Consider the following 57,671-nt stretch of genomic DNA (forward strand, 5'->3'; position numbering starts at 1 on the left):
CGGCTGGGGGTGGCGGCCGACGCGTGGAACGACCTCGCGCCGCGGCTGAAGGAGAAGGGCATCGGGGTCGCGGCGCTGCAGCGCGCCGGGCTGGTCATCGAGAGGGAGAGGGACGGCGGCGGCACGTACGACCGCTTCCGCAACCGCCTGATGTTTCCCATCGCCGGCATGGACGGGCAGGTCATCGGCTTCGGCGGGCGCGCGCTCGGCGAGGAGCAGGGCGCGAAGTACATCAACACGCCCGAGACCCCGCTCTACAAGAAGTCGAAGGTGCTCTACGGCCTCGACCTGGCCCGCGAGACCATCCGCAAGACGCGCAGCGCGGTCCTGGTCGAGGGCTACTTCGACGTGATCGGGCTGCACCAGGTGGGCGTGACCGGCGCGGTGGCGGTGTGCGGCACCGCCCTCACCCCCGAGCACGTGGAGCTGCTCTCCCGCTGCGACTGCCGCGAGGTCGCCGTGCTGTTCGACGGCGACGTGGCCGGCCTGGCCGCGCCGGCCAAGGCCGCGCAGGCGCTGTTCCCGGCGGGCATGGCCGGCAAGGTGGCGGTGCTCCCGTCCGCCGCGGGCAAGAGCGATCCCGACGAGTACGCCCGCGCGAACGGGCGCGCCGGGGTCGACGCGCTGCTGGCGGCCGCCGTCCCCCTCTCGGAGTTCCTGGTGGACCGGGCGGTCGAGCGGGCGTGCGGCGACCGGCCGCGGGAGGCCGCGCTCGAGCGGAAGCTCGCCGCGGTTCGCGAGCTCGAGCCGTTCGTGCGGATGATGCCGGAGGGTCTCGCGCGTTCCGTCTTCGAGGACATGATCGCGCGCCGGCTCGACCTCGACCCGGGTGCGCTCAGGACCGAGCTGTCCGCCGAGCGGCGGCGGCCGGGCGTCCCGGCGCCCGCCCCGACGGGTCACCCGGAGCGGCCCTCGGGCGCCCCATCCCGCCCCGCCCCGTCCGCGGGGCCGGCGCGCGGTGGGCCGTCCGCCCACGCCAGGGTGCGGGTGCTGCTGCCCGGCCCGGCCGCGGACGCGCTGGCGCTGCTGGCCGCCTTCCCCGATCTGGGGCCGGTGGCGGAGGAGGAGCGCCTTCCGCAGCTCCTGCCGCCCGGGCCGCTGGCGGACCTGGCCCGCGACCTGGTGCGCGGGCCGGTCGCGCTCGACGACGCGCTGGCGCGGCTGTCCTCCGGCGCCGACGAGGCCACGGCCCGGCGGTTCCGCACGCTGGTGGGGCCCGGCCGGCCGAGGCCGGAGGAGGCGGAGCGCGAGCTCCGGAAGGCGGCGGTCAAGGCGACGCTGGAGCGCCTCGACCAGGAGTACGGGGAGGCGCTGCGGCGGGTCACCAAGGCCGGCAGCGCCGCGGCGGACGGGCTGGACGTGACCGCCCAGCGCCTCATCAACCAGCGCCGCGACCTGCAGAGACGCTTGCGTTCCCTGGAACGTCCCGGATGAAAGGCAAGCTCCGAAGCATTCTGGATACATTGGCCGGGCTCACCCGGCCGAAAAACGTTACGAAAGAGCACCACCGGGCCGCCGAGCCGTCGAAGGAGCCGAAGCCGATGACCACGAAGGGCCACGCCGCGAAGAAGCACGTGAAGAAGGCAGCGCCGAAGCAGAAGGCGAAGGCCGGCGGCCGCAAGGAAGAGCGCCAGGCCAAGCCCGCGCCCAGGGCGCCTGCGCGCGCGGTGGCGAAGCCGCCGGTCAAGCGCGCCAAGGCCGAGCGCGAGAAGCCGGAGAAGGTCGAGAAGCCCGAGAAGGCCGAGCGGCACGAGAAGGCCGGCGAGAAGCCCGAGAAGGCCCGCAAGAAGGCGCCCGAGGCTGCGGCCGCCGAGCCCGCCCGCCCGGCGGGTCGCCCCGGCAAGCACCGTCGCCCCACCGACGAGGCCGAGCCCGAGACCGAGCGCGCCGAGGCGGACGCCGACGACGACGACGACGACGAGCTCGACGAGCTCCCGCAGGACGACATGAGCGACATCACCGAGCGGTCCGAGGTGAAGGAGCTCATGGCGCGCGGGCGCGAGAAGGGCTTCCTCACCTACGACGAGGTGAACGACGCGCTGCCCTCGGACATCGGCTCGGACCAGATCGACGACGTCATGTCGATGTTCGGCGAGCACGACATCGAGGTCGTGGACGGCGCCGAGAAGAAGATGAAGCTCCCGGACAAGCCGCCCGAGCCCGAGGCCAAGGCGGACGCCGAGGAGGAGAAGGAGGAGGAGGACGACGCCGGCTACGGCAAGTCCAACGACCCGGTGCGCATGTACCTGCGCAAGATGGGGTCCGTCTCCCTCCTCACGCGCGAGGGCGAGGTGGAGATCGCGAAGCGCATCGAGGAGGGCGAGAAGGAGATCCTCGGCGCGGTGCTCTCGTCGTCGATCGCCATCCGCGAGATCCTCGAGCTGGGCGAGCGGCTCCGCAAGGGCAAGATCCGCGTCCGCGAGATCATCAAGGACGCCGGCGACGAGCAGCAGGCCGAGGCGGAGGAGCCCGAGGAGGAGCTGGACGAGGCCGCCGAGGCGCCGGAGGGTCAGGGCGACGCCGAGGCCGAGGCCGGCGACGGCGCCGCGCCGGCCGAGGGCGCCGAGCCGGAGAAGCCCCGCATCCCGAAGGAGGAGGAGCGCAAGGTCGAGCACGTGCTGAAGCACATCGACCGGATCCGCAAGCTGGAGCGCGACGTCGCGAAGGTCCGCGAGACGCTCCAGGGCGGCAAGAAGCTCTCCGAGGTGAAGCGCAAAGAGCTGAAGGGCGAGATCCGCGCCATCGAGGCGGAGATGATGGAGAACCTCGAGGCGATCCAGCTCAACAAGAAGCAGATCGACCGGATCGTCCTGCGCCTGAAGAGCTTCATCAAGCGCGTGGAGGAGGCGGAGCGCGAGTTCTTCGACTGCGAGCGCCGCACCGGCGTGCCGGTGAAGGACCTGCGGCGCCTGCTCCGCGAGACGCGCGAGGACGAGGCCGAGCGGAAGAAGCTCGCGAAGAAGCTCCGCTGCGCGCTCGACGAGGTGGAGGAGCTGGACCGCACGCTGCGCTCGGCCGGCCGCAAGATCCTGCGCGTGCAGGAGGAGGCGGAGGTGCCGGTGGAGGAGCTGCGCCGGACCTACCGCATGATCGGCGACGGCGAGCGGAAGGCGGAGCGCGCCAAGACCGAGCTGGTCGAGGCGAACCTGCGCCTGGTGGTCTCGATCGCGAAGAAGTACACGAACCGCGGCCTGCAGTTCCTCGACCTGATCCAGGAGGGGAACATCGGCCTGATGAAGGCGGTCGACAAGTTCGAGTACAAGCGCGGCTACAAGTTCTCGACCTACGCCACCTGGTGGATCCGCCAGGCGATCACGCGCGCCATCGCGGACCAGGCGCGGACCATCCGCATCCCGGTCCACATGATCGAGACCATCAACAAGCTCATCCGCACCAGCCGCTACCTGGTGCAGGAGCTGGGGCGCGAGCCGACGCCGGAGGAGATCGCCGAGAAGATGGAGCTCCCGCTCGACAAGGTCCGCAAGGTCCTGAAGATCGCGAAGGAGCCCATCTCGCTCGAGACGCCCATCGGCGAGGAGGAGGACAGCCACCTCGGGGACTTCATCGAGGACAAGTCGCTGGTCTCCCCGTCGGACGCGGTCATCAACATGAACCTGGCCGAGCAGACCAGGAAGGTGCTCGCCACGCTGACCCCGCGCGAGGAGAAGGTGCTCCGCATGCGGTTCGGCATCGGCGAGAAGAGCGATCACACGCTCGAGGAGGTCGGCCAGGACTTCGAGGTCACACGCGAGCGCATCCGCCAGATCGAGGCGAAGGCGCTGCGGAAGCTGCGCCACCCGTCGCGGTCGAAGCGGCTCAAGAGCTTCGTGGAGAGCTGATCGACCCCGTCTCGGGCGACGCGAATATGATAGAGGGTGCCTGCCGGGGCCTCGGGCCCATAGCTCAACGGTCAGAGCGCTCGGCTCATAACCGATGCGATCCAGGTTCGAATCCTGGTGGGCCCACTCGTCGCAACCAGCAGGGAGAACGGGAGAACGGCATTGTCGTCGCTGCGTGAGAAGCTGAAGACGCTGGAGGAGTTGCAGCAGATCGACCTCGACTCGAACGAGGTCAGGGCTGAGCTGGAGACCCTCCCGGCGAAGCGCGCCGAGATCGACCAGCGGGTCGCCGAGGCCCGGAGGGCCTACGACGAGGAGAAGTCCCGCGTCGAGGGGAACGAGCGCGAGCGCCGGCAGCTCGAGTCGCTCCTCGCGATGGAGCGGGACAAGGTCAAGAAGTGGGAGGGCCGCCTGGGCGAGATCCGGACGCCCCGCGAGTACGCCGCGCTCTCCCGCGAGATCGACATCGCGAAGAAGACGAACGACGGCCAGTCCGAGCAGATCAAGGCGCTGGTCGCGAGCGCCGGCGAGCTCCAGAAGACGCTCGAGGGCAAGGCCGACGCGCTGGCCGAGCGCGAGGAGGCGAACGAGGCGGAGCTGAAGGGCCTCGAGGAGCGGCAGGCGGCCGCCCAGCAGCGCCTGGCCGAGCTCGACGCCCGGCGCGCCGAGGCGGTGAAGCGCGTGGACCCCGGGCTGCTCTCGAAGTACGAGAACATCAAGCGGCGCCGGGCCGGCGTGGCGGTCGCGCAGGTGATCGGCATGACCTGCGACGGCTGCCACCGGCACATCCCGCCCCAGCTCGCCATCACCTTGCAGCGGGCGAACTCGATCGAGACCTGCCCGAACTGCCACCGCATCATCTACGCGGCCGAGGCGGTCAACCCGCCGGCGCCGCCGCCGGCCTAGCCGTGGCCAAGGCCGTCCTCGCGGAGCTGCTCCGCTTCATCGCCGCCAACGAGGAGCTCCCGCGGACGCGCGCCCGGTACCCGGGCTACGACCGCGACGCGCTCGGGCGGCTGCTCGCCGCCGCCGCCGACCGGGTGGAGGAGGCCGAGAAGGCGCGCGAGCCGGCCCCGGGCGCGGGCTCGAAGGGCATCAAGGTCCGCAAGGTGTCCGACGTCGAGAAGGCGGCGCAGCGCGCGGCCGCCGAGCTCGACGAGGCGATGGACCTCTCCAAGGCGGAGCGCGACCGGCGCAAGAAGGAGCGCGCCGAGCGCGAGGCCGCCGAGCGCGCCGCCGCCGACGCCGCGGCCGCCGCCGAGGCGGCCCGGTGCACCCGCCTGTTCACCGACGGCGCGGCGCGCGGCAACCCCGGCCCGGCCGGCGCCGGCGCGGTCATCGTGAACGCCGACGGCCACATCGTGGCGAAGATCGGCAAGTTCCTGGGCGACTCCACCAACAACGTCGCCGAGTACATGGGGCTCATCCTCGGGCTGAAGCGCGCCAAGGCCATGGGCATCAAGGAGCTCGAGGTGCTGTCCGACTCCGAGCTGATGGTGAAGCAGCTCGCCGGCGACTACGCGGTGAAGGCGGATCACCTCCGCCCGCTCCACGACGAGGCGCGCGCGCTCATCGCCGGCTTCGACCGCATCCAGGTCCGGCACGTGCCGCGCGAGGAGAACACGCTCGCGGACGCGATGTCGAACCGCGCCATCGACGAGCGGCTGTAGCGTCGTCGACGCGGCGCCCGCCGCGCGCGGGCGCCGCCCTCCGTTCACCCACCGTTCACGTTCGCGCCCCGCGGCGCCGCCCGCGGCGCGCGGTCGCGCGCGCGCACCCCGTCGCGCCCGCGGCGCACCGGCTGCGCGAAACCCGCGCCGCGCCGGGGCGCGTCCGCAGCCCGTGCGCGCATCCCGTGCGCTGCGGCGAGACGTCGACCGCAGCCTTCCATTTCATTTGACGCATGTCAGGTGGATTGCGCATAAAAGTGCGTCCGCCGTTCAAATCATTGCGCAACACGTGCTATGGGCTCCGGAACCCACCCGATCCCGGAGGCGACGGAATGAAGGACGTGCAGACGGCGAAGGCGATCCCCCAGATCCCCAGCATCGATCTTGGCCAGGCGGCGGCGCTGGCGGAGACGGTCATCAAGGACACCACCGCGAACCCCGCGCCGCTGGGGCTGATGGGCTTCGGGCTCACCACCGTGCTGCTCAACCTGCACAACGCCGGCATCATCGGCATCGGCAGCATGATCCTGGCGATGGGCCTGTTCTACGGCGGCCTCGCCCAGATCATCGCCGGCGTGATGGAGTGGAAGAAGAAGAACACGTTCGGCATGGTGGCGTTCACGTCGTACGGCTTCTTCTGGATCTCGCTGGTGGCGCTCATCGTCATGCCGCGCTTCGGGATCGCCGACGCCTCGGACAAGAACGCCATGGCCGCCTACCTGTTCATCTGGGGCCTGTTCTCGATCGTGCTCTTCATCGCGACGCTCAAGATGAACCGCACCATCATGCTGGTCTTCTTCGCGCTGGTGGTGCTGTTCATCCTGCTCGGCCTGGGCGACGCGACCGGCAACGCCACCATCACCCGCATCGCCGGGTACGAGGGCATCGCCTGCGGCCTGGGCGCCATCTACCTGGGCGCGGCGCAGATCCTGAACGAGGTCTACGGGCGGAAGGTGCTGCCCATCGGCGAGCTGTAGCCAGGGCCACGCCCCCGAGACGCGAGAACGGCAGGTCCCGCGCGCGGGGCCTGCCGTCTCTCGTTCCGGCGCGGGCCGCCGGACGCGCTACAGCGCCGACTCGTGCCGCGCCGCGGTCTTCACCTCGGCGGCGGGCTCGGCGGCGCGCTGCGCCTTCAGCTTCTTCATCCGCTTGCGGATGAGCTCGCGCTTGAGGCTGGAGAGGTGGTCCACGAACACGGTGCCGTTCAGGTGGTCGGTCTCGTGCTGCAGCGCCACCGCGAGCAGCCCCTCCGCCTCCAGCTCGAACGGCTTGCCGTGGTAGTCGAGCGCCCGCACCCACACGCGCGCGAAGCGGTCCACGTCCTCGGCCTCGCCGGGGATCGACAGGCAGCCCTCGGTGTAGGTGAGCTCGCCCTCGCCGCGGACGATCTCCGGGTTCACCAGGTGGATGAGCGTCTGCCCCTCCTGGCGGGGGGACGTGTCGATCACGATGACGCGCTTCTTCACCGCGATCTGGGGGGCGGCGAGGCCGACGCCGTCCGCGGCGTACATGGTCTCGGCCATGTCGTCGAGGAGGCGGCGGATGCCGTCGTCCACCCGGTCCACGGGATGGGCGACTTCCTTCAGGATGGGGTCGGGCCAGATGACGATTTCACGAACCATTCGAGCACCTTCTACCGGATCCCACATCTAACGGGGAAGGGGCCGCCGCGCATCCCCGCGGAATCGGGCGCCCGGAGGCGCTCGCCCGGCCGATCAGCGGGCGTCGCCGAGCCCGCGCAGGTACTCCTGGCGCAGGCGATCGTCGGCCAGCACGTCGCGCGCGTCGAGCACCACCTGCTGGATCTCCTGCAGCGCCTCGGTGACCGCGGGATCGCGCAGCGCCGCGAAGCGCTCCGGGTGGAGCTCGGCGGCCAGCCGGTCCGCCGCGTCCCGCACCTCGTGCGGCGTGCAGAGCCGGCCCACGCCCAGGACCGTGAAGTAGTCGGCGCGCCGGACCTGATCGAGCTTCTCCCGGACGCGGGCGAGATCGATGGCGTCGGAGGCCGGCGCCGGCCGGCCGGTCTGCAACAGCCGCACGGACAGGGCGCCCACCGCCACCAGCGCGGCGAGCGCCTGGCGGGTGGAGAGGCCGTCGAGCGGGCTCTCCTGGACGATCTCGTCGAGCGTGCGCAGGCCGTCGGCGAGCGCCACCACGCGCCGCTCCTCGGCCGAGAGCCCGAGCTCCGTCTCGTCCGGCGCGTCCTCGGCCGGCCCGAGCAGCGTGCCCGGCCCTCCCAGCAGCGCCTCCACCTCCGCGGCGCGCCAGCGGCGGCGCACCCCCTCGACCGCGAGCGCCAGCGGGCCCCGCTCCAGCGCGGTGCGCTCGTCCGCCGGGACCGCCTGCGCGACCCAGCGGAACCGGGCGGCGCCGTCGGCGAAGACGCCGGAGACCACCTCCTCGGTGCGGCGCCGGGCGAGGCCGGTGAGCTCGGTCGGCTTCAGGAAGCCGCGCTCGAGCAGCAGCAGCGCGGCGCGGCGGGTGGGCAGCGCCGCGGCGGCCGCCGCCACCAGCCGGTGCTGGTCGCGGGTGACGAGGCCGAAGCGCAGCGCCAGCTCCTCGACGCGCTCCGCGGGATCCGCGCTGGAGGCGCCCACCACGCGGCCGTCCTCGAACCACAGCGAGCGCGCCAGCTCGCCCTGGAAGTCGAGCCGGCCCGCGAGCCGAACGCGGGCGGCGAGCGCGAGGAGGCGCGGCGCGGGGAGGTCGGCGAGCGTGCCGGCGCGCAGCTCGGCCGGCGGCGGCGCGGGCGCCGCGTCGTCGTCGGCTGCGGGCGCGGCGGCGGGCCGGGGCGCGGGGGAAGCGGGGGCGGCGCCGCGGAGCGCGGCCACGCGGCGGCGGGCGGCGTCCTCGGCCGGGTCGGCAGGGGCGGGGGCCGCCGCCGCGGGCGGCTCGAAGCTCGGCAGGAACGGCTCCGGCGCGGGCACGGGCGGCGCGGGTGGGAACGGGAACCCGGCGGGCGCCCGCGGCGGCACGGCGGCCGGGGGGCGGGACAGCTCGGCGAGGCGGCGCAGCTCGGCCTCCGCCTCGGCGCGGCGGCGCGCCTCCTCCTCGCCGCGGCGGCGCAGCGCCTCCATCTCGGCGCGCGCGCTCGCGATGGCGGCCCGGAGCTTCTCCTCCTCCTCCTCGGCCCGGCGCCGGGCGTCCTCCTCCGCGACGCGGCGCAGCTCCTCCGCCGCGGACTCCTCGGCGGCGGCGCGCTCCATCACCGTGGCGAGGCGCTGCTCCGCGCTGCGCCGCTCGTCCTCGAGCTGCGCGCGCACGCGCTGCAGCTCCTCCTCGGCGCGGCGGCGGGCCTCGGCCTCGGCGGCGGCCTTCTCCTCCGCCCCGCGGGCGCGGAGCGCCTCCTGGTCGGCCTCGGCGCGGGCCCGGGCGTCGGGCTCCGCGGCGCGAGCGGCCGCGGCGTCCGCTGCCGCGCGGAGCTCGGCGCCCGGTCGCGCGGGCGACCCGGCGCGTGCCGCGGCGGTGGGGGCGGGAGCGACGTCGGGCGCGCGCGCGGCCGCGGCGGCAGGGGTGACGGCGGGTGCACGGGAGGCCGCGGCGGCGGGGGCGCGGGGTGGCGCGGCGTCGGCGCGCCGCGCCTCGCGGTGACGGGGGGCCTCGGCGGACTGCGGCGCGCGCACCGGCACCGGCGCGGGCAGGGGGGCGTCGTCGAACAGATCGGCCAGCGCCTGGACGGCGCGGTCGGCCGCGTCCGGCGGCGACGCCTCTTCCGGCCCCGAGACGTCGTCGCCTGCCTCGAGCCGGCGCAGCAGCGCGTCCAGCCCGTCCTCGTCGGCGAGGCCGAGGTCGCCCCCGGTCGCCGGCCCGGCGGCGAGCGCGCCGGCGAGCGCGTCGGCCGGGGCGAGCGCATCGAGCCGGTCCGTGGGGCCGGGCGCCGCCCGCGCGCCGGCGGTCGGGGTCGCGCCGGGGCGCCCGGAGCGGGCCGGCGCGCGCGGGCCCGCGGGGGCGGCGGAGGCGGCCCGCTTCGGCGCGGGCTCCGGCGCGCCACGCCCGGCCGGCGACGCGGCCGGCACCGCGGGGCGCGCGGCCGGTCCCGGCACGGCCGGCTTCGGTGCGGCGGTCGCCGCGGCGCGGGGCGGTGGCGCCGGCACGGCGGAGCCGCCGCCGCTCCGGCGCAGCTCCTCGGCCCGCGCGCGCAGCGCCTCGGCGGCGGCGCGCCGCGCGGCGCCGGGATCCGTCCCGGCGCCGCTCGCCGGGCCGGGGCGCGCGGGCGCCGCCGGGGCAGAGGACCGCGGCGCGGGGGCGGCGGCCGAAGGTCCGAGCCGGGCCGCGACCTCCTCCTGCAGCTGCGCCGGGTCGATGGGGCGCGGCAGGCGCCGGGCGCCGCGCGGGAGCGGGTCGGCCTCGCCCACGATGATCATCGGGACGTGGGCGGTCGCCGCGTCCTCCGCCACGCGCCGCGCCAGCGCCAGCGCCTCGCCGCCGTCGCACGCGGCCGCGAGCACGACGAGGTCGGGCGCGGCACCCTCCAGCGCGGCGAGGGCGTCGGCGGCGCTGGTGGCGAGCGCCGGCGCGTGCCCCGCGCGCAGGAGCACGCGCTTCACGGCCGATATCTCGGCGATGTCGTCGTCGACCAGGAGGATCCGGGGCAAGCGCGGGGATTATGGATCGGGCTCGCCGGGCGACCAAGCCGCCGCCGCGCCGCCGGCGGGCGTGCGTGCCGGACCTACAACATCGAGTACGGGTCCATGTCGAAGCGGATCGCGGCGCCGCCGGGCGGCCGCTGCGCCACCCGCGCCAGCGCGGCGTGGACCCGGAACAGCGACGGCGGCGAGGGGGCGCGGAACAGCAGGTGCCAGCGGCTCTTCCCGCGGATCCGCTCGATGGCGGCCGGCGCCGGGCCGAGCATGGCCACCTCGCCGGCCAGCGCCGGCCGGGCCGCCCGCGCCAGCGCCTCGGCGGTGCGGCGCGCGCCGTCCTCGGTCCCCTCCACCCGCGCCGCCATCATCCGCCCGTAGGGCGGGTAACCGAACGCGCGGCGCCGCTCCAGCTCACCCTCCGCGAACGCGGCGTAGTCGTGGGTGGCGGCGAGCGCGACCGCCGGGGTGGCGGGGTTGAACGTCTGCACGATCACCCGCCCGGCCTCGGCCCCGCGCCCGGCGCGCCCGGCCACCTGGGTGAGGAGCTGGAAGGTGCGCTCGGCGGCGCGGAAGTCCGGCAGCGCCAGCGCGGTGTCGGCGAGCACCACGCCGACCAGGGTGACGCCGGGGAAGTCGTGACCCTTCGTCACCATCTGCGTGCCCACCAGCACGTCGGCGTCCCGGCGCGCGAACCGCGCCAGCACCGCGGCGGTGTCGTCGGCGCTCGAGACCACGTCGCGATCGAGCCGCGCCACCCGCGCGCGCGGCAGCAGCGAGCGCACCGCCTCCTCCACCTGCTCGGTGCCGACGCCCACGCCGAAGCGCACCCCGCCGCACGCGGCGCAGCGCGCGCTCATCGGCTCTGTCCGGCCGCAGTAGTGGCACATGAGGACGCCACGGCGCGCGTGGTGGGTGAGCGACACCGAGCAGTCCGGGCAGCGGGCCTCGGCGCCGCAGACCTCGCAGACCACCAGCGTCTCGTACCCGCGGCGGTTGAGGAACACGATGGCCTGCTGGCCGGCCGCGAGGGTGTCCTCCAGGGCGGCGCAAAGCCGCGGCGAGAGCAGGCCGGGCAGCCCGGTCACGCCGGCGCGCCGCAGCTTCGACAGGTCCACCAGCTCCACGTCGGGCATGGGGCGGTCGTCGATGCGGGCGGGCAGGTCGAGCTTGCGGTACCGGCCGCGGCGCGCGTTCTCCAGCGTCTCCAGCGAGGGGGTGGCGGAGCCCAGGATCAGCACCGCGTCCTCGCGCTTCGCGCGCACCACCGCGAGGTCGCGGGCGTGGTAGGCCGGGCCGTCCTCCTGCTTGAAGCTCCCGTCGTGCTCCTCGTCCACCACCAGCACCGCCAGGTCCTGCACCGGCGCGAAGATGGCGCTGCGCACGCCGACGCAGATCCGCGCCTCGCCGCGGCGGAGGCGCAGCCACTCGGCGTGGCGCTCGGCGTCGGACAGCCCGGAGTGGAGCAGCGCCACGTCGTCGCCGAAGCGCGCGCGGAAGCGGCCGGAGAGCTGCGGGGTGAGCGCGATCTCCGGGACGAGCACCAGCGCGCCGCGCCCGGCGGCGCGCGCGCGGGCGATGGCCTGCAGGTAGACCTCGGTCTTGCCCGAGCCGGTGACGCCGTGGAGCAGGAAGGCCTGGAACGTGCCGGCGGCCGCGTCGATCTCCGCCAGCGCCGCCGCCTGGGCCGCGGTGAGCGCCGCCGGCGCGGCCGCGCTCGCGGGGAGCACGCCCGCGGTCGCGACCGGCGTCTCGGTCTCGAGCGTCACCAGCCCGCGCTTCGCGAGCGCGGAGAGGGCGGGGCGCCCGCGCGGGAACGCGGCGCGCAGCTCCTCCACCGGGATCCGTCCGCGGGCGAGCAGGTACTCGAGGATCGCGCGCTGCGCGGCGGCGCGGCCCAGCGCGCCGAGCGACGCGGCGGCGTCGGCCGCCGGGGCGGCGTACTCCACCCCGCGCCGCGTCGGGGCCGGCGCCCCGCGGCGCGCGTTCAGGCCGGGCGGCAGCGCGGCCCGCAGGAGCTCGCCGGGCGGCACGAGGTAGTACTCCTCGGCCCAACGCAGCAGCTCCACCAGCTTCGGCGTGAACGGCGGGAACCGATCGAGGACCTCGACCACGTCGCGCAGCTCGAACCCCTCGGGCGGCGCGGCGGGGAAGCCGACCACGTAGCCCGTGGCCCGCCGGCTCCTCCCGAACGGCACCGCGACGCGCTGCCCGAGCGCCACCTCCGCCGCGAGCGACGACGGCACGCGGTAGGTGAAGGTGCCGCGGACCGCGGCGGCGACGGCGACCTCGACGAGCACGCGCGGAGTCTAGCAGCCACTCCCCCCTCTCCGCCGTGCATCGGCTACACTCCCCCGCTCACGGAGGAACACATGGCCCGCATCGATCTGCGCATCGCCGTCGCGGTGATGGGCGTCCTCACCGTCCTCGCCTGCTCCGACAAGAAGGAGGCGCCCGCGCCGGCGTATCCGAGCGCCCCCGCGCCCTCCGCCGTGCCGCCGGCGCCCGCGCCGGAGGTGACGCCGCCCGCGCCCGCGCCCGCCGAGCAGCCCGCGCCGCAGGCCCAGCCTGCGCCCGCCCCGCGACCGGCGGAGCTGCCGGCCGCGCCGACCGTGACGCCGCCGCCGCGGCCCGCGCCGCGCCCGGCCGAGACCGCGAAGCCGTCCGACACCGCCAAGCCCGCGCCGGCCCCGGCGCCGTCCCCGGCGCCCGCGCCGGTGCAGGCCGCGCCCGCCCCCGCGCCGGCGCCCGCCCCCGCGGCGGCCGCGCACGCCAAGGTCGGCCCGCAGAAGTGCAAGATGTGCCACCGGGTGCAGTTCGAGTCGTGGTCCGCGTCACCGCACGCGCAGAAGGGGCTCGACTGCGAGGGCTGCCACGGGAACGGCGGCGACTACTGGACCGCGAGCGTGATGCGCGACCGGGCGAAGGCGGTGGCGGCCGGGCTGGTGCTCCCGGACCTCGCCTCGTGTCGCAAGTGCCACGCGACGGACGAGGCCCGCTTCGCCCGGGTCCACGCGCACAAGTAGGACGGGCACTGCGTCCCCGCCCCGCCGGCAGAGCCGTCGGGGCCCCATCCCTGGCTCCGCGGGCCCGTGACCGCTCGCGCCTGCCTGCGCGGGCGCGCGAGCGGTCCCCGCGTGGAGGGGCTACACCCCTCCCCAGCCTGCGGCTGGGGCCCCTCCCTGCTCCCGCCGCTACCGTCCGGTCACCGGCCGCAGGAACGCCCGCGCCTCCTCGAAGATGAGGTCGAGCGAGCCCGTCAGCTCGTGCCCGTCGTCCACCTCGACGAGGCGCGCGCCCGGCGTGCGCGCGACGAACGCGGCCACGTCCTCGAGCGGGATGGTCTCGTCGCGCCGGCCGGCGATGCAGAGCGTGGGCACCCGCACCTCGGGGAACGCCGGCCAGCCCTGGGCGTCCTCGAAGAACTGCCACCCGAGGCGCCGCCTCCGGCCGGAGGCGAAGTGGTCCACCTCGAGCCCCCGCGCGCGCCAGCCCTCGAGGTCGGCCGGCCCGAGGCGGCGCGACCAGCGCTCGAACAGCCGGAACGCCGGGGCCATCAGCACCAGCCGCTCGATGGACGGATCGCGCGAGGCCGCCACCGCCGCGAGGTAGCCGCCCAGCGAGCTGCCGATGATCGCGTGCGGCGGCGCCGCCTCGTCGAGCAGCCGCTCCGCGATCGCCAGCATGGAGGACGGCGAGGAGCGCTCGAAGCCGTCGTCACCGGGGGTGAGATCCGGCGTCTCCAGGTGGACGCCCGCGTCCGCGAAGCGCGAGGCCAGCGCGCGGGCCTTGGTCGAGGAGGGCCCGGAGGCGAAGCCGTGCAGGTACAGGAGCATCGGGGCAGCCTAGCCGAGGACGGGCCGCGCCGCCCTACTTCCCGGCCTTCTCCCGCAGCGCCCGGAGCCGCTCGCCCAGCGCCTTCTCCAGGCCATTCTCGGAGAGCTGGACCACCTGCTCGCCACGGAGCGCGTCGGGCAGGTACTCCTCGGCCACGTAGTGGCCCTCGAAGTTGTGCGGGTATCGGTAGCCGCCGCCGTAGCCGAGCCCCTCCATCAGCTTGGTGGGCGCGTTGCGGAGCTTGAGCGGCACCGGCAGCGGCCCGCGCTCGCGCACCAGGCGCCGCGCGTTGCCGTAGGCGGCGATGGCGGTGTTCGACTTGGGCGCGAGCGCCAGGTAGATGGCGGCCTGGCTCATGGGCAGCACGCCCTCCGGCAGCCCCACCAGCTCGACCGCCTGCAGCGCCGACACCGCCACCTGCAGCGCCTGCGGGTCGGCGTTGCCCACGTCCTCGGACGCGAAGATCACCATCCGCCGGAGCACGAAGCGCGGGTCCTCGCCCGCCTCCAGCATCCGGACCATGTAGTAGACGGCGGCGTCCGGGTCCGAGCCACGGAGCGACTTGATGAACGCGGAGACGACGTTGTAGTGCTCCTCGCCCTGCTTGTCGTAGTTGACGGTGCGTGCCTGCAGCGCCTCTTCCGCGTCGGCCTTCTCCACCGCGGGGCGGCCGGCGAGCCGCACCGCCGCGGCCGACACCTCGAGCGCGTTCAGCGCCTTGCGCGCGTCGCCGTAGCTGAGGCGGGCGATGGTGTCGCGGGCCTCGGGCGTGAGCGCGACCGCGCCCGCCAGCCCCTCCGGCGCCGCCACGGCGCGATCGAGCAGCGCCGCCACCTCGTCCTCGGTGAGCGCCCGCAGCGTCGCGACGCGGCAGCGCGACAGGAGCGCGGCGTTCACCTCGAACGACGGGTTCTCGGTGGTGGCGCCGATGAGCGTGATGGTCCCGTCCTCCACGTGCGGCAGGAACGCGTCCTGCTGCGCGCGGGTGAAGCGGTGGATCTCGTCGACGAACAGGATGGTGCGCTTGCGGTGCATGCGGCGCCGGTCGCGCGCCGCGGCCACGATCTCGCGAATCTCCTTCACCCCGCCCAGCACCGCGCTGAACGGCACGAAGTCCGCGCCGGTGCGCTGCGCCACGATGCGCGCCAGCGTGGTCTTCCCGGTGCCCGGCGGGCCCCACAGGATGAGCGACGGCACCTGGTCCGCCTCGATCGAGCGCCGCAGCGCGGTGCCGGGGCCCAGGACGTGCTCCTGGCCGGCGAAATCCTCCAGGCGGCGGGGGCGCATCCGCTCGGCGAGCGGCTTGCCGCTCGGGTCGTCCGCGACGGCGCGATCGAAGAGGTCCATGAAACCGCTTATATAATGCTCCGCATGGACGGCCATCCGTGTCCCGTGCCGAAGCGCGTGGGGATCGTGCACAAGGTCTCGAGCGCCGAGGCGTCGGAGACGGCGGTGTACGTGGGGCAGTTCCTCGAGGGGAAGGGCGTCGAGGTGCTCCGCGACGAGGCGGAGGTGGCGCGCTCCGCCGACCTGGTGGTGGTGCTCGGCGGCGACGGCACGCTCATCCACGCCGCCGGCCTGCTCGACGGCCGCCCGGTGCCCATCCTCGGCGTGAACATGGGGAGCCTCGGCTTCATGACCGAGGTCCCGCAGAGCGGCATGTACGCGGCGATGGACGACGTGCTGGCCGGGCGCGCCACGCTGTCCGAGCGCATGAAGCTGCGCGTGCACCTGCACCGCGGCGGCAGCTCCGAGCGCGCGCTCGACGCCGAGGTGCTGAACGACGTGGTGATCGCGAAGGGCGCGCTGTCGCGCATGGTCGAGCTCGACACCCGCTGCTCCGGCGAGTACGTCACGACCTACAAGGCGGACGGCATCATCGTCGCGACGCCCACCGGCTCGACCGCCTACGCGCTCGCCGCGAACGGGCCCATCATGTACCCGACCATGCGCGGCGTGATCATCGCGCCGATCTGCCCGCACATGCTCACGCAGCGGCCGCTGGTGGTGCCGGACGAGGAGAAGATCGAGATCCTGCTGGTGAACGACAGCGAGGTCTTCATGACGCTGGACGGCCAGAGCGGCGTGAAGCTCGAGCGCGGCGACCGGATCCAGGTGAAGCAGTCGTACAACCGCGTGCTGCTGGTGCGGAACAAGTCGCTCGACTTCTTCGGGATCCTGCGCGCGAAGCTGCGCTGGGGCGAGCGCTGAGCGACGCGCCCTGAACGGGCCGACCACTGAAAATTTGCGCAGCGTCAGGGGCCCGTGGATCATGGGCCCATGCTCACGACGCTGCGCATCTCCGGCCTCGCCGTCGTCGACGCGGTGGAGGTCCGGTTCGGCCCCGGGCTGAACGTGCTCACCGGCGAGACGGGCGCCGGCAAGTCGATCCTGGTGAACGCGCTCCACCTCGTGCTGGGCGGCCGCATGACCGCGGACGTGCTGCGCGAGGGCGCCGACGAGGCGGTGGTCGAGGCGCTGTTCGAGCTCCCCGCCGCGCACCCGGTGTTCGGCCGCCTCGACGCCGCCGGGCTCCCGATCCGGCCCGAGCCGGGCGCGGTGAGCTGCGAGCTCCTGGTGCGGCGCGTGGCGGCGCGCGGCGGCCGCGGGCGCGCCTTCGTGAACGGGGCCCTGTGCACCGTCTCGATGCTGGAGACGGCGCTGCGGGGCGTGGTGGACATCTCCGGCCAGCACGAGCACGTGTCGCTGCTCGATCCCTCGGTGCACCTCGAGCTGCTCGACGCGTTCGCCGGCCTGGACGCGATCTCGGAAAACGGCGCGGAGCCGACCCTCCTCCGGTACCGCGCCGCGCACGCGGCGCTCGCCGCCCTCGTCCGCGAGCGGGAAGCGCTCGCCGCGGACGAGGGCGAGCGGGCGCGGCGGGCGGACTACCTCGCGTTCCAGCTCCGCGAGCTGGAGTCGGCCGATCCCAGGCCGGGCGAGCTGGAGTCCCTCGAGGACGAGCGGCGCGTGCTCGCCTCGGCCGAGAAGCTGCGCGAGGCCGCGCGGGCTGCCGAGGCGCTGGCGTACGGCGAGGAGGGGAGCGCCTCGGAGCGGGTGGGACAGGCGGCGCGCGCGCTCGCCGAGGCGTCGCTGCTCGACCGCCGCCTGGAGGCGCCGCTCGGGCTGCTGCGCTCGGCGGCGGTGGAGCTGGAGGAGGCCGGGCGCGAGCTGGGGCGCTACGCCGAGGCGGTGGGTGGCGACCCGGAGCGGCTCGCGTCGGTGGAGGACCGGCACGAGCTGCTGCGGGCGCTCGCGCGCAAGCACGGCGGCACGCTGGAGGGCGCCATCGCGCGCCGCGACCAGATGCGCGGGGAGCTGGCACGGCTGCAGGGTGGCGGCGAGCGGCTCGCGGTGGTGCAGGCGGAGATCGAGCAGCGCGGCCGCGAGGCGGCGCGCCTCGCCGCGGCGCTCTCCCGGGCGCGTGCGGAGGCGGCCCAGGCGTTCGCGGAGGCGGTGCGGCGCGAGCTCGCCGGGCTCGCCATGGGGCGCTGCCGGCTCGAGGTGGCGCTGCTGCCGCCCGAGGCCGGGGTCGAGGTGGGCGGCAAGCTGCTCGGGCCGGCCGGCGCGGAGCGCGCCGAGATCCTCATCGCTCCGAACCCGGGCGAGCCGCCGCGCGGGCTCGGCCGGATCGCCTCCGGCGGCGAGCTCTCGCGCCTGCTCCTCGCGGTGAAGCGCACCATCTCGCGCCGCGATCCGGTGGCGACGTACGTCTTCGACGAGGTGGACGCCGGCATCGGCGGCGCGGTGGCCGAGGCCATGGGCCGCGTGCTCTCCGACGTCTCGAAGGGCCGGCAGGTGATCTGCATCACGCACCTGCCGCAGGTGGCCGCGTTCGCCGATCGGCACCATCGCGTCGAGAAGCGCGTCGCGGGCGGGCGGACGCACACCGGCGTCGAGCTGCTCGGCGACGACGCGGGGCGGCGCCAGGAGGTCGCCCGCATGATGGCGGGCGTGACCGTGACCGCCTCGGCGCTCGAGCACGCGGCCGCCCTCATGGCGGCCGCACGCCAGCCCGCCGCGCCGCCGGTGGCCGCCGAGCGCGGGCGGCGCGCGGTGCCCGCCCGGGCCGCGGCGCGACGGGTGGCGCGGGCCGGCTGAGCCGCCCGCGCGGCCGACCGGGGGATCCTGGGACGCCGCGGGGTCGCACCGGGCCGTCGAGGGGTCACGAACGCGGACCGCGGCGTTCGGCGAGACGATGGCAACCGCGTTGACCCCTCAGTCTGCGGAAAGGTACGCTCCGCGCGTGGCGGCCACGCCTGTCCTGACGATCGCTGCCCACGGCGTCACGGACGTCGGCCAGCGGCGCGATCACAACGAGGACGCGTTCCTGGTCGATCCCGCGCTGGGGCTGTACGTGGTCGCCGACGGCATGGGCGGCCACGCGGGCGGCGGCACGGCATCCCGGCTCGCGGTCGAGACCATCCAGGAGTCGATCCGCGCGGCGCGCGACGGCGCGCCGGAGGTGTTCGAGGGGGCGAACGGGGTCGAGGACAGCCGCCTCCCGGACCTGCTCCGCGACGCGGTCGAGGCGGCCTGCGCGCGGATCTTCCAGACGGCCCAGGACGCTCCCGAGCTCGCCGGGATGGGGACCACCGTCACCGCGGCGCTCATCGACGGCCGGGTGGCGTTCGTGGCGCACGTGGGCGACAGCCGCTGCTACCTGCTGCGCGAGGGGCGCATCTACCAGGTCTCCGAGGACCACTCGCTCGTCAACGAGCAGCTCAAGGCCGGCACCATCAGCGCCGACGAGGCGAAGCACAGCCGCTTCAAGAACATCATCACTCGATCGGTGGGGTTCGAGGCGCAGGTCCAGGTCGATCTCATGGGCCTCGAGCTCGAGGACGGCGACGGGCTCGTGATCTGCTGCGACGGCCTGTCCAACCTGGTGGACGACGACGAGATCCTCCAGATCGTGGACGAATGCCCCATCGACGCGTCGCCGGCGCGCCTGGTCGAGCTCGCGAACGATCGCGGCGGCGACGACAACATCACCGTGATCGTGATCCGGGCGGGCCGCGAGCCGATCCTGGCCGGCTGACGCCTGCCCGCCCGCTCGCGCAGTGCGGGTCCGGGCTGGGGTAAGGTGGGCAAAACCCTTTCTTGACAGGCAACTTCGGGCTCTGTTACCGGTCTGCCTCGGGGTCCCGTACCTCCGGGACTGGCGTTCATCCTGCGGCGTCGCGTCGCTAGCTTCTCGGGCGCATGCCTGGGGACCAACGGAGCGTGGATCGGATGGCGGTACCGCCCAAGACCCAGGTGTTCACGGTCATCGTGGTCTCCGACCACTCGCAGGCGATCCGCAAGTTCCGCGTCCCCCAGAAGTGGCTGAAGAAGGCGGCTTACGGCGGCGGTGCCGTCGTGCTGGTCGGGCTGCTCGCCCTCGGTCACTACCTCTCCCTGCTCGGGTCGTCCTCGGAGAACGGCGTCCTCAAGGAGGAGAACGCCCAGCTCCGATCGCAGATCCTGCTGGTCCAGGAGAAGGTCGCCCACATCTCGGCGACCCTCGACCGCGTCGAGCGCTTCGACGCGAAGCTCCGCACCGCGGTGACGCAGCTCCAGGATCCGGAGCGGAACCTCGCCATCGGGCCGGTCGGCAACGCCGACGGCGAGCCGTCGATCCCCGGGCCCGCCCCCGCCGCCGAGGCGAGCATCGCCGCGCTGCCCGGGAAGCTGGGCTCGCTCGAGACCGAGGCCTCGCGCCAGGAGCAGAGCCTGCGCGAGCTGCAGGAGTACTTCGACGACCAGCGCTCGCTGCTCGCCTCCACGCCGTCGATCTGGCCGGCGCGCGGCTGGGTGACCTCCGACTTCGGTACCCGCATCGACCCGTACACGGCCGAGCGGAAGATGCACCAGGGCCTCGACATCGCCACCCCGCACGGCCAGCCCATCTACACGCCGTCGGACGGCACGGTGGTGTTCGCCGGCACCGAGGGCGCGTACGGCAAGGTGCTGGTCCTCGACCACGGCTACGGCGTGAAGACCCGCTACGCCCACCTCTCCGAGGTCTTCGTCCGCCTGGGCGACCGCGTGAAGCGCGGCGACAAGGTGGCCGCCGTCGGCAACACCGGCCGCTCCACCGGCCCGCACCTGCACTACGAGGTGCGCGTGAACGGCATCCCGGAGAACCCGAGGAAGTTCATCCTGGAGTGATCCCGGCGGCCGGCGCTCGCGCGCCGCCGTGGTGAGCCCCGGGATGGCGCCGATGGCGAGCGCGTCGAGCCGCGAGCGGGCCGCCGCCCGTGTCTCAGCGCCCGGCGGCGCGCGCGAGGTCCCGCGGCACGCGCGCGGGGTCGATGCGTCCGTAGCCCGCGAACAGCTGGCCGGTGAGCGTCGCGCCGTCGCGCAGGGGCGGGCGCCGATCGCGGATCGGGCTGTTGAGGCGGGTGCCGTCGGGCGCGAGCGTCGCGTCCGGCCGGCCCGGGGTGAGCGCGGCCCGCACCACCGCGCGCCCGCCGCGGTGCAGGAACACCACCGTCCCGCCGCGCACGCGCTCCACCACGCCCACGTGCGTGAACGGGTCGTCGGCGCGCCCGTCGCGATCGCGGTCGTACGTGTCGTGGAAGAAGACCAGGTCGCCGGGCGCGGGCCACTGGCCGCCGCCACCGAAGGCGACGCCGTACGCGCGCACCGCCTGGTATGCGGCCGCGGCCCCGGACGTCTCGCGCGGCGAGGCGAGCGCCATGAGCCGGCGCAGCGGGATCCCCTCGGCCTGGTAGACGGCCTGGACGAAGCCGGAGCAGTCGGGGTTGAAGCGCTCGCCGCCGGCCCGGAACGCGCCGCGCTCGCCCACGAGCGCTGCGGCCCGCTCGGCCAGGCGCTCGCCGAGGTCGCCGTCACCGCCGCGGGCCGGATCGGGCCGGCCGACCCGGGCCGGTCCGGCGCAGGCGGCGAGCGCGAGCGCCGCGAGCGCGAGCGGGGCGAGGCGGGACACGCTGCCACTGTAGAGGGCCCCCTCCGGCTGTCAAAACGACGGCCAACCATGCGTGGGGCCTCCCATTTGATTTCGTCTGGCGCGGCGTTACCTAAGCAGGTAGCCTCGGCGGCCCCTGGAGCCCGGGTCCGGCGTGACCTCGCGCCAGGGAAGAGGCGCCCGCTCGACGGAACGCGTCGGAGCGGGCGCCTGTTTCGTCAGGGGGACAGGTGCGCGCCCCCGCACGCGGGGACCGGGCCAACCGGAGATTCGAGCAGATCATGTTCAACTACGTCCTGAAGAAGGTCCTCGGCACCAAGAACGAGCGCGAGCTGAAGCGCCTCCGGCCGCTCGTGGCGCGGGTCGCCGAGCTGGAGCCGCGCATGAAGGCGCTCCGGGACGAGGACTTCCCCCGGCTGATCGCCGAGTGGAAGCAGCAGGTCCGCGAGAAGGGGCGCACGCTCGACGACCTCATGCCGGAGGCGTTCGCGCTGGTGCGCGAGGCGGGGGTCCGCGCGCTGGGCATGCGCCACTTCGACGTGCAGCTCATCGGCGGCGCGGTGCTCCACTCCGGGAAGATCGCCGAGATGAAGACCGGCGAGGGCAAGACGCTGGTCGCGACGCTGCCGTGCGTGCTGAACGCGCTCTCCGGCCGCGGCGTGCACGTCGTCACCGTGAACGACTACCTGGCCCGGCGCGACGCCGAGTGGATGGGCCGCCTGTATCGCTTCTGCGGGCTCCGCACCGGCGTCATCGTCCACGGCCTCACCGACCGCGAGCGCCAGGAGGCCTACGGCTCGGACATCACCTACGGCCAGAACAACGAGTTCGGCTTCGACTACCTGCGCGACAACATGAAGTTCAGGCTCCAGGACTACGTCCAGGGCGAGCTGAACTTCGCCATCGTGGACGAGGTGGACTCGATCCTCATCGACGAGGCGCGCACCCCGCTCATCATCTCGGGCCCGTCGGACGAGTCGTCCGAGCTCTACGCGCGGGTGAACGGGGTCATCCCGTCGATGATCCGCGACCAGGACTTCACGGTGGACGAGAAGAGCCGCACCATCGTGATGACCGACGCGGGCGTGGAGAAGATGGAGAAGAAGCTCTCCGTCCAGAACCTCTACGCGCCCGAGGAGATCGAGACCCTCCACCACGTCGAGCAGGCGCTCCGCGCCCACCACATCTACCGGAACGAGGTGGACTACGTGGTGAAGGACGGCGAGGTCCTCATCGTCGACGAGTTCACCGGCCGCCTCATGCCCGGCCGGCGCTGGTCGGACGGCCTGCACCAGGCCGTCGAGGCGAAGGAGGGCGTGAAGATCGAGGCGGAGAACCAGACGCTCGCCACCATCTCCTTCCAGAACTACTTCCGCATGTACTCGAAGCTCGCGGGCATGACCGGCACCGCGGACACCGAGGCGGAGGAGTTCGCCAAGACCTACAACATCGACGTCGTCGTCATCCCGACGAACAAGAAGAACGTCCGCAAGGACTCCGAGGACGTCGTCTACAAGACCGAGGGCGAGAAGTTCGACGCGCTCTGCACCGAGATCGAGCAGCGCCACGGCACCGGGCAGCCGGTGCTGGTCGGCACCGTCTCGGTGGCGAAGAGCGAGGTGGTCTCGACCCTGCTGAAGCGGCGCGGCGTCCCCCACGCCGTCCTGAACGCCAAGCACCACCAGCGCGAGGCGGAGATCGTCGCGCAGGCCGGTCGCAAGGGCGCGGTGACCATCTCCACCAACATGGCCGGCCGCGGCACCGACATCATCCTGGGCGGCAACGCCGAGATGATGGCGAAGCACGAGGTGGGCCCGGAGCCGGACGCGCCCATGGAGGGCGAGGAGGAGCAGGCGTTCCTCGACCGCAAGGCCGACTGGGGGCGGCGCCTCGAGGCCGCGCTGGAGAAGCTGAAGGCGCAGACCACCGCGGAGCACGAGGAGGTCGTGAAGCTGGGCGGCCTGCACATCGTCGGCACCGAGCGCCACGAGTCGCGGCGCATCGACAACCAGCTCCGCGGCCGCGCCGGCCGCCAGGGCGACCCCGGCTCGTCGATCTTCTACCTGTCCCTCGAGGACGAGCTCATGCGCATCTTCGGGTCCGACCGGATCCAGGGGCTCATGGGCCGCATGGGCATGAAGGACGGCGAGCAGATCGAGCACCCCTGGCTCACCAAGGCCATCGAGGGCGCGCAGAAGAAGGTCGAGGCGCACAACTTCGACATCCGCAAGAACCTGCTCGAGTACGACGACGTCATGAACCAGCAGCGCCGGTCGATCTACCGGCTGCGGCGCATGGTGCTGGGCTTCGGCGCGGGCGTGCCGGTGGTCGAGTACGAGGAGGATCCCAAGACCAAGAAGAAGACCCGGCACGAGCAGGTGTTCACCTGGGCCGACGCGGGCGAGCACATGCTCGACCTCGTGGAGGACCTGGTGGTCGAGATGGTCGGCGCGAGCTGCCCGAGCCGCGTCGCCGACTGGGATCTCGACGGCCTGTCGGCGAACATCCGCGAGCAGTTCGGCGTGGAGATGAAGTTCACGCCGCCGGTCGGCCGCGCCCAGGAGGCGCGCCGCGCGCTCGAGGAGCAGGTCTTCAACGTGGTGGAGAAGCTGTACCGGGCCAAGGAGGAGGAGCTCGGGAAGGACCCCGAGGGCACCCCGGTGCTGCGGCGCTGGGAGCAGTACCTGTACCTCCAGGCCATCGACCAGCAGTGGAAGGACCACCTGCTCTCGATGGACCACCTGCGCCAGGGCATCGGCCTGCGCGGCTACGGCCAGAAGGACCCGAAGCAGGAGTACAAGAAGGAGGGCTACGAGATGTTCGTGCAGATGACCTGGCGCGTGAAGAGCGCGGTCATCGGCAACCTCCTCCGCCTGCAGCTCGTCCGCCAGGAGACCGCCGAGGAGCTCGAGGCGAAGCGCCTGGCCATGCAGCGCAAGGCGCTCCAGCGGATCACCGCCAGCCACGCCGAGTCCGCCGGCGACGGCGACGCGAAGCCCGCGCCCAAGCAGGAGACGGTGGTGCGCCAGCACCCCAAGGTCGGCCGCAACGACCCCTGCCCGTGCGGCTCGGGCAAGAAGTACAAGAAGTGCCACGGCGCGACCGAGGCCGCGGTCTAGCGGCCTTCGACTCCGGCCGGGGCCGCGGCCCGGCCTCCGCTCGGCGTGAGCGGATCGTCCGCGACGCCCTCGGGGGCCGGCGGCTTCCCTGCGTGTGCCGTGGAGGCGCCGCTCGCGGGAAGCGCGCCGCTCGCGGTGAGCTCCGTCGCAGCACCAGCGGATGAGAGCGGGGCTAGAACGCCTCCAGCACGAGCACGTACAGCTCCACGCCGAACCGGCTCGCCGCGAGATCGACGCGGATGTTCGCGCCGTCGTCGGTGAGCTTCCAGCGCAGGCCGAGCCCCCCGGACGCCTTCACCGACTGCAGCGTGAGCGCCCGCAGCGACGGCGCCACGTCGCCGACGGCGGCGAACGCCGCCGCGCCCAGGCGGCCCACCACCGGCGTGCGGAGCTCCGCCTGCGTGACCCAGTCCACGCGGTCGCGGTAGCGCCCCTCGCGGATCCCGCGCAGGAACCGCGTGCTGCCCAGCTTCGGCAGCAGCGTGAACGGCGGCTCGCCGTGCGCCCCCTCGGCGTAGGCGTGCAGGCCCAGCACGCGCCGGTGGCCGAGCGGCACGAAGTGGCGCGCCTCCGCCACGCCGCGGCCGAAGGTGGCGTGCCGCCGCCCCAGCGCCGCCGGCGCGTACACGTACCAGGCCTGCAGCACCGTCCCGCGCATCGGCCAGAACGTGCTGTCGCGCGTGTCGTAGGTGGCGCTCGCGCCCGCGGCGGCCGCGGTGTAGCCGTCCCAGCCCGCGACCGTGCCGCGCGCCAGCAGTCCGCCCGGCTCGCGCTCCTGGACCTCCTCGGCGCGCAGGTCCACCCGCGGCCCGACGCGGAGGTTCGGGACCACCGGCAGCTCGGCGGTGACCACCGCCTCCGCGCCGCGGCGGGTGAACTTCTCGCGGTCGTCGCTCGTGGTGTGTGGGCCGATCCCGTAGAAGACGTCCGGGAAGTGGACCACGCGCGTGCGGCCGCTCAGCAACGTGCCGTTCGGCAGGTAGATCTCGCCGGCGACGTCCACCGAGCCCTGCCGCTCCAGCGTGTAGACCGCGCCCACGAACACGCTCGAGGGGCGGGGCGCGCCGCGCAGGTCGAGGTGCAGGCCGCCGGTGGCGCCGAAGCCGAGCCGCGTCTCGGGGAGCCAGAACAGCACCGGCAGCGCGAACCAGCGGTTGCCGTGGCGCTGGGCCTCGGCGGCCGCCACGTGGCCCTCCGGGTGCGCGGCGGTCTCGGCGGTGCGCTCCCCCGGCTCGGCGGCGGGCGGCGGGTTGTCGGACGCGCTCGCGCCGGCGGCCTCGGCGGACGCCGCGGTCCCGGGGGAGGGCCCGGGGGCAGGGGCGGGGGACGGGGCCGCGGCGGCGCGGGCGGCGGCGAGCAGCAGCAGGGCGAGCGAGGAGCGGGCGGCGAGGCGCATCGGCCGCGAGAGGCTACCACCGGCGCCGGCCCGGCGCCGCGATCTCCGCCGCGGACGCCGCGTTCGACGTGGCGCCTCGGCGGTCCCTCCGATGGTAGAAGCTGCACCGCTGGTCGGTTCCACGATGCGGGCCCGGATGGGCCCCCGCAGGGTGAGCGATGCAAGTGCCCGAGCCGTTCGACCTCGTCCTCACCGTCCGGAGCCACGGCTGGTACGACCTGCCGCCGTGGCGCTGGGACGAGGCCCGCCGCGTGCTCGGGCGCCCCCTGCGGCTCTCCGGCGCACGCGTCGCGTACGCGGAGGTGGCCGAGGGCGAGCCCGGCCGGCTCGCGTTCCGCGCGTTCGCGCAGGGGCGGCTCGGCGCCGCCGAGGCGCGGGAGGCGCGCGCGCTGCTCGGCGCCTGCCTCGCGCTCGACGAGGACCTCGCGCCGTTCCAGGCGCTCGCGGCGGAGCTCGAGCGCCGGCGCGCCGCGGGGAAGGGGCGCGACCTGCCCGACCTGCGCTGGGCGCTGGCGCGCGGCGCGGGCCGGCTGCTCCGGTCACCCACCGTGTACGAGGACGCGGTGAAGACGCTCTGCACCACCAACTGCTCCTGGGCGCTCACCCGCTCCATGGTGACGCGCCTGTGCGAGACGCTCGGCGAGCCCGGGCCGCTCGCCACCCGCGCCTTCCCCACCGCCGAGGCCATGGCCGCGCGGACCGAGCGCTTCTACCGCGACGAGATCCGCGCCGGGTACCGGGCGCCGTTCCTGCTCGCGCTCGCGCGCGGCGCCGCGGACGGGACGCTCGACCTCGAGGCGCTGCGCCGCTCCCCGCTCGACACCGACGCGCTCGGCCGCCGGATCTCGGGGCTGAAGGGCTTCGGCCCCTACGCGACCGAGCACCTGCTCCGCCTGCTCGGCCGCCACGATCACCTGGCGCTGGACTCGTGGACGCGCCCCAAGCTCGCACGCCTCCGGGGGAAACGCCGGCCCCCGGCGGATCGCACGCTGCGGCGCTGGTTCGCGCCCTACGGGCGGTGGGCCGGGCTGGCCATGTGGCTGGAGGTGACCGCCGACTGGCACGGGGACGCGCCGAGCTGGCCCTGACCCGCGCCCGCGCGGGATGCCGCCGGCGCGGCGCCGCCCGGCCGGGGAAATGGTAGAAGATCGGTCTCGACCGGAGGCGACATGAAGGCAGCGTTCGTGCTGGTGAAGTGCGAGCTGGGCCGCATCGAGGAGGTGGCGAACGCGCTCATGGAGATCGAGGGCGTGTCCGAGGTCCACTCCGTCACCGGCACCTGGGACCTGCTCGTGAAGCTCTACGCCCCCGAGTACGACGCCTTCGGAGATCTCATCCCTGACCAGGTCCAGAAGGTGGCCGGCGTCCGCGACACGGAGACGCTGCTCGCCTTCCGCGCGTTCAAGCCGCTCGCCTGACCCCGCCACCCGCAGCGTCCAGATCGCCCGCATCGCCGACACGAGGAGACGAGGAGCCATGGCCTTCCGCATCCGCCAGCCGGTCCGCCACCCCGACGTCGATCGCGCCGGGATCGTGTACTTCCCGCGCTTCTACGACTTCTTCCACCGCGCGCTGGAGGACTTCTTCACCGCCGAGGTCGGGATCCCGTTCTGGGATCTCGGCGACCAGCTCAAGGTCGCGCTGCCGGTGGTGCGCATCGAGACCGACTTCGAGAAGCCGCTGCAGCACGGCGACGCGGTGACGATCCAGCTCACCACGCTGCACATCGGCGCGCACTCGATCTCGATCCGCTACGACGTCTTCCGGCCGAACGAGGCCGAGACCGCCGCGAGCTCGACGATCGTGCTCTGCTGCATCGAGGTGCCCGCCTGGAAGAAGGCGCCCATCCCGCCGGAGATCCGGGCGGCGTTCGAGAAGCATCGGGTGTAGGGGCGCGCGGCGCCAGTTGTCGCGGGGCGGAGCTGACCCGGGCGCGGTTCTCACTTCCCGTCACATCGGGGAAACCGCACGTTCCACGCTCACCGGGAGGTGAGGCGTGGACGGAGCGCCGTCCGGTTTCTGGGGAAAGCTGCGACGTCCGCCGGGCGGACCGGTGGAGCGCTGGCATCCGCTCGTCGCGCACTGCGCCGATGTCGCGGCTTGCCTCGAGGCGCTTCTCGCCGATGACGTCATTCGCTCGAGGCTGGCGCGCCTCGCCGGCCTTGGCGACCTCACGCCGCCCCAGCGGGCGCGGCTCTGCGTCCTCGGTGCGCTCCACGACGCCGGCAAGTTCAACCACGGCTTCCAGCGGAAGGGAGATCCGGCTCCGTCCGACGTGGCGGGGCACGTGGGCGAGCTGTTCGCGCTGCTCGCAGCGCCCGGTCCGGAGCGCTCCGCGCTCGCCGAGGCGCTCTCGCTTCGCGAGATCGACGGCTGGGGTGCCTCCCGGCTGCTCGTGGCCGCCCTCGCGCACCACGGCGCCCCGGAGAACGTGCGCAGCCCGAGCCGGCCGCCCCGTGCTGCCCTGTGGCGTCCGGCCGACGGTCGGGACCCGATCGGTGGCATCGCCTGCCTGGCGGACGCCGCACGATCGTGGTTCCCGGCGTGGCGCGAGCCGGCCGACCCGTTTCTCGACCGACCGGCGTTCCAGCACGCATTCAGCGGGCTCGTCACTCTCGCCGACTGGGTCGGCTCGGACGAAGCGTCCTTCCCGTACGCCTCGACGAAGGACGGCCGCATGTCCTTCGCGCGGGAGCGCGCGCCCGAGGGGCTCCGGCGCCTGTGGATCGACCCGAGCGCGGCCAGGACGGCGCTGGGAGGGCGTGCGCCGGCCTTCACCCGCCTCTTCGATGTGCCGAGCCCCCGTCCAGCGCAGCAGGCCGTTCTCGACCTGCCGGTGGCCCCGGAGGGCGGGCTCACCGTGCTGGAGGCCGAGACAGGGTCCGGAAAGACGGAAGCAGCCGTGGCGCGCTTCGCCCGTCTCTTCGCCGACGGGCTGGTGAACGGAATGTACTTCGCGCTCCCGACCCGCACCTCTGCCACGCAGATCCACCGGCGCCTGGTGGACGCGATGCGGCGCTGCTTCCCCGACGAGAACTCGCGCCCGCCGGTGGTGCTGGCCGTGCCCGGCTATCTGCGAGTCGACGACGCAGAAGGCAAGCGCGACCCGCGACTGCCACCGTTCTCGGTCTCGTGGCCCGACGACGAGCAGGAGCGCATGCGCTGGCGCGGATGGGCGGTCGAGCACGGCAAGCGATACCTAGCGGGCACCGTGGTCGTCGGCACCATCGACCAGGTCCTCCTCTCCGCGCTCCCGCTGAAGCACGCGCACCTGCGCGCCGCGTCGCTCCTGCGCCACCTCCTCGTGGTGGACGAGGTGCACGCCTCGGACGCGTACATGAACCGCTTGCTCGCGACGGTGCTGGATCGCCACCTCGCCGCCGGCGGGCACGCGCTCCTCATGTCGGCGACGCTGGGCGCCGCCGCGCGCGAGCGGTTCACCCGGGCGCGCGACGACGCGACCCCACCGCCGCTCTCTACGTGCGCGGAGATGCGCTACCCCGGCATCACCTGTCGGAGCGCCGGGTCGCGGGTTGCGGATTCCAGGCCTCGGCCCGCGGGCGCAGCAGGCAACCCGAAGCCGATCACCGTCGAGTCGGTGGCGATCCTCGAGGATCCGTCCGCCGTGGCGCGGCGGGCGCTCGACGCTGCACGCGCGGGCGCCCGGGTGCTGGTGATCCGCAACACGGTGAACGGCGCGCTCGCCGTGCAGCGAGCGCTCGAGGTGCTCGCGGCGCCGGCAGACGGCGCACGCCTCTTCACGTGCGAAGGGCAGGCCGCACCGCACCACTCGAGGTACGCAGGCCCGGATCGCGAGCGGCTGGATCGGGCCATCGAGTCCGCGCTTGGGAAGGGAACGGACCCGGGCGGCCACGTGGTCGTCGCGACGCAGACCGTCCAGCAGAGCTTGGACCTCGACGCGGACTTTCTCCTTACGGATCTCTGCCCGGCCGACGTGCTGCTGCAGCGCGCCGGGCGCCTGCATCGGCACGCGGATCGCGTTCGTCCGGCCGGGTTCGAGCGCGCGCGCGTCATGCTGCTGGTGCCCAGCACGCCGGACCTCGGCAGGTACATCGACGGCCGCGGCGCGGCCCGCGGACCCCACGGCATCGGCACCGTCTACCGCGATCTCCGGATCCTCGAAGCGACTTGGGCGTTCATCCGCCACCGCCCGGAGATCGACATCCCAGCGATGAACAGGGCCTTCGTCGAGGCGGCCACCCACCCCGAGGCGCTCGCAGGAGTGGTCGCCCGCGGGGCGGGCCGGTGGGGCCTGCACGCTCGCGCGGTCACCGGCGCGCTCCTCGGAGAGCAGGTGCTTGCGGCGACAAACGCCTTCGACTGGGACCGACCGTTCGGCGACGCCGGGTTCCCCACCGGCTTCGACGCGGTGGTGAAGACCCGGCTCGGCGCTGGCGATCGGATCGCCAGGTTCGAGCCGGCGGTCCCGTCGCCCTTCGCCGGGAGCGTCGAATTCTTGAGCATCCCCGCATGGTTTGCGCAGGGTGCGGGATCGGAAGAGGTGCCGCGAAGCGTGAACGTGTCTGGCCGCTTCGTACGGTTCCAGTTCGGAGCACGACGCTTCGTCTACGACCGGCTCGGCCTTCGTCCTGAGGACGCCAGCGGACCACCGCACGAGGAGGATGCTGCAGATGCCTAGTCGGAAGAGCGCGGGGACCGTCAAAGCGGGGAAGCGAGCTTCGCTGAAGAAGGCGCCGGTCGAGCGGAAGCCGCCGGCGACGCCTGCGCACGACCTGCTCGCCGATCCTTTGCTCGGCGTTGCGCTGCAGGGAGGCGCGCGAGAGTGGCTCGACCTTCCCGGTGTGCTGGAGGCGCTCGGGAAGGATGAGATCGAGGGCTTCTCGGCGCTCCAGGCGCATCAGCAGCACGCCTGGCACGCGTTCCTGGTCCAGCTCGCAGCGATCGCGCTCCATCGCGCAGAAGAGCGTTCGCCCAGGCTCAAGGCCGCCCGGTGGCGAGAGCTGCTCGCGGCGCTCACCAAGGGGCGCCACGAGCCGTGGACGCTGGTCGTGCCAGATCTGCCCCGTCCCGCCTTCCTGCAGCCGCCGGTGCTCGATGGGACGCTCGATGGCTTCAAGGCGCGGCTCGCTCGTTCCGACGAGCTCGACCTGCTCGTCACCTCGAAGAACCATGATGTGAAGGCGGCGAGGGCTGCGAATGCTCGTCCGGAGCACTGGGTGTATGCGCTCGTGTCGCTCCAGACGATGCAGGGGTTCTCCGGTAGGTCGAACTACGGAATCGCGCGGATGAACGGCGGGGCCGGCAGCAGGCCGGGACTGGGCCTGGCGCCGGGCCACGCGCTCGGCGCGCGGTTCCGTCGCGACACCGCGGCTGCGCTCGAAGCCCGCGATGCGATCCGTGGGCCCCGTGGATACAAGGCGCGCGGCGGCATCGCGCTCCTGTGGCTCGAGCCCTGGGACGGGAAGTCGGCGCTCACGCCCGGCGACCTGGATCCACTGTTCATCGAGATCTGCCGCCGCGTCCGGCTCGACCTCGTCGACGGGATGATCGGCGCACACACCGTCGGGAGCGCAAATGCGCGGATCGACGCTGGCGATCTCAGGGGCAACACGGGCGATCCGTGGACGCCGGTCCAGAAGGCGGAGAGCAAGCCCTACACGGCAACGGAGGCCGGGTTCTCGTACCGCGTGCTGCACCGGCTCCTAGGCGACGACTACCAGCCGGGAGTTGCGCAGGTCCCCCGCCGGGGCGACAGCGAGGTCGAGATTGTCGCGACCGTGCTGGCGCGAGGCATGGGCAAGACGGCGGGCTTCCACGAGCGGCGGGTTCCGGTTCCCGGTGACCTCTTGCCCTGGCTCGCGGACGCTGGACGGCGCGCGCTCCTCGGCGCCTTTGCCGGCCAGCGCGTCCAGCTCGCGGCTGACGTGCAGCGGCACGTGCTGAAGCCTGCCGTGCTGGCGTACCTGCAGGGCGCGCCCGACGAGCTCAACTTCAAGGATCGCCGCGCCGGCGCGTGGCTCGAGGCTCACGACGCCGAGGTCGATCGGATCTTCTTCGAGCGCCTCTGGGCGGACCTCTCGCGCGACGCGGAGCGCGCCCTCGCGGAGTGGGCGAGGACGGTGCTGGACCTGGCCCGCGCCCAGCTCCAGTCCGCTTTCGAGGACGCGCCCGTTCCCATCGCGCGTCGCTACCGCGCCATCGCGGCCGCCGAGCGGGTCTTCGAGGGCGCGGCGCGGAAGCACGTGAAGCTCGCATTCGACCCGGAGAAGGAGCAACGACATGAAGCCTGAGGAGCACTCGACCCTTCAGCGCTCCGACGAGCGGTCGCTCTCGAGCCGCGTGAACGCGTTGGCCCGGGCGATCGCGTCCGGCTCGCCCGGAGACGTGGCGGCGCTGCGGCGCCTCACCCCGGACGATCCGGCCTCGCCGGCTTTCTGGCGCCTGGCGGCGGCGCACCTCGACGGCGCGCTCCCCGCGGGAGGCGGCGAAGCGCGAGAAGAGGCCGAGCGGAGCTGGGCCGCGGTCATGAGCGGCATGGCGCTGACGGCGGGCCTGCACGTGCCACGTCGCCGGGCCGGGGCCGCGCTGGCGCAGGCTGGGTACTCCGAGCTCCGCTTCGAACGGCTGCTGCGCGCATCGGGGCCGCAGCTCTTCCGCGAGGTCAGGGCCGCCGCGGCGTTCCTCGCCTCCAAGGCGGTGGAGTTCGACTGGACCGATCTCGCCGCGCTCGTGCTCGGCGACGGTGGCCCTTCCGCAGAGCGAACCCGCCGCGCGCTCGCGCGCAGCTTCTATCAGCAGCTCCCCACGCAGGACTGACCGAGGACACTCATGAGCCGATTCGTTCAGATTCACACGCTGACCTCGTACCCTGCCTCGCTCCTGAACCGCGACGATGCGGGGTTCGCGAAGCGCATCCCGTTCGGTGGCGTCACGCGGACCCGGATCTCGTCCCAGTGCCTGAAGCGCCACTGGCGCACGTTCGAGGGGGAGGAGGCGCTGTCCGGCCTGGGGCAGCCGATGTCGGTCCGCTCGCGCTACACGTTCGAGGAGTTCGTGGTGCAGCCGCTGGTGGACGAGGGTGTCCCCGCAGCGCTCGCGCGCGAGGTCACCCGGGCGCTCATGAACGAGGTGCTCGGGAAGAGCGCCAAGGCGGCGAAGGAGGACGCCAAGAACGGTGAGGAGAAGGAGGCGCAGAAGGACGCCGAGCCCGACCCGTCGCTGCAGACCGGGCAGATCACCGTGCTCGGTCGGCCGGAGGTGGCCTACATGCTCGACGTCGCTCGCGCGATTTGCAGCAAGAAGCCCGACGCCGCCAAGATCGCAAAGGCAGTCGCGGACCACCTCGGGGCGTCGGGGCGCGGCAACCTCCGAGAGCTGCGCCTCGGCGCCGGCCTCGATGCGGCCATGTTCGGACGGATGGTGACGAGCGACATCCTCGCGCGGGGGGACGCCGCCTTGCACGTCGCCCACGCGTTCACCGTCCACGCGGAGGCGACCGAGACCGACTACTTCTCCGCCGTCGATGACCTGCCGATGGCGCGGGCCGAGAACGGTCAGGGCAGCGGCCACATCGGCAACGCCGAGCTCACCTCGGGCCTATTCTACGGCTACGTCGTCATCGACGTGCCGCTGCTCGTCTCGAACCTCGAAGGCGTGGACCGCAAGGCGTGGGAGAAGGCGGACCGCGGGCTCGCGGGGCAGGTCGTCGAACGCATGGTCAGGCTGATCGCGACGGTCTCGCCGGGGGCGAAGCTCGGCTCCACCGCGCCACACGCGTATGCGCACCTGGTGCTCGCCGAGGCCGGCAACGCCCAGCCCAGGACGCTCGCGAACGCGTTCCTGAACCCGATCACGACCAGTCCGCGTCAGCCGGACCCGGTCGCGGCAGCGTACCGCGCTCTCGCGCAGCACGCCGCGGACCTCGATCGCATGTACGGCCCGGCGTTCCAGCGCCGGCTCGCGGCGATCGGACCGGCGGATGGCCTGGCTGACGCGCTGCGTGCCACGGCGAGCGCGAGCCTCGCCGAGGTGGCGGGGTGGGCCGCCGACCAGGTGCGAGGCGGGCGATGATCGAAACGCTCATCCTCCGCTTCGACGCGCCCCTGCTCGCCTTCGGCGGCGTCGCGGTGGACAACCAGGGCGTGGTCCAGGACTTCCCCGGCCTCTCCATGGTCGCAGGCCTGTTGGGGAACGCGCTGGGCTTCGACCACCGCGAGTTCGATCGGCTCGAAGCGCTGCAGCGCAGGCTGCGCGTGGCCGCGCGGCGCGACCGGAAGGGCCAGCGGCTGGTGGACTTCCAGACGGTCGCGCTCGGCCAGGCGTTCCTGGAGCAGGGCTGGACCACCCGTGGCGTGATCGAGGGGCGCGATGGCGCCTTCTCCGATGCGACGCACATCCGCTACCGCGCGTACTGGGCGGATGCCGTGTACACGCTCGCCATGACGCTCGAACCCGCCGCCGAAACGCCCGATCTCGACGCAGTAGAGCGCGCGCTGCGCGAGCCGGAGCGGCCGCTGTTCCTGGGGCGCAAGGCGTGCCTGCCGTCCGTGCCCATCCTCGCAGGGCGCCGTCGGTGTCCGGCGCTCCTTGCCGCGCTCGCAGGCTTCGAGCGGATCCCGCGGGAGCGATGGGAGGGCGGCGAGCCGGCGCCGCTCGCGGCCTGGATGCCGGGGAGCGAGGCCGCCGAGCCGCTGGTGCGGGAGTTCCCCGTCACCGACGAGCGAGACTGGGCCAACCAGCTCGTGGTGGGGCGTCGCATCGTCCGGCAGACGTCGATCATGCCCCCGGAGGCATCCAATGTCCGCTGACCTTCGCATGCTGCGCATGCGCTTCGACGCCGGTCGTCTGTACGAGCTCGGCCGTCGCAGGCGGCTGCCGCCTCGAACCGACCTCGGCTACCTGCTCCACTGCGAGCTGCGCGAGCTGTTCGGGGCCGATTCGCCGGCACCGTTCGCGGTTCGCGACGCCGCCGGCCGTGGGGTGACGGTGCTCGGCTACTCGAGCCGCCCGGCCGCGGCGCTCCAGCGCCACGCCCAGCAGTACGCGGACCCCGACGTGTACGCCGTCTGCGACTGGACCTCGCTCGACGAGAAACCGTTGCCGCAGCGGTGGGCGGCGGGCGAGCGGCTCGGGTTCGAGGTGCGCGCGTGTCCGGTGGTGCGGATGTCGAGCGACGGGCCGCGCTGGCGCGCGGGCGCGGAGGTCGATGCATACCTCGCCCGCTGCTGGCGAGCGGAGGGGCCGGTCGACCGCGAGGCCGTGTACCGCGAGTGGCTGCTGGAGGAGCTCCGGCGCCGCGGCGGCGCGCGGCTCATCTCCGCGCGCGTGATGGGTCACCAGCGCGGGCACGTCGTCCGGCGGGATCACCGGCCGGAGCGCAAGGCCGTCGGCGGCGAGCGGCCGGAGGCGGTGTTCTCGGGCGAGCTCGAGGTGGCGGACCCGGCGGCGTTCGGCGCGCTGCTCGCGCGGGGGGTGGGCCGGCATCGGGGGTTCGGCTTCGGGATGCTGCTGCTTCGGCCGCCGGGGTGACCGGGTGCTGAAGGGCAGGCTCGGCCTCGAGACGGCGCGGATCCCGCAAGGCGACCGCCACGGCCTGCTCTGGCTGTCGCGCGGCAGCCTGTACGTCGAGGATGGGACGCTCCGCTTCCGCACCGCCGGCTGGGCCGAGCTCCCAGCCGGCGACTATGCCATACCGTTTCAGATGGTCACCGCCGTGCTCCTCGAGCCGGGGACCACCGTCAGCCACGACGCGCTCAGGCTGCTCGCGCGCCACGGGACGGGCCTCGTCGCCATCGGCGAGGAGGGCACGCGCTTCTACGCGAGCATGCCGTTCGGCCCGGACGCCTCGGCGCTCGCCCGCCGGCAGGTGATGGCGTGGGCGAGCGCCGCGGACGGTCGGTTGCGCGTCGCGCGTCGCATGTACGCCTGGCGCTTCGGCGAGGTTCTGCCCGACGAGGACATCACCGTCCTACGCGGTATCGAGGGTGCCCGGATGCGCGAGATCTACCGGCGCCTCGCAGAGCAGTACGGCGTTCCATGGTCCGGTCGGCGCTACGACCGGCAGCGCCCGGACCAGAACGATCCCGTGAACCAGGCGATCAACCACGCCGCGAGCGCGGTCGAGGCCGCGGCGCTCGTGGCCGTCGCCGTGACGGGGACGATCCCCCAACTCGGCTTCATCCACGAGGACTCGGGGAACGCGTTCGCCCTCGACGTCGCCGACCTGTTTCGCTCGGCGATAGCCCTCCCGGCCGCCTTCTCGGCCGTGCGGGAGTGTGCCAAGGATCCCCGCAAGCCACTCGAGCGCACGGCAAGGCGCGCCGCGGGTCGTCTCCTGCAGCAGAAGGACGTCATCCCCGAGATGATCGACCGCATCAAGGAGATGTTCGATGCCGATGACGGTCATCGTGACCCGTGACGTTCCGGATCGTTTTCGAGGCTTCCTCGCGTCGGTCGCGCTGGAGATCGCGCCCGGCGTCTATACGGCGCCGGACATGACTGCATCGGTGCGAGAGCGCGCGTGGACCGTTCTTGAGGACTGGCACCAGCATGCGCGCCAGGGCGCCGTCGTGATGACTTGGCCCGACGGCGCGGCGCCAGGCGGGCAGCGCGTGCTCGTTCTAGGGGACGCGCCGAGGGAGTTGTGGGTTGCAGACGGCCTGGTTCTGGCGCGCCGCGACGTTCCGACCGACTCCGGTGCGCCGTCGATCGCTCCGTGACAACTGAATAGGCGACCCAGGCTCGCAGGGAGCGGGCCTGGCTGCTATACCCAACTGTGTAAGAGGCTTCCCCGCGTGCGCGGGGATCGACCCCTGGACCGCGACATGCGCGAGGGGCTCGAGCGGGCTTCCCCGCGTGCGCGGGGATCGACCCCATGCCGAGTGCCGCTCGCCGGAGCGCCGGTCGGCTTCCCCGCGTGCGCGGGGATCGACCTCCGGGTTTGGGGGCTAAGTGAGGCCGGGCCTTGGCTTCCCCGCGTGCGCGGGGATCGACCCCCGTACCAGGCCCTGGTGGAGCCGCTCGACGTGGCTTCCCCGCGTGCGCGGGGATCGACCCGGGCGGGCCGGGCCGACAAAGGATGACGAGGCGGCTTCCCCGCGTGCGCGGGGATCGACCCCCTCGGCCCCACGCGGATCGCTGCTGGTGCGGGGCTTCCCCGCGTGCGCGGGGATCGACCCCTCAGGATTGCCAGGAAGCGTGCCGGACTAAGGGCTTCCCCGCGTGCGCGGGGATCGACCCGAGCGAATCACGGGGTGGCGCCCGGCACGACGGGCTTCCCCGCGTGCGCGGGGATCGACCCCCAGCCGACGTGCCGGGGATGCCGAACATTCCGGCTTCCCCGCGTGCGCGGGGATCGACCCCGCCCGGTCGCCGTGGTAGACGCGGATGAGGAGGCTTCCCCGCGTGCGCGGGGATCGACCCGGTCGTCGGTTCGCACGCCGCTCTCCATGTCGGGCTTCCCCGCGTGCGCGGGGATCGACCCTCTGCAACGTCCAGCCCGCTGCCGCCGGGGCTGGCTTCCCCGCGTGCGCGGGGATCGACCCTTCACGGGCGGGATCGACGTGACCGGGGACATGGCTTCCCCGCGTGCGCGGGGATCGACCCGTCGGCGAGCCGCCGCCGCCGGTGAACGCTCCGGCTTCCCCGCGTGCGCGGGGATCGACCGCGGAGCGCGCGGAGGCGGCCGAGCCGGCCCTGGGCTTCCCCGCGTGCGCGGGGATCGACCCGGGACCGAGTCGCGCGCCAAGTCCGTTGTCATGGCTTCCCCGCGTGCGCGGGGATCGACCTGCGGCCGCAAAACTGACAGGGCGCGGCGGTCAGGCTTCCCCGCGTGCGCGGGGATCGACCCGTGATCGCGCCGGTCGGGAAGAAGCGCCCGACGGCTTCCCCGCGTGCGCGGGGATCGACCCCCGGCCTCGTCCACGATCGCGAGGTCGGTCCCGGCTTCCCCGCGTGCGCGGGGATCGACCCTGGCAGATCGATAACGCCCGCTCCGCCGACTGGGCTTCCCCGCGTGCGCGGGGATCGACCCGGAAGATCGCGGCGACCGCGTAACAGAGAGAGGGCTTCCCCGCGTGCGCGGGGATCGACCCTCCTTCGCCAGCTCGGTGAGGTCGGCGCCGGCGGCTTCCCCGCGTGCGCGGGGATCGACCCGCGTACCTGGGCGTGCTCGGGCGGCTCTACTCGGCTTCCCCGCGTGCGCGGGGATCGACCCGGTGGACGGATCATCACTGATGGGGCGGGCGGGGCTTCCCCGCGTGCGCGGGGATCGACCCGCTCGCCTTGTTCGGGAACCGCAGGTCGAGCCGGCTTCCCCGCGTGCGCGGGGATCGACCCCGGAATCAGCTTCCGGGAGTCCTCGTGCTTCCGGCTTCCCCGCGTGCGCGGGGATCGACCCGCGGAGAGGCCGCCCTCTACGACCTGCAGGGCGGCTTCCCCGCGTGCGCGGGGATCGACCCTTGGGCGGCCCGCGCGCGCACCGACTCGTCCAGGCTTCCCCGCGTGCGCGGGGATCGACCCCGGAGCGCGACCCGGGCCTCGCTCGGCTGGTAGGCTTCCCCGCGTGCGCGGGGATCGACCCGAGGAGCCGCTCGGCGCGGAAGGCGACAGAGCGGCTTCCCCGCGTGCGCGGGGATCGACCCGCTCGGTAGAGCGCAGAGGCCTGCTTCGCGCTGGCTTCCCCGCGTGCGCGGGGATCGACCCCCGTCCGCCACCGGCAAGGTCGTCCTGAGCGGGGCTTCCCCGCGTGCGCGGGGATCGACCCAGCGCCGGGGTTTTCAAGCGGCCACCCCCTGCGGCTTCCCCGCGTGCGCGGGGATCGACCCGCCGTCTGGAACGGGAGGTACGGGATCGCCGTGGCTTCCCCGCGTGCGCGGGGATCGACCCGGGCAGAGCCACGGCACCTTGCGCAGCCCGCCGGCTTCCCCGCGTGCGCGGGGATCGACCCGCCTGGAACGTCTCGGCCGGCTCGACGTGGAAGGCTTCCCCGCGTGCGCGGGGATCGACCCTGAACTGGGGTCCCGAGCAGAAGCACGGGGTCGGCTTCCCCGCGTGCGCGGGGATCGACCCTCCCAGACGATCTGGCGCATCGCGGTGGCACCGGCTTCCCCGCGTGCGCGGGGATCGACCCGGCCCGTACACGTCCGGCCCGGCCAGCGCCGCGGCTTCCCCGCGTGCGCGGGGATCGACCCGGTGAGCCCGGCCGCGAGTATCACCGTGGGCGGGCTTCCCCGCGTGCGCGGGGATCGACCCGGCGTCTTCCCGCACCCCGGCATGCCCCACACGGCTTCCCCGCGTGCGCGGGGATCGACCCTTCGACTCCGCCACCGGCTGGACGCTGAACGCGGCTTCCCCGCGTGCGCGGGGATCGACCCGGGAACCAGGCCACCAGCCCGGGTGGCACGGTGGCTTCCCCGCGTGCGCGGGGATCGACCCGATCCGTGGCGTGCTTCGGGCGCTGCGCCGGGGGCTTCCCCGCGTGCGCGGGGATCGACCCCCCGGAAAGGTTCCAACCATGTCCGATTGCGGGGCTTCCCCGCGTGCGCGGGGATCGACCCCGTCGCTTCATCCCCACCGACCGCCAGGCGCTGGCTTCCCCGCGTGCGCGGGGATCGACCCGCGCGTCAGCCGTAGGAACGTCCGCAGTGACCGGCTTCCCCGCGTGCGCGGGGATCGACCCCGGGTCCTCCACGTCGATCTTCGTGGCCGCGAGGTGTCAAACGACAGGAGGAATTGACCCCCAAACGACAGAACTTCTGACCCCCTCCGCCTCGGGGTTCAGTTCGCCTTCTCGGCCCTGCCGAGCAGGCCCGCCTTGCGCTTCTGCTTCAGCCTGTAGCTCTCGCCCTGGATCATCAGCGTGAAGCTGTGGTGCAGGAGCCGGTCGAGGATCGCGGCGGCGATGAGCTGGAAGAACAGGTGCGCACTGCGCTTCTCGAACGGCAGGTACCCCAGCTCGTCCACGACGAGCAGCTTGGGCTTCGCGTAGAACGCGAGCCGCTCCGCGAGCTGGCCCTCGGTCTCGGCCTTCGAGAGCGCGCCCAGCAACGCCGTCGCGCTCGTGAAGAGCACGGTGTAGCCGGCTTCGACTGCGGCGCGCCCGAGCCCGATGGCGAGGTGCGTCTTGCCGACGCCGGGCGGGCCGAACACGAGCACGTTCTCCGCGTTCGCGACGTACCGGCTGACGGCGAGCTCGCGGACGAGCTTCTGGTCGACGCTCGGCTGGAACTTGAAGTCGAAGTCGTCGAGGGTCTTCACCGCGGGGAAGTGCGCGATCTGGATGCCCATCGCGACGCGCTTCCGCTGCTTCGCCCCGACCTCCTCGCGCAGGATCGTGTCGAGGAAGTCGAGGTACGTCGGCTCGCCCCGTGCCGCGGTCGAGAGCAACGCGTCGAGCTGCTCGCCGATGCGCCCGAGGCGGAGCCGGCCGAGGCTCTCGAGGACGCGAGCCCGCGTGATCTCGGTGCTCACGCGGCACCGCCGATCACGGCCGCGTAGTCGTCGAGCGTCCGTCCGAGCGCGGCGAGCGGCTGCGCGATGGGAACGAGGTTCTCAGCCGCAGGCCGGCGCCAGAGGCCGTCGAGGTGGGCCGGGTCGATCACCCGCGCGTGCGGCTCGAACGAGCGCGCGTGAACCGCTACGACGTCGCGGCCGTGGAAGATGCGAACCTCGTCGGCGGTGACGAGCGCCTCGACGCGGTCGCGCACGAGGCGGTGCGGAACGCTGTAGCGGACCGTGTCGATGTCGATGAGCGAGTCGTTCGCGACGCGCCGCTTCAGGCGACGGCCGTGCGTCGGGAGCGGCCGCGCGGGCAGCGACCTCAGTGCCTCGCGCTCGTCGCGCTCGAAGCGTTTCGCAGGGGCCTCGTGCGTCGTCCCGTGCACGCGGCCGTCCACGAGGAGCTGCCACGCGGATAGGTGGTCCTGCAGGTGCGCGAACGAGTTTAACCGCCGACCGGCGATCGCGTTTCGCTTCACGTACTTCACGCCGGACTCGGTCTTACCCTGGGTTCTGGCGCGGTATGGCTGGCAGGCGCGCGGCTGAACATCCCAGTCGCGGCAGAACGCGACATACGCCGGGTGGAAGATCACGGTCTGCGCCTCTCGGTTGCGGCCGGCGACGAGGCAGCGCGTGTTGTCGCCGAGAACCTCGAGCGGCACGCCGCCGAAGTGGCGGAACGCCGACGCGATCCCGTCGAGCCACTCGCCCTGACGCTCGTGCAGGAACGCCTTCACGAAGATCCGCCGCGAGTAGCTCAACACCGCGGCCAGGAAGTGCACCGTCACGCGCTCGTCGGCGATCCAGACCTGGCGCTCGCCGAAGTCGATCTGCATCTGCCGGCCCGGCGCGGTCTCGAACCGGACCGTCGCACCGTCGGCGGCGCGCTGCTCGCGCCGGGGTCCGCCACGGCACGCTGCACGGTCCTCACGCTCGCCTCAACGCCGCGCTCACCGAGCATCTGCGCGCCGACCACGGCGTTGCCCTCGGCCTCGCCCTCAAATAGCGCGACTGCTGCTGCTCGCCGGACGTCGGCGAGCCGCTGCTGTGAAGGGTGCCGTTGGAGATCGGCCACCGCGCCGCGCAGGTACCGACGCACCGTGTTGCGAGCCACGCCGAGTTCGCGCGCGATCCGCTTCGCGCCCCAGCCCTTACCCGCGAGGTCACGCATCTGCCTGACCGCCTCCGCCTCGACCATCGGCACCTCCGTCGTCGGGGGTGCCACGAATCCCATCTCGCTGCCCATCTCCGCCTCCTTGCTGAGGGCAGAGGGGGTCAGAAGTTGTGTCGCAAGGGGGTCAGTTATCCTGTCGCTCTACACGAGGCTTCCCCGCGTGCGCGGGGATCGACCCTTGTACGGGCCGTCGATGTCCGTCCCCAACGTGGCTTCCCCGCGTGCGCGGGGATCGACCCCTCCCGGTGATGAGCGTCGCGGCGCGGAACAGGGCTTCCCCGCGTGCGCGGGGATCGACCCGGATCGCCGAAGTTCCAGGCGGTGATCCGTAGGGCTTCCCCGCGTGCGCGGGGATCGACCGCGGGTGCCGGGCCGCGAGAACGCCCTGCACGTGGCTTCCCCGCGTGCGCGGGGATCGACCCGGAAGGAGAGAGAGATGGCGACGGATCGTGAAGGCTTCCCCGCGTGCGCGGGGATCGACCCCGCTTCCGGATCGAGCACACGCTTCGCCGCCTGGCTTCCCCGCGTGCGCGGGGATCGACCCCGCGAGTCCGGCAGCATCCTCGGCATCTACCGGGCTTCCCCGCGTGCGCGGGGATCGACCCTGCGGGGCGGCCACCTCGATCGCAACGTCTGGGGCTTCCCCGCGTGCGCGGGGATCGACCCTCGCTCGACCTCGACGGCGTGGTCACGCTGAAGGCTTCCCCGCGTGCGCGGGGATCGACCCCCCGGGCTCTTCGGCATGTCGCCGATCTGGGGGGCTTCCCCGCGTGCGCGGGGATCGACCCTTGGCATCAGCAGTCGGTGGACATCGACGCTGGGCTTCCCCGCGTGCGCGGGGATCGACCCTGGCGTCCGAGGCGCTTCGTCCCACCGGCCCGGGCTTCCCCGCGTGCGCGGGGATCGACCGGAGAGGGAGACCTTCACGGCGGCGCCGCGCCGGGCTTCCCCGCGTGCGCGGGGATCGACCCGCGCAGGAAGGCCAGCGGTGGGCGCAGGCGAAGGCTTCCCCGCGTGCGCGGGGATCGACCCCGGTGGACGAGCCGCCGGTCGCGGGTCCAGAGGGCTTCCCCGCGTGCGCGGGGATCGACCCGGGCTCGAGGACCTCGAGCAGCTCGCGCGAGAGGCTTCCCCGCGTGCGCGGGGATCGACCCGCGGGCAGGTAGGCCCACCCGCACTCGGCGCCGGCTTCCCCGCGTGCGCGGGGATCGACCCAAGCGGGTTCGGAACACACGGTCAGCGCTGATGGCTTCCCCGCGTGCGCGGGGATCGACCCGAAGAGGCGCTCTCTCCCGCGCAGGCGCGCGAGGCTTCCCCGCGTGCGCGGGGATCGACCCGTCGCCCACGAGAAGCGCCAGGAGGAGCTCAAGGCTTCCCCGCGTGCGCGGGGATCGACCGTTGTCCGCAGCCGGTCTGCTCCGCTACGTCGGGGCTTCCCCGCGTGCGCGGGGATCGACCCGATCTGGAGGGCCACGCGATCACGATCCGGCTGGCTTCCCCGCGTGCGCGGGGATCGACCCTCCTCCCGGTCGCCAGCGAACAGGTACGGACCGGCTTCCCCGCGTGCGCGGGGATCGACCCGAGTAGACGCGCGATGCGGTGGAGCGGCAGCGGGCTTCCCCGCGTGCGCGGGGATCGACCCGTGTCGATGATGGAGGCCCGGCGAACGCTGGGGGCTTCCCCGCGTGCGCGGGGATCGACCCACCTACTCCGTGATCAAGGCGCTGTTCCGCGAGGCTTCCCCGCGTGCGCGGGGATCGACCCTCGTCGGGGCTCCGGCCGGCCGGCAGCGGGCGGGCTTCCCCGCGTGCGCGGGGATCGACCCGCTCGGTAGAGCGCAGAGGCCTGCTTCGCGCTGGCTTCCCCGCGTGCGCGGGGATCGACCCGGCGCACGTCCCCCACCACCACCGAGAAGGAGGGCTTCCCCGCGTGCGCGGGGATCGACCCGAAGGCGCATCCCGCGATCTCGGTCGTCAGAGGGCTTCCCCGCGTGCGCGGGGATCGACCCGTGCACACCACCGCGGCGGCCGCCCACGCGCCGGCTTCCCCGCGTGCGCGGGGATCGACCCCGTGGAGGCCACCGTCGCCGCCGTCACGTCCCGGCTTCCCCGCGTGCGCGGGGATCGACCCCGCGCCGAGCCCGGGTCATTCCCCGACCACTGGGCTTCCCCGCGTGCGCGGGGATCGACCCGGGGTGAACCTGCTCACCGCGATGACGCACATGGCTTCCCCGCGTGCGCGGGGATCGACCCTCCGCGGAGCCAGGGCCCTGGACGACGCTGCCGGCTTCCCCGCGTGCGCGGGGATCGACCCGGGTCCCACATCCGGAAGGCGCTGTCCGACGCGGCTTCCCCGCGTGCGCGGGGATCGACCCCCGTCGAGCAGGTTGCGGAGGTCGGCGGTCGTGGCTTCCCCGCGTGCGCGGGGATCGACCCCGCCTCGACCACACCAGGCCGAAGACGCCGGCGGCTTCCCCGCGTGCGCGGGGATCGACCCGTCGTGGACGGGCGTGACCGGGAGCGGATACCGGCTTCCCCGCGTGCGCGGGGATCGACCCGGCCGGGCCGGGTCCTCCGCGCCGAAGTAGGCGGCTTCCCCGCGTGCGCGGGGATCGACCCAGCAGCCCGCGGCCGCCCGTCGCGAGGTGGTGGGCTTCCCCGCGTGCGCGGGGATCGACCCTGGCGCAGGTAGGACGGCAGCGTGGCGCTCGGGGCTTCCCCGCGTGCGCGGGGATCGACCCTCGACAAGGCGCTGCTCGCGATCTTCGCCGAGGGCTTCCCCGCGTGCGCGGGGATCGACCCAGCGCGCCTCCACCCGGCGGCGTCCACCGGGGGGCTTCCCCGCGTGCGCGGGGATCGACCCGGCGTGGACCCGAGCCGGCGCGGCTTCCTGTCGGCTTCCCCGCGTGCGCGGGGATCGGCCCGAGTACGAGGACGCCAACCTCGTCGCAGCCAAGGCTTCCCCGCGTGCGCGGGGATCGACCCCCGTCCGCCACCGGCAAGGTCGTCCTGAGCGGGGCTTCCCCGCGTGCGCGGGGATCGACCCTTCCTGACGGCGACGCTGGACGTCGTGGACGAGGCTTCCCCGCGTGCGCGGGGATCGACCCTCAGCGTCTCGCCGACGACGCCCGCCGCGTCGGGCTTCCCCGCGTGCGCGGGGATCGACCGTCGGCCGTGAAGCGCTTCCGCTCGCCCTGGCGGGCTTCCCCGCGTGCGCGGGGATCGACCCTTGTACGGGCCGTCGATGTCCGTCCCCAACGAGGCTTCCCCGCGTGCGCGGGGATCGACCCTCCTCGTGGCGTTCGGCCCGGACCCGGACGGTGGCTTCCCCGCGTGCGCGGGGATCGACCCCCGAGGTCAATCGTCTCGTCGCTGAACATCTTGGCTTCCCCGCGTGCGCGGGGATCGACCCATCAGCGCCACGTTCGCGAGGACCTGGACGGCGGCTTCCCCGCGTGCGCGGGGATCGACCCATGCGCGAGAGGAGCGAGCCGCGGATGAGCGTGGCTTCCCCGCGTGCGCGGGGATCGACCCGAGGTCCAGCGTGTCCTGGGCCGGCGCGGAACGGATTCCCCGCGTGCGCGGGGATCGGCCCTTCTTCGCCCCGGTGGTCGAGCACGGCTTCACGGCTTCCCCGCGTGCGCGGGGATCGACCCGGGAGGACGTTCATCAGCACGACCCGGAGCCCGGCTTCCCCGCGTGCGCGGGGATCGACCGTGGCGCGCGACGCCGGCGCTCGCGCGCGCGTTGGCTTCCCCGCGTGCGCGGGGATCGACCCACGCGCGACTTGCCGGTGCCCGGCCGGCCGCAGGCTTCCCCGCGTGCGCGGGGACCCGGCGCGACGGCGCTCATCGTCGACGCGGACGTGGCTTCCCCGCGTGCGCGGGGATCGACCCCGCCCCACGTCGAGCCGTTAGCCGGTCCAGCCGGCTTGTCGAGCGACACGTAAACTGACCCCCTGCGAGAGCTCGCGGCGAAGGGCTGGGGAGCGATGCGCATCGCCCGCGATCTGGGACTGGCCCGCAAGACGGTCAGGCGTTACCTGCGAGGCGGCCCTGCCGCCGACGTCCAGGAGCGGCCGACGGCGCGTCGCCTCGACGACTCTGCTCGGGAGGAGGCGCTGGCGCTCTTCGACGGCGAGGCCGACCGCAACGCGGTCGTCGTGGCCGACATGCTCGCGCAACGAGGCGTAGATGCGAGCATCCGGACGGTGCAGCGGGCGTTGGCGCGGCGGACCTCGCCACGGTGCGGTTCGAGACCGCGCCGGGTCGGCAGATGCAGATGTACCTCGGCGAGCGCAAGGTCTGGTCGCCGGCGCGCAGGTCACGGGTGCACTTCCTCGTCGCACTGCTGAGCTACTCGCGGCGGATGTTCGTGAAGGCGTTCCTGCACGAGCGCAGGGCGAGTGGCTAGACGGGATCCCGTCGCCGTTCCAGCACTTCGGGGGCGTGCCCGCCGAGGTCCTGGCGACAACGCTCGGTGCCTCGGGGCGCGACCGCGACCGCGCCGCGCAGACGGTGACCTTCCACCCGACCTACGTCGCGTTCTTGCGCGACTGGGACGTCCAGCCTCGGGCCTGTCGGCCGTATCGGGCCCGCACCAAGGGCAAGACCGAGTCCAGCGTGAAGTTCGTGAAGCGCAATGCCATCGCCGGTCGACGGTTCGACTCGACGGCGCATCTCGAGGCGCACCGCGCGCTCGTATGGGGGGCAGAGCTTCCTGTCGTTTGACAGGTCTCCCCGTCTGCGGCGGGGAGTCCCGCTGTTGTCGTCCTTTTGCAGCTCATTGCGCGGGGCTTCGACGTGTGCGCGTGAACCGGACGCGACGTGTACCGACCGAGTAGGAGGCCAACGGCAGATGCGTGCGTGCGCGCCTGTAACGTCGCTCTCCCGCTCGCCCTTGACGACGAGCCGCAACCAGCGGCCGGCCCCAGCCCACCGCAACGGCGACGCCGGTCCCTTCTCCCAGTCCCGCAGCGCCAGAGCAACCCCCCGCGCCCTCGCCCTGCTGCCCACCAGCATGCCGGCGACCAGACAGCCCAACCGGGCCACATCTGCAGCGCTCGACCTTGTCACACCGCGCGCTCCCCGCTCGTCTTGCCGGTAAATCGACGGAACGGGAGACGACACATGCTGAAGTGGCTGATCCGGAGGCAACTCACCGCATTCGAGCAGAAGTACGGCTACGACGCGGGCTACGTCCACGAGCTGCTGGACACCGACTTCAAGGCGTTCCGTATGTACATCCGGGCGGCGAAGCTCGCGTACTACACGCGCGACGTCCCGGAGGCGGTGCACTTCTGCGTCGGGATCGTCGTCACGGCGAGCGAGGACTGCGGGCCGTGCACGCAGCTCGGGGTCACGAAGGCGCTCGAGCGCGGCGTGCCGGCGGACGTGCTCCAGGCGGTGCTCTCGAACGACCTGGCGCGGATGCCGGAGGACGTGCGGCTGGGCGTCCGCTACGCGCGCGCGGTGCTCGCGCACGCGCCGGAGGCGGACGGGCTGCGCGAGGAGATCGTGGCGCGCTGGGGCCCGCGCGCGCTCATCGCGCTGGCGTTCGCGGTCAACGCGGGCCGGCTCTACCCGACGTTGAAGTACGCGATGGGCCACGGCAAGTCGTGCCAGCGCGTGCACGTCGGCGACCTGCCGGTCGCGGTGGTGCGGGGGGCGGCGGCGTGACCGGCGCGGCCAGGGATTTCGAGCCGCACCGGCCGGATCTGGTGCAGGTCGCCTACCGGATGCTGGGCTCGGTGGCCGAGGCGGAGGACGTGGTGCAGGACGCGTTCCTGCGCTGGAACGCCGCGCCGCGCGACGGGGTCGAGTCGCCGCGCGCGTTCCTCATCTGCACGGTCACGCGGCTCTGCCTCGACCGCCTGAAGTCCGCGCGCACGCAGCGGGAGGAGTATGTCGGGACCTGGCTGCCGGAGCCGCTGGTGGAGGCGGAGGGCACGGGGCTGGCGCACGACCTCTCGATCGCGCTGCTCGTCACCCTGCAGCGCCTCTCGCCGCTCGAGCGCGCCGCGTTCCTGCTCCACGACGTGTTCGACATGGAGTTCGCGGACGTCGCGGGCGTGCTGGCGCGCTCCGAGGCCGCGGTCCGCCAGCTCGCGGCGCGCGCGCGGGGGCACGTGCGCGAGGCGAGGCCGCGCTTCCGCGCGTCCGACGAGGAGGCGCGGCGACTCGCCGACGCCTTCCAGGCGGCGCTGACGAGCGGCGACCTCGGGACGCTCTCGAGGCTGCTCGCGGAGGACGCGGTGTTCTACGCGGACGGCGGCGGCAAGCGCGCGGCGGTGCTCCAGCCGATCGAGGGCCGGGCCGCCATCGTGGAGTTCCTCTCGAAGATCGTGAAGCACCCCTCGTTCCCGGGCGCGAAGGCCTACCAGCGCGCCTGGATCAACGGCATGCCCGGATTCGTGGTGCACGGTCCCGAGGGCGTCGAGACCCTGGCGATCGAGATCGGCGACGGGCGCGTGGTGGGGATCTACGCCGTCCGCAACCCGGACAAGCTCCGCCACCTCTCGTAGGCGTGCCTGCGGGCTCGCACGAGTCTCACGACCTGCCCGCGTTGGCTCGGGCGGGGCGGCGCGGCGGGCTGCGCGCGCACCCCGCCGGATCACGAGACGGCGCCGGCGTCCTCGGCGTGCGTGCGGGGCGCGTCGAACAGGGCGACGCAGGATTGGCACGTCACCTGGCGCGGATGCTTGGTGGATCGGCGATCGGGACCGCTCTCCCCGCAGGCGATGGCGTGCGTGCGCGTGTCGTAGAAGTGGACGAGCGAGGCTGGGGTCTGCGACTGGGCGTTCATGGGCTCCCTCCGGGCCGGCTTGTCGGGAGCGGCGTGCTCCGGCGCAGGCTGCGGTCGCCCTTCAATCTGGACACGGACCGGCCGGCGTGCCGAGGCGGGCGCCGCCGCGCGGGTCCTCGGCGCGGCACGACGGGGCGTCCACGTATTCGTCAGGCGCGGCACGACCTCGCCGACGAACGGCGGTTCGCGCCGGCGGAGGCGGGCGTCAATCGCGTTCGCGAGCGCTCGGCCGGTCCGCCCAGCGCGTGTGAGGGGAACGGCCGTACCGGGCGCCCGCTCCGCGCCGGCACGCCTCGCGCGCGCTCCTCCGTGGTTCACGAAGAGTGTCAGAGGCGCGTGCGACGATTCGCGCATGGACGCCGCTCCTCTCGCCGGCCTCGGGGCCGCGGACCTGCCGGGCACCGCCGCGGCGGAGCACGCGTTCCTGCCGCTTCGCGAGCTGGTTCCGTACAGTCGCGCGGACCTGGACCGCTGGTTCCGGGGTGGCGAGCCGGAGGCGGACGAGCTCGAGCGAATGCTGGCGTGGGCGTCGCGGGGGCGCGGCGCGATCGACCTCGCCGTCGCCGAGGGGCTGGCGGCGCTCTGCCGGGGCGAGCGGCTCGCGTCCCTCGGCTTCCACCTCGACGACTACGCGCGCGAGGTCCTCGAGATCGGGAAGCGCGCGGCGGAGGGCCTGGCGCGGCTGGGCGCGGGGCTGCGCACGCGTCCGCGCCTGCGCGAGGCGCTGCGGTCGGGGCGGGTGGGGCTCCGCGCGGCGGAGACGGTGCTCGCGGTGGCGTCCGGCGACGCGGAGGCGTTCTGGGTGGAGCGCGCGGCCCGGCAGACGGTCCGCGAGCTGGAAGACGCGGTGCGGCGGGCGGGGGGCGCCGGACCGGACGACGCGGACGAGGCGTGGGTGACGCTGCGCACGCAGCTGCCCGAGGCCGAGCGGATCGTGGTGGACGCCGCCCTGGAGGCGGCGGGGCGGATCATGGCGGGCTCGACCCGGTCCGAGCGGCTGGAGGCGCTGGCGCAGGAGTACCTGGCGGAGTTCTCGACGGACGGCGACCGCGACGGCGCGCGCCTGCTGGGGCCGGAGCTCCGGACTTCGGCGGCGGGCGAGCGGTCGCGCCGCGCGGCGCTCGAGGCCGAGCCGGAGCGCTGGCCGCTGCTCCCGCCGGTGGAGGACTGGCCGGCGCCGGACGTCCGCTTCGACGAGAGCGCGACCGCGCAGGAGATCGACCGGGCCCTCCGCGCGCTCGCGGCGGCGCGCTCCACGCTGGAGGACGTCATCGGCGACTGCGCGTACGCGGTCCGCCGGAGCGGCATGCACCTGCGCCTCGGCTTCGCCAGCTTCCGCCATTACGTGGAGGAGCGGCTGCGCCTCCCGCCGCGCGCGGTGGAGCAGCGCGCCGAGCACGAGGAGCGGCTGGCGCGGTCGGCCGGGCTCCGCGAGGCGCGCCGGCAGGGGGTCTCCTACGAGCGGCGGCGGATCCTCGCCCGGCTGCCGGAAGACGAGATCGCGTCCTGGATCCCGCGGGCGAAGGCGATGACCTGCGTGGCGCTCCGGCGCGCGGTGGAGGGCGAGCGGGAGCGGCAGCTGCGTGCGCACCGCAAGGTCTCGGTCCCGCTGCCCCGCCGGGTGGCGGTGCTCCTCGCCGCGGCCTTCGAGACCGTCCGGAAGCGCGTGGGACGCCTCGTGCCGGCCGGATCGTGCCTCGCCATCCTGGGCGCGCACTTCCTGGGGCAGTGGGGGGACGTGCTGAAGGGCTCGCCGAGCCGCTCACAGCGCGTGCGGGAGCGAGACCTGGGCTGGTGCCAGGTCCCGGGCTGCAGCCACCGCGCGGCCCACGCGCACCACGTGCTGTTCCGCTCGCAGGGCGGCGGGGACGAGGCGGAGAACCAGGTGGCGCTCTGCGCCTTCCACCACCTCCGCTGCGTCCACGGCGGCCACCTGACCGTCTTCGGGCGCGCGCCGGACGCCCTCATCTGGCTGCTGAATGGCGCGCCGTTCACGGGGACGGGCGCGTAGGGGCGCGCCCGCGAGCGGCGGCGCTCACGGGCGCCCGGCGCCGCTCACCGCTGCCAGTCGCCGTCGCGGTCGTGGCCGTGGCGGTCGTCGTCGCCCTCGCCGATCCGGATCTCCTTCGCGTGGATCTCCGCGGCGTCGATCCAGTCGGCGTTGAGCTCCTTCACGTAGATCACGTCGGCCTCGAGCTCCTCGGCCTCGATGCGCCCGCCGCCGTGCTTGCGCATGCCGCGCTTCCACTGGTCGTCGCGCACCATGCGGCCGATGCGCCCCTCGTACGCGCGGACCTCCTTCGCGTAGATGACGCGGGCGCGCACGTACCCGGCGTTCAGCTCCTTCGCGCGCACCACGTTCGCGGGGGCGTAGCGCGGCGGCGGCGGGGGCGGCGCGGGCCGGTACTCGGGCGGTGGAGGCGGCGGGCCGGGGCGGTACTGCGGGGGCGGCGGAGGGGGAGGCGGGGCGGCCTCCACCGGCTGCCAGTTCCGGTAGCGGCCGGGCGCGAGCGTCACCAGCACCCGCGGCACGATGCGCGGCTCGACCATCACGAACGCGGCGCGCGGAGACTGCGCGCGGTACCAGCGGTCCTCGCGGCGCAGCCAGTACCACCCGCCCTGGTGGAACACCTCGTCCTGGTACTCGGGCACCACCTGGACGCCGGGCTGGATCACCACCAGGCGCGGGGAGATGGGCAGGTCGATGCGGAGCTGGGCGCGGACCTGCGCGCGGGCCGGCTGCGGGAGCAGGGGCAGCGCCAGGGCGAGCGCCAGGACGAGGCGGGTGGGGGTCATGGCGGCGCACTCTAGCCGCGTCCCGCGTTCACGGGAACGGGGCGGGGCGGGGCCGAGGTTCACGATAGGTGCCGAGAGGTGCGTGCGTGGCGGCGCGGGTGCGAGCGCGGCCGCCGCCGCGGTCGGCTCGCAGGCGCCGGTCTACGCCGCGGCGCCCTCGACCACGAGCTTGCCGACGTACGTCGCCGGTCCGCAGCGCGGCGATGGCCTCGTTCGCGCGCTCGAAGGGATAGGTCCGCGCGATGGCGGGGCGGAGCCGGTGCAGCGCCACCAGCCGGTTGAGCGCCTCGAACGTCTCGCGGCTGCCCACGCTGATCGCCTGGATGCGCGCGCCGCCGTTCCCGGTGCACGCGCTGTACGCGCCGAACCGCCACCTGCTGCCGAAGGTCCGCACGCTCCTCGATCACCTCTCCGAGGTGCTCGAGCGCAGGCGCCCGCGCGTCGGCCGGCGCCCGGCCGCGGGCTGACGGCCGCGCGCCGCGCTCCGCCGCGTTCAGAGCGCGTGAATCCATCCCCGGACCGAGCCAGGCAGTCGAGCCGCGAGCAGCGCGAGGCGCGACGACCGAGCATGCCCGTCGGCATGTGAGGGAGGAGCAACGAAGCGATGCGACGCGGATCGGCCGCCGCGGCGACGGGAGGGGATGGGTTCACCTGCTCTCAGCCCCGCGTGTCCTGGCGGGGAGCTCCGACCGCGTCCTCGGCGTCCCCGGGCCCGGCTGCCGGGGCGGGCGCGGGCGTCGGGGCGGCGGGCCTCTTGCCGAGCTCGCGCCGGTACATGTTCAGCACCGTCACCAGGAACGTCACCACGAGCGGGCCGAGGATGAGGCCGATGCCGCCGAACGCGGCCAGGCCGCCGAGCAGCGCGAAGAACACCACGCCGCCGTGCAGCGCCATCCCGCCCTTCAGCAGGTAGGGGCGCGCCACGTTGTCCACGAGCGACACCACCGCCGCGCCCCAGATCGCGAGGAAGATCCCGGACACGGTGTGGCCGGTGGCGAGCTGCAGCGCCGCGACCGCCAGCACCATGGCGGTCGCGCCCACCGCGGGGATGAGCGCCACCACCAGGGTGAGGACCGCCAGGAAGATCGGGTTGGGCGCGCGCGCGATGAGGTACCCGGCGAGCGCGGTCACGGTCTGGATCCCGGCGGTGGCGGCGGTCGCGGCCACGACCGACAGCGTGGTGCGCCGGAAGTCCTCCACCAGCGTCCGGAACTGACCCGCCCGCAGCGGCACGCGCGCGTCCACCCAGGCGATGAGCCGCTGCCCGTCCACCAGGAAGAAGAACAGCGCGATGAGCATCAACACCGTCTGCAGCACGAACGTGCCGGTGGCGGCGAGCACCCCGCCCACCGCGGCGGCGGCCTGCCCGCCCTGCCCGGCGAGCTGCTGGAGCTGGCGCTCCGGATCGCCGAGCGCGGTGACGGCGCGGTGGGCGAGCTCCTCGATCGGCCCGGGCAGGCGGCTCACCAGCCCCCAGACCCCCTCGCTCTGGAGCGCGCTGCGCAGCCACTGGATCCCGTCCACCGCCTCGCGGATCAGCACCGCGCCGAGCGCGGCGACCGGGACGACCCCCGCGAGCAGCACGCCCGCCGTGAGCAGCCCGGCGGCGAGCGCGCGGCGCCCGCGCAGGCGCGCCGACAGCCACTCCATCCAGCGCCGGAGCGCCGCGGTCAGCACCGCGGCCAGGAAGAACGCCACCCAGAACGGCTTCACCATCCAGCCGGCGAGGAACAGCGCCAGCACCAGCAGGGCGAGGAGCAGCCGGCGGGCGTGCAGGTCGCTGTCGGGCGTGGCGGTCACCGGCTCTCCTGGGCGTTCAGAAGTTCGCGAACACACGCTGCGGGGGGATGCCGGCGCCGGCGAGGACCCGGCGCACGTCGTCCACCATGGCGGTCATCCCGCTCACGAACGCGACCGTCTCCTCCGGCGGCGTGCCGCCGAACGCGAGCACCCGGGCCACCTCCTGCACGCGGCCGCGCACGCCGGGCCAGGCGTCGTCCTCGCCGGAGGGACAGAGCACCACCCGGACCCCGCCGCGCTCCCAGGCCACGTGCTCGGCGCGGTACGCGAACTCGGCGCCGTGGCGCTGGCCGTAGAACAGCGTCGCGCGCCGGAACGCGTCGCGGTGCGCGAGCACGTGCTGCACCACCGCGCGGATGGGGGCGATGCCGGAGCCGGCGGCGAACAGGAGCACGTCGCGTCCGGCGGCCTCCTCGACCGGGAACCCCTTCCCGAACGGCTCGGTGAGGGCGAGCGTCGCGCCGGGCGCGGCCGCCGCGATGGCGGCGTCGGCCACCTTGCCGCCGCGCTTCAGGAGCAGGTCCACCACCGCGTCGGGCGACGGCGCGCTCGCCAGCGCGAAGAAGCCCTCACCGGCCGGCGTCCGGACCTTCACCACCTGTCCGGGCGCGCGGTGGGCGCGCGCCAGCGCGGGGGGCAGCGCCAGGCGGATGCCGCGGAACGGCGCCGTCTCGTCCCAGGCGGCGAGGACGGGCACCTCGGTGTAGAGGGTCGGGCCGAGCATTCGCGCGAAACCTATCACCGAAGCGGCGTCAGGGCGCGCTCCGCCGCGCCCGCTCGGCCGGGGCGTGCGGCCAGCCGGCCGCGCCCGCCGCAGGGAGGTCCGCGCGCCGCAGGCAGCCCTTCCGCAGCGCCGGGAGCGGGTAGAACGTGCCGCGCCACACCACGCCGCCGCGCCACGCGGCCGCGGCGGCGCTGGCGAGCAGCACGACCCCGAGCAGCACGGTGCAGGGCGGCATGAGCAGCCCCTCGGCGCCGCCCCCGCCCGCCACCCGGCGGGCGGTGACGCCGAGCACGCCCACCGACACGGCGAGCGCGAGCCCGCCGAGCGCCCGGGCCGCGCCGCCCTGCGCGGCGAGCGCGAGGGCGAGGGGCGCCGCGCCCAGGAACAGGGCCCAGAGCGCCACGCCCAGCGCTCGGGCCACCCGGTACTCCGCGCCGGCGAACGCGTTCTTCACCAGCCCGAGCACCGACGGGACGAAGCCGTGCTGCCAGCGGACCGACACGAGCGGGCCGCCGTTCACCAGCCCCTGCGGCACGCCGCTGCGGCGCAGCAGGAGCCCGAGCTTCACGTCGTCCACCACCTCGAGCCGCAGCCGCGCGTGCCCGCCCACCGCCTCGTACGCGTCGCGGCGGACCAGGTTGAACGCGCCCACCCCGGCGAACCCGCGCGTCCCGGCGCGCGGCAGCTCCCAGGCGCGGAACGCCCCGGCCGCGAACGCGGCGAACGCCGCCACGAACGCGCGCTCCAGCGCCCCGGGGGCGACGAAGCGCGGCACCGCGGCGAGGTGGCCGAGCCCGAGCGCCTCGGCGTGGCCGACGGCCCGGCGCAGCGCCCCCGGTCCGAGCACCACGTCGCCGTCGGTGAACAGCAGCCACTCGCCCCGCGCGCGCCGCGCCCCGGCGGCGCAGGCGTGGTTCTTCCCCAGCCAGCCGGCGGGCAGCTCGCCCACGTGCACGACCGCGAGGCGGGGCTCGGCGGCGGCGAGCCGGTCGAGGATGGCGCCGGTCTCGTCGCGGGAGCGGTCGTCCACCGCCACCACCTCGAGGCCGGCCAGGTCCTGCGCCAGCAGCGAGCGCACCGCCCGCTCGACGTGCGGGGCCTCGTCGCGGCACGGCACGACCACCGAGACGCGCGGCACCACGCGCGGCGCGGGGAGGTCCTCGAGCCGGGCCAGCGCGCGATCGCTGCGGAGACCGCTCCACGCCACCCGCGCCCACCCCGCGAGCGCCAGCGCCACGAGCGCGAGCACGAGCGCGCTCACGCGGCGGGCCCGCCCTCCGGGGCCGGCCCGGCATCCGCCGCCGGCGCGCGGGACCCGGCGCGCGCGGCGGCGGCAGGGAGGTCGTCGAGGTCGAGCAGCCAGCCGTCCCGCGCCGCGAGGGTGGGCACCCCGGTGCGCCGCGAGATCTCGAGCGCGGCGGCGTCCGCCTTCCGCGGCGGGAGCTGCATCCCGAGGTGCGTGAGCACCGCCAGGCGCGGCCGCACCGCCGCCACCAGCCGCTCCGCGTCGTCCGCGCCGAGGTGCAGGTAGCGGCGGTCGCCCCCGCGCAGGCGGGTGGTGTTCACCAGCAGGAGATCCACCCCGGCGTACGCCTCCGGCAGCGCGTCCATCCAGAACGTGTCCACCACGTGGCCGGCGCGGAGGCCGGGCGCGGAGAGCAGGTATCCGTACGTCTCGACCCCGTGGTCGTGCGCGACCGGCGTCTCGAGCGTCACCCCGGGCGCGAGCGCGTGCCGCACGCCGGGCGCGAGCACGCCGACGCGCGCCGGGAACGCCTGCGCGTAGCGGAACACCACCGGCTCGGTCTCGAGCGCGTCGCGCGGCGCGAGCAAGGTGCCCCGCGGCGAGAACCCGCCCCGCGTCATGGCCTCCACGACGGCGGTCGCGTCGCCGGCGTGATCGAGGTGCCGGTGCGTGATCACCAGCGCGTCCACCTTGGCGGGATCGACCTTCGGTCGCGAGGAGAGCGCGCGCACCAGCGCGCCGGGGCCGGGGTCGACCCAGATCGTGGCGCCGTCGAGCGACCAGACCAGCCCGCCGGAGTGGCGGAGCTGGGTGGACACGGCGAAGCGCGCGCCGGCGGTGCCGAGGAACTTGAGCGTGCGGTGCGCGGGCGGGATCACGCCGCGATCATAAGCGCGCGGCCGCGGGCGGGCACGCGCCGCCCGCGTCGCGATCAGAACGTCAGGAGGGAGTGGACCTTGGCGTGCCCGAGCTGGCGCGCGCCGTTCAGGAAGGAGAGCTCGGCCAGGAACGCGTAGCCGAGCAGCTCCGCGCCCTGCCGGACCACCAGCCGGCCCGCCGCGCCGGCGGTGCCGCCGGTGGCGAGCACGTCGTCCACCACCAGCACCCGGTCGCCGGGCCCGATGGCGTCGATGTGCAGCTCCAGCGCGCCCTCGCCGTACTCCAGCGCGTAGACCTCGCGGATGGTCTCCCAGGGCAGCTTCCCCGGCTTGCGCACGATGGTGAAGCCGGCGCCGAGCGCGTAGGCGATGGGCGCCGCGAAGATGAAGCCGCGCGACTCGATCCCGATCACCTTGTCGACGCGCTCGCCCTTCCAGCGCTCGACGAACGCGTCGATCACCTCGCGGAAGGTGTGCGGATCCGAGAGGACCGGGGTGATGTCCTTGAAGACGATCCCCTTCTTCGGGAAGTCGGGAACGTCGCGGATCCTGGCGCGGACGGCGTCCATCATGGGGGCGCACCTTACCACGGGATCCGCGCCGACCTCAGGGGAGGAAGAGCAGCGGGTTGCGCGGCCGCGTGCCTTCGCGCACCTCGAAGTGCAGGTGCGGGCCGGTGGTGCGGCCGGTCTGGCCCACGCGCGCGATGGGCTGCCCGCGGTCGACCCGCGCGCCCTCCTTCACCAGCACCTCGGAGTTGTGCGCGTACAGCGTCACCAGCCCGCCGTCGTGGCGCAGGATCACCACCGCGCCGTAGCCGGCCTGCTCGCCGGCGTAGATGACGCTGCCGTCCGCCGCGGCCAGCACCGGGGTCCCCTCCGGCGCCGCGACGTCGATGCCGTCGTGCCGCTGGCCGGCGCGGACGCCGTAGCGCCCGTACAGCACGCCCTTGAGCGGCCAGCCGAGGCGCGACGGGGCGCCCTGGCGGACGACCGGCGGCCCGTCGTCGGCGTCGCGCGGCGGGGCCGCCACGATCTCGGCGCGGCCGGGGGCGGGGCCCCGCGCCGCGGCGGGCGCGGGCGCGGCGGACGCGACCGCCGGGGAGGGCCTCGCCGTGGTGGGCGCCGCGGGAGCGGGGCCGGCGGGCATGGGGCCGGGGTAGGGCGTCACCTCGGCGGGCGCGCTCGCGCCGGGCACGAACAGCTCCGTCCCGACGGCCACGTTGCGCGGATCGGCGATGCCGTTCGTCTCCATCAGGTCGGCCGGGTCGATCCCGTACGCGCGGGCGATCCGGTACAGCGTCTCGCCCCGCCGCACCACGTGGACGATCCCGGCCAGCGCCGGCTCGTCGTGGCGGGCCGGCGCCTGGAGCGGGATGGGCAGTGGCCGGGCCGCGGGCGGCGAGGGGCGGATCACCGGCGGCTTCGCGGGGCAGCCGGTGAGGAGCGCGAGCGCCGCGGCGGCGAGTGCCGCCCGGCGGATCACGGGGCCGGCTCCTTCTCGTAGCCGGGCACGGTCCAGCTGCGGAGCTCCTGGAACATCGGATCGTGCGTGCCGTCGAGGTGGAGCGGCGTCACCGCCGCGAGCCGCTCCAGCAGCACCGTGTTGCAGTCGGAGCCGGGGATGTCCTCGTTGTGGACGCGCCCCTCGCCGCCGATCCAGTAGTACTTGCGGCCGCGAGGATCGGTCTTCTCCACCACCTCGTTGCCATAGGTGCGCCGGCCGAGCCGCGCGAAGCGGTAGCCGCGCACCGGGCCGGGCGGGACGTTCACGTTGAGGAGCACGGGCGCGGGCGGCGGCCGGGCCACCACCTGCCGCGCGAGCGCCGCGGCGAACCGGGCCGCCTCGCCGAAGTCGTGCGGGGGCGGCGCGGCGAGCGACACCGCGATCGCGTTCACGCCCAGCAGCGCGCCCTCCATCGCCGCCGCCACCGTGCCGGAGTACAGCACGTCGTTGCCGAGGTTCGGGCCGTGGTTGACGCCGGAGACCACCACGTCCGGGCGGGCGTCGCGCAGCACCAGGTTGAGCCCCATGTACACCGCGTCGGTGGGCGTCCCGTCCACGGCGTACCAGCGCGGCGCGACCTCGAGCAGCCGGAGCGGCCGGTGCAGCGAGATGGCGTGCGACGAGGCGGACTGCTCGCGGTCCGGCGCCACCACCCAGACCTCGTCACCGTGGAACGCCTCGGCGAGGGCCTTCAGGCCGGCCGCGTGGACGCCGTCGTCGTTCGAGAGCAGGACCCGCACGCGCGAGAATCTACCACCATCGCCGCGGGCCGCCAGGCGACGCGTTCCGCGATCTCGTCGGAGCGCGTCGCCGCCGCCGGCGCCGCGATCAGCCCAGGCGATCGAGCTCCGCCGCGATGGCGCCGGCGAGCGCCCGCGCGGCGCTCACGGTGCGAGGCTCGACCTGCGCGAG

The 57,671-nt window shown here is 74.3% G+C and carries 45 protein-coding genes, 1 tRNA gene, 2 pseudogenes and 2 CRISPR repeat arrays (2 of these 50 only partly in view); of the genes and pseudogenes, 28 read left to right on the forward strand and 20 right to left on the reverse strand.

The features are described from left to right. From dnaG to A2CP1_RS03795, 6 genes are all read left to right on the forward strand, one after another. Positions 1–1,434: the 3' portion of a DNA primase gene (gene dnaG, locus A2CP1_RS03770; protein ID WP_280959894.1), read on the forward strand. 462 nt of this gene lie to the left of the window's left edge; 1,434 of the gene's 1,896 nt are visible here — the last part of the coding sequence; its start codon lies off the left edge, out of view; the stop codon is at positions 1,432–1,434. Continuing rightward, complete coding sequence (gene rpoD, locus A2CP1_RS03775) at positions 1,431–3,839, forward strand: RNA polymerase sigma factor RpoD (RefSeq protein WP_012632135.1); 2,409 nt, start codon at positions 1,431–1,433, stop codon at positions 3,837–3,839. The genes dnaG and rpoD overlap by 4 nt, the downstream gene beginning before the upstream one ends. 53 nt (positions 3,840–3,892) lie before the next feature. Beyond that, positions 3,893–3,965: transfer RNA gene (locus A2CP1_RS03780), tRNA-Ile, on the forward strand. Positions 3,966–4,001: 36 nt separating this feature from the next. Next, positions 4,002–4,745: a zinc ribbon domain-containing protein gene (locus A2CP1_RS03785; RefSeq protein WP_012524825.1), complete on the forward strand. Its 744-nt coding sequence runs from the start codon at positions 4,002–4,004 to the stop codon at positions 4,743–4,745. 2 nt (positions 4,746–4,747) lie between these two features. Then, positions 4,748–5,509 carry a ribonuclease HI family protein gene (locus A2CP1_RS22730; protein ID WP_012524826.1) on the forward strand — a complete coding sequence of 254 codons (762 nt, stop codon included), beginning with the start codon at positions 4,748–4,750 and terminating at the stop codon, positions 5,507–5,509. Positions 5,510–5,841: 332 nt separating this feature from the next. Beyond that, a complete protein-coding gene (locus tag A2CP1_RS03795) occupies positions 5,842–6,486 on the forward strand; it encodes an acetate uptake transporter (protein ID WP_012632136.1) in 645 nt (214 codons plus the stop codon). An 87-nt stretch (positions 6,487–6,573) separates the two neighbouring features. Here A2CP1_RS03795 and def read toward each other — a convergent pair whose 3' ends face one another. The 3 genes from def to priA form a co-directional block, all read right to left on the reverse strand. Beyond that, positions 6,574–7,131, reverse strand: coding sequence for a peptide deformylase (gene def / locus A2CP1_RS03800; protein WP_012632137.1), 558 nt, complete (start codon positions 7,129–7,131; stop codon positions 6,574–6,576). Between the two features lie 93 nt (positions 7,132–7,224). Continuing rightward, entirely contained in the window at positions 7,225–10,104 is a 2,880-nt protein-coding gene (locus tag A2CP1_RS03805; protein WP_012632138.1) for a DUF4388 domain-containing protein, read from the reverse strand. Between the two features lie 74 nt (positions 10,105–10,178). Then, the gene (gene priA / locus A2CP1_RS03810; protein ID WP_012632139.1) at positions 10,179–12,389 is read right to left on the reverse strand and encodes a replication restart helicase PriA; all 2,211 of its coding nucleotides are present in this window, start codon (positions 12,387–12,389) and stop codon (positions 10,179–10,181) included. Positions 12,390–12,461: 72 nt separating this feature from the next. Here priA and A2CP1_RS03815 point away from each other — a divergent pair, with 72 nt between their 5' ends. Continuing rightward, positions 12,462–13,115: a hypothetical protein gene (locus A2CP1_RS03815; RefSeq protein WP_012632140.1), complete on the forward strand. Its 654-nt coding sequence runs from the start codon at positions 12,462–12,464 to the stop codon at positions 13,113–13,115. A gap of 168 nt (positions 13,116–13,283) precedes the next feature. On the opposite strand, the gene A2CP1_RS03820 is transcribed toward A2CP1_RS03815, so the two are convergent. Together A2CP1_RS03820 and A2CP1_RS03825 are read right to left on the reverse strand one after the other, a co-directional pair. Further along, complete coding sequence (locus tag A2CP1_RS03820) at positions 13,284–13,925, reverse strand: YqiA/YcfP family alpha/beta fold hydrolase (RefSeq protein WP_012632141.1); 642 nt, start codon at positions 13,923–13,925, stop codon at positions 13,284–13,286. 34 nt (positions 13,926–13,959) lie between these two features. Further along, the gene (locus A2CP1_RS03825) at positions 13,960–15,273 is read right to left on the reverse strand and encodes a replication-associated recombination protein A (protein ID WP_012632142.1); all 1,314 of its coding nucleotides are present in this window, start codon (positions 15,271–15,273) and stop codon (positions 13,960–13,962) included. 24 nt (positions 15,274–15,297) lie between these two features. Here A2CP1_RS03825 and A2CP1_RS03830 point away from each other — a divergent pair, with 24 nt between their 5' ends. From A2CP1_RS03830 to A2CP1_RS03845, 4 genes are all read left to right on the forward strand, one after another. After that, positions 15,298–16,137: an NAD(+)/NADH kinase gene (locus A2CP1_RS03830; RefSeq protein ID WP_245529973.1), complete on the forward strand. Its 840-nt coding sequence runs from the start codon at positions 15,298–15,300 to the stop codon at positions 16,135–16,137. Positions 16,138–16,206: 69 nt separating this feature from the next. Beyond that, positions 16,207–18,027 carry a DNA repair protein RecN gene (recN, locus tag A2CP1_RS03835; protein WP_012632144.1) on the forward strand — a complete coding sequence of 607 codons (1,821 nt, stop codon included), beginning with the start codon at positions 16,207–16,209 and terminating at the stop codon, positions 18,025–18,027. 97 nt (positions 18,028–18,124) lie between these two features. Beyond that, positions 18,125–18,967 (forward strand): Stp1/IreP family PP2C-type Ser/Thr phosphatase, encoded by an 843-nt coding sequence (locus A2CP1_RS03840; protein WP_012632145.1) that lies wholly within the window; start codon positions 18,125–18,127, stop codon positions 18,965–18,967. A 194-nt stretch (positions 18,968–19,161) separates the two neighbouring features. Next, the gene (locus A2CP1_RS03845; protein WP_012524836.1) at positions 19,162–20,079 is read left to right on the forward strand and encodes a M23 family metallopeptidase; all 918 of its coding nucleotides are present in this window, start codon (positions 19,162–19,164) and stop codon (positions 20,077–20,079) included. Between the two features lie 94 nt (positions 20,080–20,173). On the opposite strand, the gene A2CP1_RS03850 is transcribed toward A2CP1_RS03845, so the two are convergent. Beyond that, positions 20,174–20,860, reverse strand: coding sequence for an NlpC/P60 family protein (locus A2CP1_RS03850; protein WP_012632146.1), 687 nt, complete (start codon positions 20,858–20,860; stop codon positions 20,174–20,176). Between the two features lie 260 nt (positions 20,861–21,120). Between A2CP1_RS03850 and secA the strand changes: the two genes are divergently transcribed. Next, on the forward strand, positions 21,121–23,958 hold the full coding sequence (gene secA / locus A2CP1_RS03855; protein ID WP_174315300.1) for a preprotein translocase subunit SecA: 2,838 nt from the start codon (positions 21,121–21,123) through the stop codon (positions 23,956–23,958). 172 nt (positions 23,959–24,130) lie between these two features. Here the strand turns inward: secA and A2CP1_RS03860 are convergent, their stop codons facing one another. Next, complete coding sequence (locus A2CP1_RS03860; RefSeq protein ID WP_012632148.1) at positions 24,131–25,354, reverse strand: BamA/TamA family outer membrane protein; 1,224 nt, start codon at positions 25,352–25,354, stop codon at positions 24,131–24,133. A gap of 158 nt (positions 25,355–25,512) precedes the next feature. On the opposite strand from A2CP1_RS03860, the gene A2CP1_RS03865 reads away from it, so the two are divergent. From A2CP1_RS03865 to cas2e, 11 genes are all read left to right on the forward strand, one after another. Further along, positions 25,513–26,442, forward strand: coding sequence for a DNA-3-methyladenine glycosylase family protein (locus A2CP1_RS03865; protein ID WP_012632149.1), 930 nt, complete (start codon positions 25,513–25,515; stop codon positions 26,440–26,442). Positions 26,443–26,523: 81 nt separating this feature from the next. Continuing rightward, entirely contained in the window at positions 26,524–26,772 is a 249-nt protein-coding gene (locus tag A2CP1_RS03870) for an Lrp/AsnC ligand binding domain-containing protein (RefSeq protein WP_011419797.1), read from the forward strand. A 58-nt stretch (positions 26,773–26,830) separates the two neighbouring features. Then, positions 26,831–27,244, forward strand: a complete 414-nt coding sequence (locus A2CP1_RS03875; protein ID WP_012632150.1) for an acyl-CoA thioesterase — start codon at positions 26,831–26,833, stop codon at positions 27,242–27,244. A gap of 106 nt (positions 27,245–27,350) precedes the next feature. Beyond that, the gene (locus A2CP1_RS03880; RefSeq protein WP_012632151.1) at positions 27,351–30,014 is read left to right on the forward strand and encodes a CRISPR-associated helicase/endonuclease Cas3; all 2,664 of its coding nucleotides are present in this window, start codon (positions 27,351–27,353) and stop codon (positions 30,012–30,014) included. Next, complete coding sequence (gene casA / locus A2CP1_RS03885; RefSeq protein ID WP_245529974.1) at positions 29,998–31,626, forward strand: type I-E CRISPR-associated protein Cse1/CasA; 1,629 nt, start codon at positions 29,998–30,000, stop codon at positions 31,624–31,626. Before A2CP1_RS03880 ends, casA begins: the two co-directional genes overlap by 17 nt. Beyond that, positions 31,616–32,152 (forward strand): type I-E CRISPR-associated protein Cse2/CasB, encoded by a 537-nt coding sequence (casB, locus tag A2CP1_RS03890; protein ID WP_012632153.1) that lies wholly within the window; start codon positions 31,616–31,618, stop codon positions 32,150–32,152. Before casA ends, casB begins: the two co-directional genes overlap by 11 nt. Before the next feature lie 12 nt (positions 32,153–32,164). Continuing rightward, positions 32,165–33,406 (forward strand): type I-E CRISPR-associated protein Cas7/Cse4/CasC, encoded by a 1,242-nt coding sequence (gene cas7e, locus A2CP1_RS03895; protein WP_012632154.1) that lies wholly within the window; start codon positions 32,165–32,167, stop codon positions 33,404–33,406. Further along, positions 33,403–34,143 (forward strand): type I-E CRISPR-associated protein Cas5/CasD, encoded by a 741-nt coding sequence (cas5e, locus tag A2CP1_RS03900; protein WP_012632155.1) that lies wholly within the window; start codon positions 33,403–33,405, stop codon positions 34,141–34,143. Before cas7e ends, cas5e begins: the two co-directional genes overlap by 4 nt. Beyond that, on the forward strand, positions 34,133–34,864 hold the full coding sequence (locus A2CP1_RS03905; protein WP_012632156.1) for a type I-E CRISPR-associated protein Cas6/Cse3/CasE: 732 nt from the start codon (positions 34,133–34,135) through the stop codon (positions 34,862–34,864). Before cas5e ends, A2CP1_RS03905 begins: the two co-directional genes overlap by 11 nt. A gap of 4 nt (positions 34,865–34,868) precedes the next feature. Next, on the forward strand, positions 34,869–35,753 hold the full coding sequence (gene cas1e, locus A2CP1_RS03910; RefSeq protein WP_012632157.1) for a type I-E CRISPR-associated endonuclease Cas1e: 885 nt from the start codon (positions 34,869–34,871) through the stop codon (positions 35,751–35,753). Further along, positions 35,731–36,054 carry a type I-E CRISPR-associated endoribonuclease Cas2e gene (cas2e, locus tag A2CP1_RS03915; RefSeq protein WP_245529975.1) on the forward strand — a complete coding sequence of 108 codons (324 nt, stop codon included), beginning with the start codon at positions 35,731–35,733 and terminating at the stop codon, positions 36,052–36,054. The genes cas1e and cas2e overlap by 23 nt, the downstream gene beginning before the upstream one ends. Positions 36,055–36,118: 64 nt before the next feature. Then, positions 36,119–39,014: direct repeats of the CRISPR family, unit length 29 nt; unit sequence GGCTTCCCCGCGTGCGCGGGGATCGACCC. 98 nt (positions 39,015–39,112) lie between these two features. On the opposite strand, the gene A2CP1_RS03920 is transcribed toward cas2e, so the two are convergent. Then, positions 39,113–39,805 carry an ATP-binding protein gene (locus tag A2CP1_RS03920; RefSeq protein ID WP_012632159.1) on the reverse strand — a complete coding sequence of 231 codons (693 nt, stop codon included), beginning with the start codon at positions 39,803–39,805 and terminating at the stop codon, positions 39,113–39,115. Continuing rightward, positions 39,802–41,078 (reverse strand): annotated as a pseudogene (gene istA, locus A2CP1_RS03925) (IS21 family transposase). Before istA (A2CP1_RS03925) ends, A2CP1_RS03920 begins: the two are co-directional and overlap by 4 nt. Positions 41,079–41,155: 77 nt before the next feature. Continuing rightward, positions 41,156–44,901: direct repeats of the CRISPR family, unit length 29 nt; unit sequence GGCTTCCCCGCGTGCGCGGGGATCGACCC. 95 nt (positions 44,902–44,996) lie between these two features. Here istA (A2CP1_RS03925) and istA (A2CP1_RS22890) point away from each other — a divergent pair. The 3 genes and pseudogenes from istA (A2CP1_RS22890) to A2CP1_RS03940 all read left to right on the forward strand — a co-directional run. Continuing rightward, positions 44,997–45,702 (forward strand): annotated as a pseudogene (gene istA / locus A2CP1_RS22890) (IS21 family transposase); the annotation flags it as partial. A gap of 432 nt (positions 45,703–46,134) precedes the next feature. Continuing rightward, positions 46,135–46,683, forward strand: coding sequence for a hypothetical protein (locus tag A2CP1_RS03935; protein WP_012632163.1), 549 nt, complete (start codon positions 46,135–46,137; stop codon positions 46,681–46,683). Next, complete coding sequence (locus A2CP1_RS03940) at positions 46,680–47,528, forward strand: sigma-70 family RNA polymerase sigma factor (RefSeq protein WP_012632164.1); 849 nt, start codon at positions 46,680–46,682, stop codon at positions 47,526–47,528. The genes A2CP1_RS03935 and A2CP1_RS03940 overlap by 4 nt, the downstream gene beginning before the upstream one ends. A gap of 89 nt (positions 47,529–47,617) precedes the next feature. On the opposite strand, the gene A2CP1_RS03945 is transcribed toward A2CP1_RS03940, so the two are convergent. Beyond that, on the reverse strand, positions 47,618–47,809 hold the full coding sequence (locus A2CP1_RS03945; RefSeq protein WP_012632165.1) for a hypothetical protein: 192 nt from the start codon (positions 47,807–47,809) through the stop codon (positions 47,618–47,620). 352 nt (positions 47,810–48,161) lie between these two features. Between A2CP1_RS03945 and A2CP1_RS03950 the strand changes: the two genes are divergently transcribed. Next, positions 48,162–49,820, forward strand: coding sequence for an HNH endonuclease signature motif containing protein (locus A2CP1_RS03950; RefSeq protein WP_012632166.1), 1,659 nt, complete (start codon positions 48,162–48,164; stop codon positions 49,818–49,820). Between the two features lie 44 nt (positions 49,821–49,864). Here the strand turns inward: A2CP1_RS03950 and A2CP1_RS03955 are convergent, their stop codons facing one another. Both A2CP1_RS03955 and A2CP1_RS24050 read right to left on the reverse strand, forming a co-directional pair. Continuing rightward, positions 49,865–50,605, reverse strand: coding sequence for a hypothetical protein (locus A2CP1_RS03955; RefSeq protein WP_012632167.1), 741 nt, complete (start codon positions 50,603–50,605; stop codon positions 49,865–49,867). Between the two features lie 28 nt (positions 50,606–50,633). Further along, positions 50,634–50,915 carry a zinc-binding dehydrogenase gene (locus A2CP1_RS24050; protein WP_218917132.1) on the reverse strand — a complete coding sequence of 94 codons (282 nt, stop codon included), beginning with the start codon at positions 50,913–50,915 and terminating at the stop codon, positions 50,634–50,636. Here A2CP1_RS24050 and A2CP1_RS23590 point away from each other — a divergent pair. After that, positions 50,848–51,072, forward strand: coding sequence for a type 2 periplasmic-binding domain-containing protein (locus A2CP1_RS23590; protein ID WP_012632168.1), 225 nt, complete (start codon positions 50,848–50,850; stop codon positions 51,070–51,072). The genes A2CP1_RS24050 and A2CP1_RS23590 overlap by 68 nt on opposite strands. Positions 51,073–51,262: 190 nt before the next feature. On the opposite strand, the gene A2CP1_RS03965 is transcribed toward A2CP1_RS23590, so the two are convergent. The 8 genes from A2CP1_RS03965 to A2CP1_RS04000 form a co-directional block, all read right to left on the reverse strand. Beyond that, complete coding sequence (locus tag A2CP1_RS03965; protein ID WP_012632169.1) at positions 51,263–52,405, reverse strand: AI-2E family transporter; 1,143 nt, start codon at positions 52,403–52,405, stop codon at positions 51,263–51,265. 16 nt (positions 52,406–52,421) lie between these two features. After that, positions 52,422–53,129, reverse strand: coding sequence for a ferredoxin reductase domain-containing protein (locus tag A2CP1_RS03970; protein ID WP_012632170.1), 708 nt, complete (start codon positions 53,127–53,129; stop codon positions 52,422–52,424). A 28-nt stretch (positions 53,130–53,157) separates the two neighbouring features. Continuing rightward, complete coding sequence (locus A2CP1_RS03975; protein WP_012632171.1) at positions 53,158–54,390, reverse strand: glycosyltransferase family 2 protein; 1,233 nt, start codon at positions 54,388–54,390, stop codon at positions 53,158–53,160. Beyond that, positions 54,387–55,253: an MBL fold metallo-hydrolase gene (locus tag A2CP1_RS03980; protein ID WP_012632172.1), complete on the reverse strand. Its 867-nt coding sequence runs from the start codon at positions 55,251–55,253 to the stop codon at positions 54,387–54,389. The genes A2CP1_RS03975 and A2CP1_RS03980 overlap by 4 nt, the downstream gene beginning before the upstream one ends. A 53-nt stretch (positions 55,254–55,306) precedes the next feature. Beyond that, on the reverse strand, positions 55,307–55,825 hold the full coding sequence (locus A2CP1_RS03985) for an adenine phosphoribosyltransferase (protein WP_012524861.1): 519 nt from the start codon (positions 55,823–55,825) through the stop codon (positions 55,307–55,309). A 34-nt stretch (positions 55,826–55,859) separates the two neighbouring features. Further along, positions 55,860–56,738: a LysM peptidoglycan-binding domain-containing M23 family metallopeptidase gene (locus A2CP1_RS03990; RefSeq protein WP_012632173.1), complete on the reverse strand. Its 879-nt coding sequence runs from the start codon at positions 56,736–56,738 to the stop codon at positions 55,860–55,862. Further along, entirely contained in the window at positions 56,735–57,499 is a 765-nt protein-coding gene (gene surE / locus A2CP1_RS03995; RefSeq protein ID WP_012632174.1) for a 5'/3'-nucleotidase SurE, read from the reverse strand. The genes A2CP1_RS03990 and surE overlap by 4 nt, the downstream gene beginning before the upstream one ends. A gap of 88 nt (positions 57,500–57,587) precedes the next feature. Continuing rightward, positions 57,588–57,671 carry the final stretch of a MarR family winged helix-turn-helix transcriptional regulator gene (locus A2CP1_RS04000; RefSeq protein WP_012632175.1) on the reverse strand. 420 nt of this gene lie beyond the right edge of the window, so the window shows 84 of its 504 coding nt (coding positions 421–504); its start codon lies beyond the right edge, outside the window — the gene reads right to left on this strand; the stop codon is at positions 57,588–57,590.

Origin of the sequence: Anaeromyxobacter dehalogenans 2CP-1 (genome assembly GCF_000022145.1) — a bacterium.
In the GTDB taxonomy this organism is placed as follows: Bacteria; Myxococcota; Myxococcia; order Myxococcales; family Anaeromyxobacteraceae; genus Anaeromyxobacter; species Anaeromyxobacter dehalogenans.

Bases quoted from the DNA above. Each gene is read 5' to 3' on its own strand.
- A2CP1_RS03945 (WP_012632165.1), bottom strand. From the start codon at position 47,809: ATGAACGCCCAGTCGCAGACCCCAGCCTCGCTCGTCCACTTCTACGAC.
- A2CP1_RS03815 (WP_012632140.1), top strand. From the start codon at position 12,462: ATGGCCCGCATCGATCTGCGCATCGCCGTCGCGGTGATGGGCGTCCTC.
- A2CP1_RS03935 (WP_012632163.1), top strand. From the start codon at position 46,135: ATGCTGAAGTGGCTGATCCGGAGGCAACTCACCGCATTCGAGCAGAAG.
- A2CP1_RS03860 (WP_012632148.1), bottom strand. From the start codon at position 25,354: ATGCGCCTCGCCGCCCGCTCCTCGCTCGCCCTGCTGCTGCTCGCCGCC.
- A2CP1_RS03820 (WP_012632141.1), bottom strand. From the start codon at position 13,925: ATGCTCCTGTACCTGCACGGCTTCGCCTCCGGGCCCTCCTCGACCAAG.
- A2CP1_RS03870 (WP_011419797.1), top strand. From the start codon at position 26,524: ATGAAGGCAGCGTTCGTGCTGGTGAAGTGCGAGCTGGGCCGCATCGAG.
- cas7e (WP_012632154.1), top strand. From the start codon at position 32,165: ATGAGCCGATTCGTTCAGATTCACACGCTGACCTCGTACCCTGCCTCG.
- rpoD (WP_012632135.1), top strand. From the start codon at position 1,431: ATGAAAGGCAAGCTCCGAAGCATTCTGGATACATTGGCCGGGCTCACC.
- def (WP_012632137.1), bottom strand. From the start codon at position 7,131: ATGGTTCGTGAAATCGTCATCTGGCCCGACCCCATCCTGAAGGAAGTC.
- A2CP1_RS03795 (WP_012632136.1), top strand. From the start codon at position 5,842: ATGAAGGACGTGCAGACGGCGAAGGCGATCCCCCAGATCCCCAGCATC.
- A2CP1_RS03840 (WP_012632145.1), top strand. From the start codon at position 18,125: ATGGCAACCGCGTTGACCCCTCAGTCTGCGGAAAGGTACGCTCCGCGC.
- A2CP1_RS03970 (WP_012632170.1), bottom strand. From the start codon at position 53,129: ATGCTCGGCCCGACCCTCTACACCGAGGTGCCCGTCCTCGCCGCCTGG.
- A2CP1_RS23590 (WP_012632168.1), top strand. From the start codon at position 50,848: ATGGCGGGGCGGAGCCGGTGCAGCGCCACCAGCCGGTTGAGCGCCTCG.
- casA (WP_245529974.1), top strand. From the start codon at position 29,998: ATGCTGCAGATGCCTAGTCGGAAGAGCGCGGGGACCGTCAAAGCGGGG.
- A2CP1_RS03950 (WP_012632166.1), top strand. From the start codon at position 48,162: ATGGACGCCGCTCCTCTCGCCGGCCTCGGGGCCGCGGACCTGCCGGGC.
- cas5e (WP_012632155.1), top strand. From the start codon at position 33,403: ATGATCGAAACGCTCATCCTCCGCTTCGACGCGCCCCTGCTCGCCTTC.
- A2CP1_RS03905 (WP_012632156.1), top strand. From the start codon at position 34,133: ATGTCCGCTGACCTTCGCATGCTGCGCATGCGCTTCGACGCCGGTCGT.
- A2CP1_RS03875 (WP_012632150.1), top strand. From the start codon at position 26,831: ATGGCCTTCCGCATCCGCCAGCCGGTCCGCCACCCCGACGTCGATCGC.
- A2CP1_RS03825 (WP_012632142.1), bottom strand. From the start codon at position 15,273: ATGGACCTCTTCGATCGCGCCGTCGCGGACGACCCGAGCGGCAAGCCG.
- recN (WP_012632144.1), top strand. From the start codon at position 16,207: ATGCTCACGACGCTGCGCATCTCCGGCCTCGCCGTCGTCGACGCGGTG.
- cas2e (WP_245529975.1), top strand. From the start codon at position 35,731: ATGACGGTCATCGTGACCCGTGACGTTCCGGATCGTTTTCGAGGCTTC.
- A2CP1_RS03865 (WP_012632149.1), top strand. From the start codon at position 25,513: ATGCAAGTGCCCGAGCCGTTCGACCTCGTCCTCACCGTCCGGAGCCAC.
- secA (WP_174315300.1), top strand. From the start codon at position 21,121: ATGTTCAACTACGTCCTGAAGAAGGTCCTCGGCACCAAGAACGAGCGC.
- A2CP1_RS03985 (WP_012524861.1), bottom strand. From the start codon at position 55,825: ATGATGGACGCCGTCCGCGCCAGGATCCGCGACGTTCCCGACTTCCCG.
- A2CP1_RS03845 (WP_012524836.1), top strand. From the start codon at position 19,162: ATGGCGGTACCGCCCAAGACCCAGGTGTTCACGGTCATCGTGGTCTCC.
- A2CP1_RS03830 (WP_245529973.1), top strand. From the start codon at position 15,298: ATGGACGGCCATCCGTGTCCCGTGCCGAAGCGCGTGGGGATCGTGCAC.
- A2CP1_RS03955 (WP_012632167.1), bottom strand. From the start codon at position 50,605: ATGACCCCCACCCGCCTCGTCCTGGCGCTCGCCCTGGCGCTGCCCCTG.
- casB (WP_012632153.1), top strand. From the start codon at position 31,616: ATGAAGCCTGAGGAGCACTCGACCCTTCAGCGCTCCGACGAGCGGTCG.